58 protein-coding genes, 2 tRNA genes and 1 other RNA gene (1 of these 61 cut by a window edge) are annotated in these 56,623 nt (G+C 59.6%); 40 read left to right on the plus strand and 21 right to left on the minus strand.

Features of this window, described 5'->3' with window-relative positions; all coding sequences use genetic code 11:
• The first annotated feature begins 340 nt into the window (after positions 1-340).
• The 4 genes from KF814_15375 (at position 341) to KF814_15390 (ending at position 1,743) form a co-directional block, all read left to right on the plus strand.
• The gene (locus tag KF814_15375) at positions 341-670 is read left to right on the plus strand and encodes a hypothetical protein (protein ID MBX3237530.1); all 330 of its coding nucleotides are present in this window, start codon (positions 341-343) and stop codon (positions 668-670) included.
• An 83-nt stretch (positions 671-753) separates the two neighbouring features.
• Positions 754-1,122, plus strand: a complete 369-nt coding sequence (locus KF814_15380) for a hypothetical protein (GenBank protein MBX3237531.1) — start codon at positions 754-756, stop codon at positions 1,120-1,122.
• 53 nt (positions 1,123-1,175) lie between these two features.
• Positions 1,176-1,394, plus strand: a complete 219-nt coding sequence (locus tag KF814_15385; GenBank protein MBX3237532.1) for a hypothetical protein — start codon at positions 1,176-1,178, stop codon at positions 1,392-1,394.
• Between the two features lie 133 nt (positions 1,395-1,527).
• A complete protein-coding gene (locus KF814_15390; protein ID MBX3237533.1) occupies positions 1,528-1,743 on the plus strand; it encodes a hypothetical protein in 216 nt (71 codons plus the stop codon).
• A gap of 141 nt (positions 1,744-1,884) precedes the next feature.
• Here KF814_15390 and KF814_15395 read toward each other — a convergent pair whose 3' ends face one another.
• Positions 1,885-2,172: a hypothetical protein gene (locus KF814_15395; GenBank protein ID MBX3237534.1), complete on the minus strand. Its 288-nt coding sequence runs from the start codon at positions 2,170-2,172 to the stop codon at positions 1,885-1,887.
• A 152-nt stretch (positions 2,173-2,324) separates the two neighbouring features.
• On the opposite strand from KF814_15395, the gene KF814_15400 reads away from it, so the two are divergent.
• The 12 genes from KF814_15400 to KF814_15455 all read left to right on the plus strand — a co-directional run bounded on the left by KF814_15400 (position 2,325) and on the right by KF814_15455 (position 11,737).
• Positions 2,325-2,948: a DUF502 domain-containing protein gene (locus KF814_15400; protein MBX3237535.1), complete on the plus strand. Its 624-nt coding sequence runs from the start codon at positions 2,325-2,327 to the stop codon at positions 2,946-2,948.
• The gene (locus KF814_15405; GenBank protein ID MBX3237536.1) at positions 2,948-3,430 is read left to right on the plus strand and encodes a GNAT family N-acetyltransferase; all 483 of its coding nucleotides are present in this window, start codon (positions 2,948-2,950) and stop codon (positions 3,428-3,430) included. Before KF814_15400 ends, KF814_15405 begins: the two co-directional genes overlap by 1 nt.
• Entirely contained in the window at positions 3,420-3,821 is a 402-nt protein-coding gene (bamE, locus tag KF814_15410) for an outer membrane protein assembly factor BamE (GenBank protein ID MBX3237537.1), read from the plus strand. Before KF814_15405 ends, bamE begins: the two co-directional genes overlap by 11 nt.
• 6 nt (positions 3,822-3,827) lie before the next feature.
• Positions 3,828-4,265: a hypothetical protein gene (locus KF814_15415; protein MBX3237538.1), complete on the plus strand. Its 438-nt coding sequence runs from the start codon at positions 3,828-3,830 to the stop codon at positions 4,263-4,265.
• 106 nt (positions 4,266-4,371) lie between these two features.
• Positions 4,372-5,226, plus strand: a complete 855-nt coding sequence (locus KF814_15420) for a TIGR00730 family Rossman fold protein (GenBank protein ID MBX3237539.1) — start codon at positions 4,372-4,374, stop codon at positions 5,224-5,226.
• Entirely contained in the window at positions 5,223-6,620 is a 1,398-nt protein-coding gene (locus tag KF814_15425; protein MBX3237540.1) for an MBL fold metallo-hydrolase, read from the plus strand. The genes KF814_15420 and KF814_15425 overlap by 4 nt, the downstream gene beginning before the upstream one ends.
• A gap of 57 nt (positions 6,621-6,677) precedes the next feature.
• A complete protein-coding gene (locus KF814_15430; protein MBX3237541.1) occupies positions 6,678-7,925 on the plus strand; it encodes a P1 family peptidase in 1,248 nt (415 codons plus the stop codon).
• Positions 7,926-8,032: 107 nt separating this feature from the next.
• Entirely contained in the window at positions 8,033-8,260 is a 228-nt protein-coding gene (locus KF814_15435) for a hypothetical protein (protein ID MBX3237542.1), read from the plus strand.
• Positions 8,261-8,307: 47 nt separating this feature from the next.
• Positions 8,308-9,510, plus strand: a complete 1,203-nt coding sequence (locus KF814_15440; GenBank protein MBX3237543.1) for an FIST C-terminal domain-containing protein — start codon at positions 8,308-8,310, stop codon at positions 9,508-9,510.
• Between the two features lie 137 nt (positions 9,511-9,647).
• Positions 9,648-10,019 carry an FKBP-type peptidyl-prolyl cis-trans isomerase gene (locus KF814_15445; protein ID MBX3237544.1) on the plus strand — a complete coding sequence of 124 codons (372 nt, stop codon included), beginning with the start codon at positions 9,648-9,650 and terminating at the stop codon, positions 10,017-10,019.
• Between the two features lie 12 nt (positions 10,020-10,031).
• Positions 10,032-11,135: a glycine cleavage system aminomethyltransferase GcvT gene (gene gcvT / locus KF814_15450; protein MBX3237545.1), complete on the plus strand. Its 1,104-nt coding sequence runs from the start codon at positions 10,032-10,034 to the stop codon at positions 11,133-11,135.
• 83 nt (positions 11,136-11,218) lie between these two features.
• Entirely contained in the window at positions 11,219-11,737 is a 519-nt protein-coding gene (locus tag KF814_15455; protein ID MBX3237546.1) for an NUDIX hydrolase, read from the plus strand.
• A gap of 73 nt (positions 11,738-11,810) precedes the next feature.
• Here the strand turns inward: KF814_15455 and KF814_15460 are convergent, their stop codons facing one another.
• The gene (locus tag KF814_15460; protein MBX3237547.1) at positions 11,811-11,975 is read right to left on the minus strand and encodes a hypothetical protein; all 165 of its coding nucleotides are present in this window, start codon (positions 11,973-11,975) and stop codon (positions 11,811-11,813) included.
• A gap of 260 nt (positions 11,976-12,235) precedes the next feature.
• Between KF814_15460 and KF814_15465 the strand changes: the two genes are divergently transcribed.
• Positions 12,236-12,808 (plus strand): mismatch-specific DNA-glycosylase, encoded by a 573-nt coding sequence (locus KF814_15465; GenBank protein ID MBX3237548.1) that lies wholly within the window; start codon positions 12,236-12,238, stop codon positions 12,806-12,808.
• A 211-nt stretch (positions 12,809-13,019) separates the two neighbouring features.
• The gene (locus tag KF814_15470; protein ID MBX3237549.1) at positions 13,020-13,664 is read left to right on the plus strand and encodes a hypothetical protein; all 645 of its coding nucleotides are present in this window, start codon (positions 13,020-13,022) and stop codon (positions 13,662-13,664) included.
• A 36-nt stretch (positions 13,665-13,700) separates the two neighbouring features.
• On the opposite strand, the gene KF814_15475 is transcribed toward KF814_15470, so the two are convergent.
• The 5 genes from KF814_15475 to gcvP form a co-directional block, all read right to left on the minus strand.
• Positions 13,701-15,023 carry an aminotransferase class V-fold PLP-dependent enzyme gene (locus KF814_15475; GenBank protein MBX3237550.1) on the minus strand — a complete coding sequence of 441 codons (1,323 nt, stop codon included), beginning with the start codon at positions 15,021-15,023 and terminating at the stop codon, positions 13,701-13,703.
• A 65-nt stretch (positions 15,024-15,088) separates the two neighbouring features.
• Complete coding sequence (gene rbsK / locus KF814_15480) at positions 15,089-16,009, minus strand: ribokinase (protein ID MBX3237551.1); 921 nt, start codon at positions 16,007-16,009, stop codon at positions 15,089-15,091.
• On the minus strand, positions 15,994-16,989 hold the full coding sequence (locus KF814_15485) for a nucleoside hydrolase (GenBank protein ID MBX3237552.1): 996 nt from the start codon (positions 16,987-16,989) through the stop codon (positions 15,994-15,996). Before KF814_15485 ends, rbsK begins: the two co-directional genes overlap by 16 nt.
• A gap of 60 nt (positions 16,990-17,049) precedes the next feature.
• The gene (locus tag KF814_15490) at positions 17,050-17,625 is read right to left on the minus strand and encodes a hypothetical protein (protein ID MBX3237553.1); all 576 of its coding nucleotides are present in this window, start codon (positions 17,623-17,625) and stop codon (positions 17,050-17,052) included.
• Positions 17,626-17,698: 73 nt separating this feature from the next.
• Positions 17,699-20,584: an aminomethyl-transferring glycine dehydrogenase gene (gene gcvP, locus KF814_15495; protein ID MBX3237554.1), complete on the minus strand. Its 2,886-nt coding sequence runs from the start codon at positions 20,582-20,584 to the stop codon at positions 17,699-17,701.
• A 198-nt stretch (positions 20,585-20,782) separates the two neighbouring features.
• Here gcvP and KF814_15500 point away from each other — a divergent pair, with 198 nt between their 5' ends.
• The 7 genes from KF814_15500 to KF814_15530 all read left to right on the plus strand — a co-directional run bounded on the left by KF814_15500 (position 20,783) and on the right by KF814_15530 (position 30,115).
• The gene (locus tag KF814_15500) at positions 20,783-22,438 is read left to right on the plus strand and encodes an FAD-binding protein (protein MBX3237555.1); all 1,656 of its coding nucleotides are present in this window, start codon (positions 20,783-20,785) and stop codon (positions 22,436-22,438) included.
• Between the two features lie 194 nt (positions 22,439-22,632).
• Positions 22,633-23,961, plus strand: a complete 1,329-nt coding sequence (locus tag KF814_15505) for an ankyrin repeat domain-containing protein (protein ID MBX3237556.1) — start codon at positions 22,633-22,635, stop codon at positions 23,959-23,961.
• Positions 23,962-23,969: 8 nt separating this feature from the next.
• Positions 23,970-25,238: a DUF898 family protein gene (locus tag KF814_15510; protein ID MBX3237557.1), complete on the plus strand. Its 1,269-nt coding sequence runs from the start codon at positions 23,970-23,972 to the stop codon at positions 25,236-25,238.
• 6 nt (positions 25,239-25,244) lie between these two features.
• Positions 25,245-26,375 (plus strand): M48 family metallopeptidase, encoded by a 1,131-nt coding sequence (locus tag KF814_15515; protein ID MBX3237558.1) that lies wholly within the window; start codon positions 25,245-25,247, stop codon positions 26,373-26,375.
• A 74-nt stretch (positions 26,376-26,449) separates the two neighbouring features.
• Entirely contained in the window at positions 26,450-27,121 is a 672-nt protein-coding gene (locus tag KF814_15520) for a response regulator transcription factor (protein MBX3237559.1), read from the plus strand.
• A complete protein-coding gene (locus KF814_15525) occupies positions 27,121-28,524 on the plus strand; it encodes a heavy metal sensor histidine kinase (GenBank protein MBX3237560.1) in 1,404 nt (467 codons plus the stop codon). Before KF814_15520 ends, KF814_15525 begins: the two co-directional genes overlap by 1 nt.
• 103 nt (positions 28,525-28,627) lie before the next feature.
• The gene (locus KF814_15530) at positions 28,628-30,115 is read left to right on the plus strand and encodes a DegQ family serine endoprotease (GenBank protein MBX3237561.1); all 1,488 of its coding nucleotides are present in this window, start codon (positions 28,628-28,630) and stop codon (positions 30,113-30,115) included.
• 34 nt (positions 30,116-30,149) lie between these two features.
• Here KF814_15530 and rimO read toward each other — a convergent pair whose 3' ends face one another.
• Positions 30,150-31,589, minus strand: coding sequence for a 30S ribosomal protein S12 methylthiotransferase RimO (rimO, locus tag KF814_15535; protein MBX3237562.1), 1,440 nt, complete (start codon positions 31,587-31,589; stop codon positions 30,150-30,152).
• A gap of 86 nt (positions 31,590-31,675) precedes the next feature.
• Between rimO and KF814_15540 the strand changes: the two genes are divergently transcribed.
• Positions 31,676-32,215 carry a gamma carbonic anhydrase family protein gene (locus KF814_15540; protein ID MBX3237563.1) on the plus strand — a complete coding sequence of 180 codons (540 nt, stop codon included), beginning with the start codon at positions 31,676-31,678 and terminating at the stop codon, positions 32,213-32,215.
• Between the two features lie 24 nt (positions 32,216-32,239).
• Here KF814_15540 and KF814_15545 read toward each other — a convergent pair whose 3' ends face one another.
• From KF814_15545 to trmFO, 7 genes are read right to left on the minus strand one after another with little or no spacing between them, the layout of a single operon-like run.
• Entirely contained in the window at positions 32,240-32,968 is a 729-nt protein-coding gene (locus KF814_15545; protein ID MBX3237564.1) for a hypothetical protein, read from the minus strand.
• Positions 32,958-33,824 carry a M28 family peptidase gene (locus tag KF814_15550; GenBank protein ID MBX3237565.1) on the minus strand — a complete coding sequence of 289 codons (867 nt, stop codon included), beginning with the start codon at positions 33,822-33,824 and terminating at the stop codon, positions 32,958-32,960. The genes KF814_15545 and KF814_15550 overlap by 11 nt, the downstream gene beginning before the upstream one ends.
• A gap of 3 nt (positions 33,825-33,827) precedes the next feature.
• A complete protein-coding gene (gene argB, locus KF814_15555; protein ID MBX3237566.1) occupies positions 33,828-34,718 on the minus strand; it encodes an acetylglutamate kinase in 891 nt (296 codons plus the stop codon).
• A gap of 23 nt (positions 34,719-34,741) precedes the next feature.
• Positions 34,742-36,145: an ATP-dependent protease ATPase subunit HslU gene (hslU, locus tag KF814_15560; protein MBX3237567.1), complete on the minus strand. Its 1,404-nt coding sequence runs from the start codon at positions 36,143-36,145 to the stop codon at positions 34,742-34,744.
• A gap of 11 nt (positions 36,146-36,156) precedes the next feature.
• Entirely contained in the window at positions 36,157-36,693 is a 537-nt protein-coding gene (gene hslV, locus KF814_15565) for an ATP-dependent protease subunit HslV (GenBank protein ID MBX3237568.1), read from the minus strand.
• Between the two features lie 16 nt (positions 36,694-36,709).
• Positions 36,710-37,636, minus strand: coding sequence for a tyrosine recombinase XerC (locus tag KF814_15570; GenBank protein ID MBX3237569.1), 927 nt, complete (start codon positions 37,634-37,636; stop codon positions 36,710-36,712).
• Positions 37,609-38,925 carry a methylenetetrahydrofolate--tRNA-(uracil(54)-C(5))-methyltransferase (FADH(2)-oxidizing) TrmFO gene (gene trmFO / locus KF814_15575; GenBank protein ID MBX3237570.1) on the minus strand — a complete coding sequence of 439 codons (1,317 nt, stop codon included), beginning with the start codon at positions 38,923-38,925 and terminating at the stop codon, positions 37,609-37,611. The genes KF814_15570 and trmFO overlap by 28 nt, the downstream gene beginning before the upstream one ends.
• 224 nt (positions 38,926-39,149) lie before the next feature.
• On the opposite strand from trmFO, the gene KF814_15580 reads away from it, so the two are divergent.
• The 4 genes from KF814_15580 (at position 39,150) to KF814_15595 (ending at position 41,902) form a co-directional block, all read left to right on the plus strand.
• Positions 39,150-39,224, plus strand: a tRNA-Val gene (locus KF814_15580).
• A 186-nt stretch (positions 39,225-39,410) separates the two neighbouring features.
• Entirely contained in the window at positions 39,411-39,740 is a 330-nt protein-coding gene (locus KF814_15585; GenBank protein ID MBX3237571.1) for a hypothetical protein, read from the plus strand.
• A gap of 140 nt (positions 39,741-39,880) precedes the next feature.
• Positions 39,881-41,020 carry a tetratricopeptide repeat protein gene (locus KF814_15590; GenBank protein MBX3237572.1) on the plus strand — a complete coding sequence of 380 codons (1,140 nt, stop codon included), beginning with the start codon at positions 39,881-39,883 and terminating at the stop codon, positions 41,018-41,020.
• Between the two features lie 120 nt (positions 41,021-41,140).
• Positions 41,141-41,902 carry an outer membrane beta-barrel protein gene (locus tag KF814_15595; protein ID MBX3237573.1) on the plus strand — a complete coding sequence of 254 codons (762 nt, stop codon included), beginning with the start codon at positions 41,141-41,143 and terminating at the stop codon, positions 41,900-41,902.
• Between the two features lie 27 nt (positions 41,903-41,929).
• Here KF814_15595 and KF814_15600 read toward each other — a convergent pair whose 3' ends face one another.
• The 6 genes from KF814_15600 to KF814_15625 all read right to left on the minus strand — a co-directional run bounded on the left by KF814_15600 (position 41,930) and on the right by KF814_15625 (position 45,973).
• Positions 41,930-42,337 carry a TraR/DksA C4-type zinc finger protein gene (locus tag KF814_15600; GenBank protein ID MBX3237574.1) on the minus strand — a complete coding sequence of 136 codons (408 nt, stop codon included), beginning with the start codon at positions 42,335-42,337 and terminating at the stop codon, positions 41,930-41,932.
• 136 nt (positions 42,338-42,473) lie between these two features.
• The gene (gene recR / locus KF814_15605; GenBank protein MBX3237575.1) at positions 42,474-43,079 is read right to left on the minus strand and encodes a recombination mediator RecR; all 606 of its coding nucleotides are present in this window, start codon (positions 43,077-43,079) and stop codon (positions 42,474-42,476) included.
• A gap of 66 nt (positions 43,080-43,145) precedes the next feature.
• Positions 43,146-43,469 (minus strand): YbaB/EbfC family nucleoid-associated protein, encoded by a 324-nt coding sequence (locus KF814_15610; protein MBX3237576.1) that lies wholly within the window; start codon positions 43,467-43,469, stop codon positions 43,146-43,148.
• On the minus strand, positions 43,466-45,316 hold the full coding sequence (dnaX, locus tag KF814_15615) for a DNA polymerase III subunit gamma/tau (GenBank protein ID MBX3237577.1): 1,851 nt from the start codon (positions 45,314-45,316) through the stop codon (positions 43,466-43,468). The genes KF814_15610 and dnaX overlap by 4 nt, the downstream gene beginning before the upstream one ends.
• A gap of 89 nt (positions 45,317-45,405) precedes the next feature.
• Positions 45,406-45,505, minus strand: an RNA gene (gene ffs / locus KF814_15620) — signal recognition particle sRNA small type.
• 378 nt (positions 45,506-45,883) lie between these two features.
• A tRNA-Ser gene (locus tag KF814_15625) sits at positions 45,884-45,973 on the minus strand.
• A gap of 206 nt (positions 45,974-46,179) precedes the next feature.
• Here KF814_15625 and KF814_15630 point away from each other — a divergent pair.
• The 10 genes from KF814_15630 to KF814_15675 form a co-directional block, all read left to right on the plus strand.
• Positions 46,180-48,288, plus strand: a complete 2,109-nt coding sequence (locus tag KF814_15630) for an AsmA family protein (protein MBX3237578.1) — start codon at positions 46,180-46,182, stop codon at positions 48,286-48,288.
• Between the two features lie 13 nt (positions 48,289-48,301).
• Complete coding sequence (locus KF814_15635) at positions 48,302-49,102, plus strand: mechanosensitive ion channel (GenBank protein MBX3237579.1); 801 nt, start codon at positions 48,302-48,304, stop codon at positions 49,100-49,102.
• A gap of 127 nt (positions 49,103-49,229) precedes the next feature.
• Positions 49,230-49,835 carry a hypothetical protein gene (locus KF814_15640; GenBank protein ID MBX3237580.1) on the plus strand — a complete coding sequence of 202 codons (606 nt, stop codon included), beginning with the start codon at positions 49,230-49,232 and terminating at the stop codon, positions 49,833-49,835.
• Between the two features lie 86 nt (positions 49,836-49,921).
• The gene (locus KF814_15645) at positions 49,922-51,652 is read left to right on the plus strand and encodes an OmpA family protein (GenBank protein ID MBX3237581.1); all 1,731 of its coding nucleotides are present in this window, start codon (positions 49,922-49,924) and stop codon (positions 51,650-51,652) included.
• Between the two features lie 11 nt (positions 51,653-51,663).
• The gene (locus tag KF814_15650) at positions 51,664-52,194 is read left to right on the plus strand and encodes a GTP-binding protein (protein ID MBX3237582.1); all 531 of its coding nucleotides are present in this window, start codon (positions 51,664-51,666) and stop codon (positions 52,192-52,194) included.
• A complete protein-coding gene (locus tag KF814_15655; GenBank protein ID MBX3237583.1) occupies positions 52,191-53,987 on the plus strand; it encodes a sigma-54-dependent Fis family transcriptional regulator in 1,797 nt (598 codons plus the stop codon). The genes KF814_15650 and KF814_15655 overlap by 4 nt, the downstream gene beginning before the upstream one ends.
• Positions 53,988-54,227: 240 nt before the next feature.
• Positions 54,228-54,512 carry a helix-turn-helix transcriptional regulator gene (locus KF814_15660; GenBank protein MBX3237584.1) on the plus strand — a complete coding sequence of 95 codons (285 nt, stop codon included), beginning with the start codon at positions 54,228-54,230 and terminating at the stop codon, positions 54,510-54,512.
• Between the two features lie 288 nt (positions 54,513-54,800).
• Positions 54,801-55,925: a DUF481 domain-containing protein gene (locus tag KF814_15665; protein ID MBX3237585.1), complete on the plus strand. Its 1,125-nt coding sequence runs from the start codon at positions 54,801-54,803 to the stop codon at positions 55,923-55,925.
• A gap of 50 nt (positions 55,926-55,975) precedes the next feature.
• Entirely contained in the window at positions 55,976-56,401 is a 426-nt protein-coding gene (gene mscL / locus KF814_15670; GenBank protein MBX3237586.1) for a large conductance mechanosensitive channel protein MscL, read from the plus strand.
• Positions 56,402-56,464: 63 nt separating this feature from the next.
• On the plus strand, positions 56,465-56,623 hold the start of the coding sequence (locus tag KF814_15675) for an OmpA family protein (GenBank protein MBX3237587.1). It continues 1,125 nt past the right edge of the window; only the first 159 of its 1,284 coding nucleotides appear in the window; its start codon is at positions 56,465-56,467; its stop codon lies off the right edge, out of view.

A 56,623-nucleotide genomic window follows, 5' to 3' on the forward strand; every position in this document is an offset into this window, starting at 1 on the left:
CGGATTCAGGTCGAAGAGCCGATCTACATTCGGCCGGCCGAACGCGTGACCTGGCTGTAAGTTAAGTCAGGGTCGCTTCACTGGGGGCGGAGTTCCTTCGGGGCTCCGCCCCCTTTCATTTAACGGATCGGAATATTCATCCTGATATGGAGTCTCCGTCCGAAGGCATCCGCCTTGAAGCGCCTGGCCTGTTTGGCCCTACCCCACGCACGCTTCATCAGTCTTTCGGCTCAGCATACCGTGCCATCTGCGCACTTGACGGACATTAGAGCCTCCAGTACAGTGATTGCGTGATTCAGTCTCTCCACAGCGACGACTCCTACACCGAGGTATCCCAAGCGTGACCGGCCGTCCGCAGCACTCTACACCATTTGCTGCACAGGCGATTCCCTTTGACGAGTACCTCGCATCGGGAAAGATCCCTGAGGGGTTAATTACCAGCGAGTACATCGGGGAGCAATTCGTCGAGCGACTCGTGCACTACGTCCTGAGCGTCCCGGCGGGCAGCTACACCATGGCGCAGCTCAGCAGGATTCTTGAGCAGCTCGATCCGCGCACGCAGGTATTTTTCTTCAAGCGACTCAAGGAAAACAGTCCGGAGAGCCTCAAAGACTTTGCCCCGCTGTACTACGGTTTTATGAACGAATTCCATTCCCTCCTGTTCACCTAACACCTGGGCAAACAAAAAAAGACCTTGTCGCCCGACTATTCTCAGGTATAATCAAGACACACTCTTATGAGCCAAGGAGAACTATGAATCCCACGCTGCAACGCGCCGTGACGAGCTTCTACAATCTGGTTTACGAAGCTCAAACGTTTGCCACGACGATGGCCCGAATCGACACCGCTGAACAAGAACACTATGCTGGGCGCATCGAGGGGTTGAACTGGGTCCTGGACCGTTGCCAGGAACTCGAGGATATGGATGCCAACATTACCCCGACGACGCTGCAGCGAGTGCTGACCGAGGTCAAATCGGATCTGGACCACGAGCTGTCGGTTCAACGCCGAGAAAAGGGTCGTCGAGCCGATGGACGGGAGGAAGCGCTGACGTTTGTCGCCGATTACCTCTCCAGCCTGATTACGGCCACCGAGATTGAATCCGCGAAGACCTCCGTTTAGCCGCCTTTTGCTTCCACACAAGGCTTCTGCTTGTATGGCCTCCTCCGAGGGTGATGATGGCCCGTGAATGGATCATCTTCGCTATCTGTCTCGGATTAGGAGGCCATATTGCGCTTGCCGTCGTGCTTCACGCGCCGGATCTCTGGCCTTGGAGCAAGGCATGGCTGTACGGACTCCTCTCCGGTCTAGCCCTCTACGTCGTCGTCCAAGTCGTTCGTTCCCTCTGGTGGTTCCGCCGCGGAGACGCGGATGGGGATCATGAACCGCAGTAAGGCAGCCGTCCCAGTCTAAATCGGCGATAGGCCACCTGTTGCGCGCCCACTCATGCCCCAGTACAATGTCGACATGAATCGACGCTCTACTCAACCAGGATGGCCTCCGCAATCGGCACGCCCCGGAACGGGCGTGGGACAGCGGACCCAGAAGCCGCAAGGCCAGTACGATTCGTTTAATGCCTCACTGCTGTACTGCGCGACTTGCCGGCAGGCCACACCAACCCGCCAGAGATTGCTGCTGGTCTTGCCCAGCGGGAATCTTTACGAGTACCTCTGCGCGCACTGCGGCACCTCCACCGGATCGAAAACGGAATCGTCCTCAGACGGCGGCATTCTGGCGCCATAACTACCCTGCAGATACGCCACCGCGATCGTTCGCACCACGGTTTCAGCCAAATCACACCCCTTCGAAGGAGTGCTCCTAGGCCTGCTATATCGGGCAAATCGCTTTCGAGAGCTGTGGAGGCAAGACGTGGGAAGGAAGGCGCTAAGAGACTTGCTCGAGCGGAATACCTTCGTCAATCAACATGACGGGGATGTCCTCACGAACCGGATAGAGGATTTTTCGATCGGCTCGAATGAGACCACCATCCAGGCGTTCTGTCACCGGCTTCTGTGCCTTGTTCTTCAGGGTCCCATGATCGATGGCGTTATTGAGCTTCTGAATCAATGCATCTTCAGCAAGCACAACCACCTGCTTCGTGTCCGGGCAACACAGAATCGCCAACAATTCCTTATCGAGGTTCACCGATTTGCGGCTGTCTTCGGCCATCATGCATCCTAGGAAAAGGTTACAAACCCGCTTTCCACTAGAATCGAAACATATTCCAAATACAATGGGAGATCAAGAAGATATCAAATGCATGTGACATTTGATATCTTACATCCATCAATACCCTCTCAAATGCGGAAACTCTCTGAGGCTGTATGGCAGCGCCCCACCAGATTCACCGCCTCTTCTTCGCTGGCTTGTTGATCCTCGTCCCCGCCTGGGGAACATTTCTGATCCTATCCGCAATGGTCCGAACCCTCGACGCGCTGCTTTCCGATCTCCTCAGTGCACAATTGCAGGCCTACATACCAGGACTGGGTTTGCTGTTGCTGCTGACTCTCGTCATGAGCATCGGGGCAATCGCTACCCATGTGCTGGGACAACGGCTCTTCGCCTGGACCGAGGCCACCATGGAGCGGATTCCCATTATCCGCAGCATCTACCTCACGCTCAAGGGAATGACCGACCTGCTGAATTACCGTTCCCGTTTTGGCAATAGTGCGGTGGTCGCATTTCCATTCCCACGGGACGGTCTCTGGGCCTTGGGATTCGTGATGGGACCGCCGCCAACCTCTCTGAACGCCGCCACCGGCACCGACCTCATGATGGTGTTCGTTCCGACCGCCATCCACCCGTTCACGGGATATCTCGCGCTGGTCCCGAAACCCCAACTGCATCTCCTCAATCTTCTTCCGGAGGAAGCGTTGAAGATGGAATTCTCGGCCGGACTCTATCGACCGCTCGCCGGATGGCTGACCACACCGCCCCGGTTGCCCTGATGTCCAAATCCGTGCAAATCATGATTCGACCGGCCACGGAACAGGACGTGGACCAGTTGACGGCATTCAGCGCCGCCATGGCGAATGAAACGGAGCACCGTGTACTGGATCGAGCTCGCTTGCGAGCGGGAACGCTTGCCGTGATCCAGCAGCCCGAACGTGGCAAATTTTATGTCGCCGAAGTGACGAACGGGACGCAGCCTCAAATTGTCGGGCAATTGCTGATTACCTTCGAATGGAGTGATTGGAGGAATGCCCAATTTTGGTGGATCCAAAGCGTATACGTTCGACCGGACTGGCGGAGACGAGGTGTATACCGGCAAATGCATGAACGAATTCATGAACTGGCTCGGAGTCAATCCGACGTCTGTGGGCTTAGGCTTTACGTCGAACGCAACAATCAGACAGCCCAAGCGGCATACCGCACTCTGAAAATGGTCCGGACTCCGTACGAAATTTGGGAGGTGGATTTTGCTCTCTAGCAATCGCCGGGCTAAATCTTCGAGGTCATTCTCAGTTGCCGGCATCCTGGTCGTGGCGATCCTGACTTCGAGCTGTGCGTTTGTCCGAGGCAACTACGATGATAATTTCAGCCGGGAAGATGTGGAGAACATCAAGGTTGGGACATCGACCAGGCAGGAGGTGGCCAGCCTCCTGGGAGCGCCGGAGCGGGTCATCGAAGTGCATGGTCAGGAAATCTTTCACTATTACAACTACACTCTCAAATCTGGCACGGTGTTGTTCTTTTCCCGCACCAATATCGTGGGCAACGATCTGTACGTCTTCTTCGGCCAGGACGGTATTGTCCAGCAGGTCTTGTTCGGGCGGCAAAAGCCCCCGCCCAAGCTCCAATTCTGGCCGTTTGGAGACTAGAGAGCGATGCCTTCGACGCGGCAGCTGCTACCAATCATTCTCTGTCTCTTAGCCATTCTCCTAGAAGGCTGTCCCTTAGCCTGGAGACGCGCGACGCTCAATGACATCATTCGTCCAGAAGATGTCGCGTTTATTGTTCCTGGAACGACAACGATTTCCGAAGTCGTCAAGTATTTGGGGGCGCCGGGCAGCATACGGTCGGTGGACAACCGCACCGTCGTTCGCTATCACTTCTTGGACACCAAGTACTTCACTATCAATATCACCAAACCGCTGCCGTTTATCTTCCCGGCTATACAACTCGTGCCCAGCGATCTCTACCAGCTGACATTCACCGGTGGTGGATCAGGCACGGAGGAACTCCAGGTGGAGTTTGATAGAGATTGGGTGGTTGTGTACTACGCCTTTGCTCACCATCAGCAGGCCAGCCGCTACATCCCCTGACCGGCGTCCCGTGCGCCCGTCCTGATATTCCATTCACCGGTTGCGTCATCGCTCGCGAGCGATGCGCCTCATTGCCGGAATATATCCTGGTCGCTATAATGCCGCCATGGATTCAGATTCCGCTGACCGTGTCCCCTCATCTGATCCCCTCGTTCGCTCTACCTCGTATATCCCGGCGGATCGCGACACCGATTTTCTCCAACGGGACGAGTTGCGTCCATTGCGGCTCGGGCTGGAACTGCTCAAACCTGAGCTTCTGCAAAAGGAACACGGCATCCGGTCCACGATCGTGGTATTCGGAAGTTCCCGTGTCGCCGAACCGGCTGTTGCACGGGAAGAACTGGAGCGAACGCAGCGCGAAGCCGCTGCCGAACCGCTAAACGAACATGCTCAACACCAGGCCGCTGTCGCAAGGCAACGAGCGACCCTGTCCCAATACTATGGCATGGCGCGCGAATTCGGACGATTGGTCTCTTCGGCCTGCCAGCTTGACGGCCAGTGCGACTACGTCATCGTCACCGGCGGCGGACCGGGCATTATGGAAGCCGCAAATCGCGGAGCCTCCGATGCCGGCGCCAAGTCGATCGGTCTTAACATCACCCTGCCGCACGAACAGTTCCCGAATCCTTACATCACGCCGGATCTGTGCTTTCAGTTTCGATATTTCGCCCTACGGAAGATGCACTTTCTCCTTCGCGCCAAGGCCCTGGTGGTATTTCCGGGAGGGTTCGGCACGCTTGACGAGTTATTCGAGACCTTGACGCTGCTCCAGACGGGAAAAGTCACGGGAGTCACAGTCGTTTTGATCGGCCGTACATTCTGGGAACGCCTCATCAATTGGCGGATGCTGGCCGAGAACGGCCTGATCGGTCCAAGCGACCTTTCTTTGTTCCATTTCGCAGAATCGGCCCAAGAAGCCTGGGATCTCATCAGCCGCAATCATGGAGGGCCGTCGCGATGAAACTCTCGTTTCACGGTGCCGCTCGGTCGGTAACCGGTAGCCGCCATCTCCTCGAATTCCCCGGCCACCGTTTACTCTTGGATTGCGGCCTGTTTCAGGGACGGCGCCAAGAGGCCGACAAACTAAATCGATACCTAGGATTCGATCCGCGATCGATTCAATCCGTTCTGCTCTCCCATGCCCATATCGACCACTCCGGCGCCCTGCCGGTCTTGGCCAAACACCAATTCACCGGGCGAGTTCACGTCACGAGAGCCAGTGCTGACCTGGCCGCAGTCATGCTGGAGGACTCCGCACGTCTGCAGGAAAACGACTGCGCCTATCTCAATCGCAAAGAGGGCCGTAGGGGCAAAGGGTGCCTCCATCCGTTCTATGATTCACGGGACGCCAAAGCCATCGTGCGCAGGTTTGAGGGCGCCCGCTATGGAGACACCGTCAAGATCGCACCGCGCTTGACCGCCTCCTTTCATGACGCCGGCCATATCCTTGGGTCCGCCGCGATCCGGGTCAAATACTCTACGAAAGGCAACAGCACGACCGTCCTCTTTTCAGGCGACCTTGGCCGCTCGAGAATGCCGATTCTCCGAGACCCCGAACCGCCGCCCAGTTGCGACATCTTGATAATCGAGTCCACCTACGGCGATCGACTGCACGAGGAAGTCGGCGAGACGTTGACGCAGAAGGCTCAACAGCTCGTCGCACATGCCAGGGCGCATAACAGCAAAATCATCGTCCCGGCCTTTGCCGTCGGTCGTACGCAGGATTTGGTCATGCGCATCAAGGACCTCGTCGCGCAGGGCCGAATCGACCCACTCCCTATCTATATTGACTCGCCGCTCGCATCGAAGGCCACCGAGGTGTTTCGGAAACACCCGGAATGCTACGACGAGGAAACCCTGCGGACCTTCACCTCGCAAGGCGATCCCTTCGCGGCACGCTTCATCCGATACGTGTCGTCAGTTGAAGAGAGCAAGCGCCTGAACACCCTCAAGGGTCCTTGTGTAATCATCGCCTCCTCCGGCATGTGCGAAGGCGGCCGCATTCTCCACCACCTCAAGCACACGATTCAGGACGAAGCCAACATCATCGCGATTGTCGGGTTTCAAGCGGAACATACCCTGGGCCGGCGGCTTGTCGAAGGATGGGACGTCGTGCCGATCTTTGGGATTCCCACACCTCGGCGTGCCCGGGTCGTCGTATTCAATGGCCTCTCGGCCCACGCCGATCGTAATGATCTGCTCGCCTATGTGCGCGCCATTTCACCGGCGCCCGCGAAGGTCTTTGTCGTCCACGGTGAAGAGAAGCAAGCGCTTTCGCTTGGCGCCGCCATTCAAACCGAACATCCGCGGATGGAGGTAATCGTGCCATCATCCGGACCGGTTTACGACATCTGACCCCGAGGCGCCGAAGCCATCCGATCGTTCATGGTTGATACCGAGGAGTGAATGCTCATGACACGTTGGTACGCAGCTGTCGCCTCTGTCTGCCTCAGCCTCCTGGGCACGCCCAACACAGGATGGTCCATCGAGGGGATCCCCGCTGAGTCGACGGCAGTGCGCGAGCGACTCCGAGCCCTCGGCATTACAGTCGGGCATCTGCCGACAGGCCCCCTCAACGCTATTACGGATGTGGCCGGTATCCGGGTGGGACACATCACCCTTCAGCGCGGAGAGGGGCCACTTCAACCGGGAATCGGACCCGTGCGCACAGGCGTGACCGTCGTCATCCCCCGTGAGGATGTCTGGCACAAGAAGGTGCCAGCCGGCTCGTTCGTTCTGAATGGGACGGGAGAAATGACAGGACTCGCCTGGGTTGCGGAATCCGGCTTCCTCGAATACCCGATTGCCTTGACCAACACCCTCAACGTCCCGCGAGTGGCTAACGGCGTCATGAGCTGGATGATCCGGCAATATCCTGAAATCGGCATTACCGACGATACGCTCACGCCCATCGTTGCCGAGTGTGACGACAGCCGTCTGAACGACATTCAAGGTCGCCACGTCTCGGAGGCCGACGTGATGCGCGCCCTCGATGAAGCGACGGCCGGCCAGGTACCAGAGGGAAGTGTGGGAGCCGGTACGGGCATGATTTCCTACGGCTTCAAAGGAGGCATCGGCACCTCTTCACGAAAACTGCTCTCTGCCGACGGGGGATACACCGTGGGTGTGCTGGTCAACGCAAACCATGGGCGGCGCCCGGAATTGGTGGTCGACGGGATCCCGGTGGGCCGGCGCTACGAAGAACCGGCAGGCCGGACAGGAGCCGCGCCGGCTCTCCCCCCCGCTCTGCTGTCATCGGATGGCCCACTCCTCTCCGGCAGTGCCGAGGGGTCCATCATTGTGATCATCGCCACTGATGCCCCCCTCGATAGCCGGCAGCTGACACGGCTGGCCAAACGAGCCGCGCTGGGCCTGGCACGGACGGGCGCCACGGCGCGGCATGGGAGCGGCGACTTCATGCTGGCATTCTCCACCGCAAACGTGATCCCGCATTATCCGAAAGATGCCACCTTCAACATGACTCACTTGGCCGATACCCATTTGAATCCTCTCATCACAGCCACGATTGAAGCGACCGAGGAGGCCGTGCTTAACGCGCTGACTTCCGCAACGACAACCGTGGGAAGGGACGGCCATCGCGCCGAAGCCATCTCCCTGTCCCGCCTCCGCTCGCTCCTCGGATCCGAGGCGACTCACTAGCCGCAAAGCCTTGATGCAGTGGCCTGATGGCCCCTCACGGTCGCTTGCTTTTGCCGGGCCTGGTCGCTATTCTCCTACCTCGATTTTGCCGGAGGACATGAGGAACCATGGCTGACTATCATATCGGGGGCGGTCTGAATCTCATGACGGCGCTCGACAAAACAGGAAAGTTTTCCGAGTTTCTCAAGGAGCGTATGGTTCGGGCCTTAGAGACTCAGGACCCCACGGAATTGCATTACCTCCTGGCACAGCTCGACGATTTCCATTCGTATATGTGGCGGTACTATAAGAAATTGGCGACAGACCGGCCGGAACGGATGAACCCCGGAGTCTAGACCTCTCCATCGCACCAGTATTCACAATTTGTCTGCGAGACACCGCCGTGATTGCCGCTTCACCATCCACTTTGCGCATCGCCTCTGCCTTGAGCCGACAGACCGAGCCTCACGCGATCGCTGAAGAGCTGATTCGCACCGTCCGCGGCCAACTTGGTTCAGCACGTATCGACTTGGCCTTCCTGTTCCTCTCCGCGCACCACGCCGGCGAGGCGCAGACCCTCTCCTTAGCCATCCGGCAAGCCTTGAATCCTCAGACCCTGGTCGGTTGTACCGGAGAAGGCGTGATTGCGACGACGCAGGAAGTCGAGCAGGGACCGGCTGCAACCCTCTGGGCGGCGCACCTGCCGGAGGTATCGCTGCATCCCGTCAGACTCGCGTTTTCGAGCGTGCACGATCAGTTTTCCCTGAAGGAATGGCCGGAAGAGCAGTTCGGGGGCGGGCAATCTCCGGTATTCCTCCTTTTTGCAGATCCCTTCTCCACACCCATGCAGGACGTGCTGTCCTTGACGGAAGAACGGTATCCCAGGGCACTGGCCCTCGGAGGGTTGGCTGGGGGAGGCAAGGATCTCGGGGAAAATCGCCTGCTCCTGAACGATGAGGTCTATTCTGACGGTCTGGTCGGCGTCGCGTTGGCCGGACGTGTCTCGATTCGCACGATCATCTCCCAAGGCTGCCGACCCATCGGTGATCGATTCATCGTGACGAAGTCAGACCACAATGTGATCCATGAACTGGGTGGCGAGCCCGCCCTCTCCTGCCTGGAGAAGGTCTTCGCCGAATTGAGTTCGTCCGAACGAACCCTTGCACAGCGGGCACTCCATATCGGGATCGCAATGGATGAACACCGTGCGGAATTCGGACGCGGTGATTTCCTGGTCCGCAATCTCATCGGGGCCGACCAACAGACCGGCGCCGTGGTCATCGGTGACGTGGTACAAGAGGGACAGACGGTACAGTTTCAGGTCCGCGATGCGGATTCAGCCGATGAGGATCTCCGGCAATTATTGGCCGCTTCTCCCACGAGCGATCGCAACGCTCCCGTAGGCGCCTTGCTTTTCAGCTGCTGTGGACGCGGCCGTGGACTATTCGGCCATGCGGACCACGACGCCGCCGCAATTCGCGAACAACTGGGACAGATTCCGGTCTCAGGATTTTTTGCCCAAGGTGAGGTCGGACCGGTCGGCGGCCGCAATTTCCTTCACGGCTATACGGCCAGCATCGCGATTTTTTCGGAACCCGGCCCCTGACGGCTGATCGAACACGGGGCCCCGGCTTAGACGGACAGGGCCCCGCGAGGAACAAGGAGACAGGCATGATCACTCGTTTCCGTTTCATTGCATGGGGTATGGCAGCCGTTCTATTGACGGCAGGAGGAGGCGCATCCATGGCACAGTCTGAATCAGGCGGTAGCAATGCGGAAGTCACCACCGATTCCGGTTTGAAATACGTTGATCTGGTAGTTGGAACAGGACGGGAAGCGGCCGTGGGCAATTTGGCCACAGTCCACTACACCGGATGGTTGACGAACGGAAAGAAGTTCGACAGTTCAGTCGACCGCCGAGAGCCATTCTCGTTCCCCCTGGGCGGCGGCAAGGTCATTCGCGGATGGGATGAGGGTGTGGTCGGCATGAAGGTGGGTGGAAAGCGAAAGCTCACGATCCCGCCTCAATTGGGGTACGGAGCCAGGGGAGCCGGGGGAGTCATTCCGCCGAACGCCACCTTGGTCTTCGATGTGGAGCTCTTGGAAGTCCGATAGGCCGGGACTACGATGAAACACACCGTCTTGATCGACGCCCATCGTGCCGCCCAAGCCAAGCTGGTCGACTTCGCCGGCTGGGAAATGCCGATCCAATACAGCGGAGTCCTCGACGAGTACCACACGGTCCGCGCCAAAGCCGGCTTGTTTGATGTGAGCCACATGGGCCGGATCAGCGTCACCGGCCCCGGATCATTGGCTTTCCTGCAATACGTTACGACGAACGACGTCGCCAAGGTCTCCCTCGGGCAGTCGCAATATTCAATGATCTGCGCGCCGGACGGAGGTATCAAGGACGACATTTTCATCTATCACGTCAAACCGTATGAGTTTCTCGTCTGCGTCAACGCCTCGAACCGCGAGAAAATCGTCGCCTGGCTGCGTGAGAAAGTTGCCCATGCCCAAGGCTGTCGGGTGCAAGACCGCTCGGCGGAATTGGCCCAGATCGCCATCCAAGGCCCTGCCTCTCGGGACATCCTCGCAGCCGCCGGCGTCTCGACCATCGCCGATCTGAAACTGCGGCATTGCATGGAGACCCATGCATTCGAAACTCCGCTCTTGCTGACACGAACCGGGTATACAGGGGAGTTGGGCTACGAACTCTACCTCGGGACTGCTCAGGCAGAGGGAGTGTGGAACCGTCTTCTCCAAGTCGGCAAGCCGCAAGGGATAAAGCCAGCCGGATTGGGGGCTCGCGATCTGCTGCGCCTCGACATGGCCTACTTGCTATACGGCAACGACATGGATGAGCAGACGACACCGTTGGAAGCAAGCGCAGAGTGGGTCGTGAGTTTTAACAAGGGAGATTTCATCGGTCGAGCCAAACTGTTGGACCAGCAAACGCAGGGCCTCTCACGGCGTCTGATCGGTTTCGAACTGGTGGAGAAGGGGGTGCCTCGACACGGATTCCCGATTCACCCTCAACAAGGTGACGGGGCGAAGATCGGTGAGGTGACCAGTGGAAATCTGTCTCCGTTGCTTCAGAAGGGAATCGGCATGGGGTATCTTCCTCCGGCGCTCGCAACGCCAGGCACTGCGATTACAATCGATATCCGAGGCAAGGCCTGTCCCGCAGTTGTCGTGAAAACCCCCTTCTATAGAAAACCCAAGAGCTAATGGCAGATGGCGTACGGCACAAGCGGGAAAACCTGTCGAGTTCTCTCATGCCAAAAGCTATTTGCTATAGGCCATTCGCTCATATGACCAAGAACATTTATAACGGCAAAGTCGTCACGCTCAATGTCGACACGGTTCGCCTGCCGAATGGTGTCACGATTGATCTGGAAGTGATTCGACACCCCGGGGCGGCAGCGGTGGTCCCCCTCAAGGCCGACGGAACCGTCGTGCTAATCCGTCAGTTTCGCCATGCCGCAGGCGGGTTCATCTACGAAATTCCGGCAGGAAAGCTGCACCGGGGCGAAGATCCGCTGGAATGTGCCGGCCGAGAATTGGAAGAAGAGATCGGCTATCGAGCCGGGCGGTTCGACTTGCTCTCGAGCATTTTCACCGCGCCGGGATTTGCGGATGAAGTCATCCACGTATACCTGGCAACCGAGCTCGTGAAAGGCGTACAGAATCTCGATCAGGACGAAGTCCTGGAAATCGTCGAGATGCCGTTACGTGAGGCGATTGGGAAAATCCAAGACGGATCGATCCGAGACGCGAAGACGATTGTGGGATTGCAGGCGGTCTATATCCAACAGACCTGCGGTAGGTGAAGGACCGGAGAGGTCTCCCGCCACGAAGGAGGGAGACCCCCCAAGCCAGCTAGCCTCGCCAAGAGACTTCGAGTTAGTTCTTCTTCTTCTCTTCCTTCTTCTTCTCCTCGCCAAACACCGTCTGGCTCAGATGTCCGCCCTTCTTCTCTTCCTTCTTCTTATCCTCACCCGCGAAGGAAGGAGCGCTGAACGCGACCAGCATCGCGACTGCCATCACCGACAAGATCAGCTTCTGCATGCTACGTCACCCCCTTTCAGATTTGGTTTGTCGTTACCGACGGCTCTGCGTATGAGCAAACTCCTTGCCGAATACCATGCGCACCTAACTCATTGTTTTTCTTCGGAGCAGATAAATGGAGCGCGATCACGCTCTTGCGAGACCTCGTGAATCTTGTGGCAAAATGGTGAGGTTCACACTAAACCGCCTCATCCACGTTCCAGTCCAGGCGAAAGCGGGAATCTATGGATACCGGAAGACGTGATACCTCTTCTTCGGTGATGACACCTGAACCGCTTCACTATCCAGTCATCCCCGCTTTTCCCCTTCTGCCGGACTACCTCGCATCTCATCTACGAGTGGTGTTCATCGGCATCAATCCTGGACTACGCTCTGCGGCAGTGGGCCATCACTACGCCGGACCGTCGAATCGATTTTGGAAGCTCCTGCATGAGGCGCGGCTGGTTTCCAAACCGTTGACCTATCGCGAGGACGCACAGGTACTCCATTGGGGAATCGGGCTCACAAACATGGCAGGGCGCCCAACCGGCGGCAGCAACGAACTGCTACCAACCGACTATGAACGGGGTCGGATTGAACTCGTTGAGAAAATCACACGGTTTCAACCCCAGGCGGTGGCTCTCTTGGGAATTACCCTGTATCCCAAACTCTTTCCAGACCGGGGAAAGCCCCCTCGACCGAGCCTTGGACTCCAACGAGAACTCCTCGGTCACAGCCATGTATTTCTCTTACCGAACCCAAGTGGGCGCAACGCCGGCTATTCCTATGGGTCGATGTTGGAAGGGTTTCAGCAACTAGCCCGATGGTTGGCGGAAAACCCTCCGCAGCAGTGAGTATTGCGAGTGGATCAGATTCAATTGCGAGACACCTGTGGCCCGAGCGTGGCGGACTGGACACGGAGCCGCCTGCGCAGAGACTTTTGGGCTCAAAGCAGCTGCTTGCAATTCCTCTGGTTCGCGGTACTATTCTCGAATGGCATTTGGCATCAGAGTTGCTGTAAATTATTTAGTTTCTGAAGGACCTACTTCCACCGAGGGACGAATCGTGAAGCGCGCCTGTCTTACCTCCGGATGTCTCGCTACCCTGTTGTTCGTGGCGGGACAGGCCTATGCAGCCGGTTCTGTGCAGGAATATACCTCCCAAGCGATGAACGAATGTGATCTTGGAAGACGCGCGGAAGACCGAACGTCCAGAGTCGACCACTTCGAAAAGGGTCAAGCCTACGGCGAACAAGCGGTGGCCGCAGATGATCACTCCCCCGCCGCTCATTTTTCCCTGTTTTGCAACCTCGGGGAACTCATGCGAATCGATGGCGAGACCAGCATCGCCTCAGTGCTTGGCTTTCGAAGAATGATGAAGGAGCTGAACCGGACTCTCGAATTGTCTCCCGATCATTTGGATGCCCTATCCGCTAAGGGCACGTTCCTGGTTCGCTTGCCGGGCTTGCTGGGTGGGGATAGAGACAAGGGCGAGGCCCTGCTTCGCCAAGTCATCGAACGGGAGCCGATGGCGGTCAACGCCCGTCTCAGCTTGGCAAAAAGTTACTGCGCTGGCGGACGACACGAAGAAGCCATCACGTTGGCGGCCAAAGCGCTCGACCTGGCACAGTCCCTCCAACGAGCCGACTTCATCCCGGAAGCCCGTCGGGTCTTGGCTCAACTTCGAGCTCAGGCCGTCAAAGGCAACTAGCTTTCCCACGCACTGCCCCAATCACGTCTGAATCGGCTACCCGCTCCGCAAGTCATACAACGCGTCGATCACCCGCTGCACTTCCTCCGGACTGTTGAGCAACCCAGGCGCCAGTCTGGCGTAATGCGTGGCGTAGGGCGTTACGCTGCCCACGATGGCCCGTTGGCGTAACCGCTCAACGACGACACCTGGGCTCAGGCCCCGAACTTCAAAACAGACGATCCCGGCCGACAGCTCCTGGCTCAGTGGAGTGTGGAGCGTCACATGGGACATGCCTGCCATGGCGGTCTTGAGCTGGACATTCAAGCTGTATATGCGATCACGAACGCGCTTCTTCCCGATGGCCTCATGGAAAGCAAATGCGTGATCCAAGGCCCACCGATGTTCGAAGGAATGAAATCCGCCCGGTGTCATGGCGACGGACCGCGGGAGAGGACGCGCCGGTAGATCCTGCGTCCACATGTCGTAGGCCTCGGTATTGAACGTGGGGATGATGGGGTTCGCGATCGGCCAGGCGCGCGGATGGCCCCAGACTAAACCGGTGCCTCGAGGCCCAAACATCCATTTATGGGTGCCGGCAATAAAGAAGTCACATCCCACTTCAGGCAGCCGAATATCTTCCACCCCCAAAGCGTGAACGCCGTCGACGCAGAAGATGAGGCGGTCTGCTTCCGTCCGTCGCATATTTACCTGTGCGAGCGCCGCCGCCATGTCGCGAATCGGCAACTTCAATCCCGTGCCCGAATGGACCCAGGTCACGGCCACAATCCTGGTCGCTGGACGGACTTCACGGAGCAACGTTTCGACCAGTTCGTCCTTCGAAACAGCGTGGAGGTCACGGTACAACGGCACCTGTCTGACCGTCGCACCGGTACGCTCCGCCCGGTGGCGGAGAGACATGTCGGTCGAGTAGTGATCGTGAGTAGTGGTCAGAATTTCATGGCCTGAGTGAACCGCAAGCCCGCCGTATAACAAGCCCAACCCCATCGTCGTGCTGTCCGTCAGGGCAATCTCTGTCGGATCCACGCCCAAGTATTCCCCAGCGGCTCGCAATACGGAGGCTTCCGCCGATGCCTCGTGCTCCAACCAATATCCGATGGGATCTGCATCGAATCCTCTTCGGTGCCGCTCGATCGCGGCGGACACCGCAGCAGGATGAGACGCAAGAAAGAAACCGGCCATGTGAATGAGGGCGGGGTTCAACGAGAACTGCGCTCGAATCAGCCCCCACGAGCGCGCCCCTTCACGCGAGAGGGAAGACGCACCGGCAGCGAACGCTGAACCGGAACGCGCCAGAAGCATTGCACCGAGCGCCAAACCTGTCCGAGTCAGGGCCTGGCGTCGATTAATCATGTCCATCGCAGGTCCTCTCATGGGCACGATATGAGGAGAGACCGGAATTCCTCACGCTGCTCACCCATCGGTCAGGAGGGAAGACGGCGGGAACCGCATCGGCGAAGTTCTTCTATCTCTCGCCTGCTCGGTATGGCCTCTTGCGCTCCCCGCTTCGTCGTCGCGAGTGCCCCCGCCGCAGCACCGATTTCAATGGCCGTCTCCATGGACTCGCCATCGGCAAGCGCACAGGCCAACGCCCCGTTGAATGCGTCTCCCGCGCCGGTCGAATCGATGGTGTCGACGACGAAGGCGGGACAGCGCCGGGTATCCTGACGGCCAACCAGCAAGGCGCCTTCTGCGCCGCAAGTGACAATGACGCTCCCGGCACCACGCTTCACAAGTATTTTCGCCGCGTCCTCGGGATGAGGCTGACCGGCGAGCACCTGCACCTCTGCGGTATTGGGCGTCAACACATCCACCAAGCTCAAGAGATCGGAAGACAAGGGACGGGCTGGAGCCGGGTTCAAGACCGTCATGAGTCGGTTGCGTCGGGCGAGAGTCAGCGCCTCGTGGATTGTCGCCGACTCGATTTCCATCTGCACAAGCAGCACCCGGGAACCGGCCATGAGCGTAGCGGCCCGCCGCACATCCTCTGCCGTGAGCAACCGATTGCTGCCCGGGACGACGGCAATCTGATTGTTCCCCTTGTTGTCGATCCAGACGAACGCGACGCCGCTGGCCGCCTTGTGATCCCGCAGGATCGCCGTAAGGGGCAATCCCTGAGCCGAGAAGTGACGCTCCAATAGTTTTCCATTGGCGTCGGCTCCAAGCTTCGTCAGGAACACCACATCCGCCCCGGCCCGTTTGGCCGCCACCGCCTGATTGGCTCCCTTACCGCCAAACGACTGGACGACATCCCTGGCCATGACCGTCTCGCCTGGTCTGGGAAGCCGTTCCACCGAGACGGTATAGTCGATGTTGCTGGAACCGACAACTATGACTTTGGACATAGGCGATTGCGAATGACAGCCGCCGCCCGATCGACATCCACATCCACCGCGACTCGAACGTTCGGGCGAGACTTGTATTCCGGCTTCAAGGCCCGCCGGTCGGCGATGGTCATACCGCGCGTGACCCGCCCGGTTGTTTCCACTGCCACGTGCATCGGCTCAAATTTGAACAGCGTCGGATCAATCGCTGCAAGCACCGCCAGCGGGTCATGGAAATAGAGGCCCCCGTGCCCTTCCACCTTTTCGGCAAAATCAAAGGCGCGGCCCGTCACGTCGACAAGAAATCTCGCAAGCGGATCACGGGACTCGGCGGCCCAGGCCGCCACCGCGGCACGATCCGCCCTCACTCTGTGGGTGACATCCAATGGGACCAACGTGGTCGGCAGGGAGGCCTGGAGAATCCGGGACGCGGCATGAGGGTCTACATACATATTGAATTCGGCTCCGGGTGCGACATTCCCAGCCACACCCACCGCCCCTCCCATCACGATGATCGAGTGAAATCGCTGCACGAGGGCTGGACTCACCCTCAGCGCAACCGCAAGGTTGGTCAACGGACCAAGCATGATGAGGGAGAGCCCGGAGGGATATCGACGCAGAGACTCGTTCCAGACTTCTTGCGCGGTGGAAAGGACACTCGGCAAACGCGGTTGAGGGTACCGTGGCGCACCCTGCGCGTCCAGGAATTGATCCAAGTCTCCCAGCCCATCGCTTCCATGGACCTGGGTGGCCGTCACCAACTCTTCTTCAAGAGGTCGCGCCGCCCCCTGCCCAAGGAGCAGGGAGGGTGGCGTCTTCACCAGACTCAGAACACGAAGGAGATTTCTTGTGGCTTGGCCGACCGGAACATTTCCACAAGTCGTCGTGATGCCCACCACCTCGAGTTCTGGCGAGGTGACGGCCAACAGGATGGCTATTGCATCGTCAGCGCCTGGATCTGTGTCGATGACGACCCGAGTGGGAGGAAATCCTGCCATCATGTCCGGTCACAATCCCGCGTGGGCGGCCATTAGCAAACGGTCAGCGGTAGAACCGTTCCGTCATAAGGGAGCCGCCTCTCCCGTGCTCTTCTGCCCTGCACTCTCAAACCGCGTCGTGCGCTGCAAGGCCTGCAACACCGTTTCATTCGTGGACAATTCGTCAACGGGCCCCATGATGAAATACATCACACAGACATCGTCCGGACCGAACACGGCCAGTGCTTGCCCGACCATGCCTTCGCCTGAGTAGGACCGGCCGATCGCTTCATTTGTCTCCTTCAGCGATCCGGCTGGTACAAATGCGAGTCCGTGCAGGAGAGACAGGGGCTCTTCGAGTTGTGCGCGAATCGCATCGCGCGTCATATTTCGAAGAGGGAAAATAAGTCCAAGACTTTGCCCGTCCACAGACATCAGCAGCGGCGAATCGGCTTCAGGTGGACGACTACTTTTCCAAGCATCCGGAACGGCAAACGACCAACCGGTCGGCGAGATCAGCAATCTCGTCCCAGCACCGTAGACCTGGCCCGGCTCGGCTTGAACAGGTAGATCAGTGGAAGGAACCTCGGCTTCCTTCGGATGGAAGGCTGAACCGGATTCCGGCTGTAGCTCTCCAGGCCATGCAACCGTCGCCCCCACAGAGATTCCGGCGACGACGAACAGCAACCCGGAGGTGAGAAAGCGGACTGGGGTGGCCCAACGTCGTTGCGTACTACGACGAGGCCTCCATCGGCGGGCAGGTGCAGAATAGATTTCGGTCACCATAGGCTTCATCGATTCGCCCAACGCTCGGCCAAAACTTGTTGTTCCGCACCCACGGAGCCGGGAACGCCGCCTGGCTCCTGCTATAGGGTCTGTTCCATTCATCGGCCGTCACCGCGGCGGCCGTATGCGGAGCATTCTTCAGCAAGTTGCCCCCGCGCGGTTGCCGCCCATCGATAATATCCTGAATCTCGCCTCGAATGGTAATCAACGCGTCGCACAATCGATCGAGTTCCGCTCGGGATTCGCTTTCTGTCGGCTCGACCATCAAGGTGCCCGCTACTGGAAAGGACACCGTCGGCGCGTGGAATCCGTAGTCCATCAGCCGCTTAGCCACGTCCATCGCCTCAACACCGCTGGACTCCTTGAGGGGACGAAGATCCATGATGAACTCATGCGCGACAAACCCACGTTGCCCCGTATATAGAATCGAGTAGTGCTTCTCCAGGCGCTTCGCCATGTAATTGGCGTTCAGGATCGCCACCTGGGTCGCCTTGGTCAATCCGTCTCGCCCCATCAAGGCAATGTACACCCACGAGATCGTGAGGATGCTTGGGCTGCCGTACGGAGCAGCTGACACCGGACCAATCGATTGCGTTCCCCCCAAACCGGTGACCGGATGTCCGGGCAGATAGGGCATCAGGTGCCGCGCGACGCCAATCGGGCCCATACCGGGCCCGCCACCCCCGTGGGGGATACAGAACGTTTTATGTAAATTGAGATGGCAGACGTCCGCGCCCAAGTCCGCCGGACGACAGAGCCCCACCTGCGCATTCATATTTGCCCCGTCCATGTACACCTGACCGCCGTGGGTATGGACGATCTGACACATCCGGCGCACGTCGGCTTCGAACACACCGTGAGTTGAGGGGTAGGTAATCATCAAGGCTGCGAGCCGGTCGCGATGCAGGGTGGCTTTTGTTTCCAGATCCCCCACGTCCACATTTCCGTGGGTATCGCAGGCCACCGGAACAACCGTCATCCCGCACATCGCGGCACTGGCAGGATTCGTTCCGTGTGCGGAGACCGGAATCAAACAGATATTGCGCTGGGATTCGCCACGATGCCGGTGGTACGCGCGGATGACCATCAATCCTGCGTACTCACCCTGGGATCCTGCGTTGGGTTGGAGAGAAATGCCGGCGAAACCGGTGACTTCGGCCAGCCAGGCCTCAAGCTGTTGGAACAGCACCTGATAGCCTAGCGTCTGATCAGCCGGCGCAAACGGATGCATCCCGCCGAATTCCGGCCACGTCACGGGCAGCATTTCGGCCGTGGCATTGAGCTTCATCGTGCAGGAACCCAACGGAATCATCGAATGCACGAGCGACAGATCCCGAGCCTGCAGCCGGTTGATGTACCGTAACATCTCATGCTCGGCATGGTAACGGTTGAACACGGGGTGCGTCAGATAGCAACTGGTACGGGCCAGGTTCTTGGGATAACTCGTGTCGAGAGAACGCCCCAGGGCTTCCAGTTCGCTCTGCGACATAATGTGACCGGTAAAGAGCGCGATCAGCCGGCTCACCTCGCCAAGGTCGCTTCGCTCGTCGAGAGAAATCCCTACACTGTGGTCTTCATACCGGCGGAGATTGATCTGCTCCTGGCGCGCACGGTTGAGGATCGTGTCGGCTTGCTTCCCCGACAACGGCACACGCAGCGTGTCAAACACCGGTTCGAGCCCGACGGTGCAGCCATGGCGTCGAAGGCCCTCCGCCAGGAGAAGGGTCATTCCCCGCACACGATCGGCGATTCGTCGTAATCCGTCGGGACCGTGGTAGACCGCATACATCCCGGCCATGATAGCCAACAGCACTTGCGCCGTGCAGATATTGCTGGTGGCCTTCTCCCGGCGAATATGTTGCTCTCGGGTCTGCAAGGAAAGTCGATAGGCCGCGTGGCCGGTGGCGTCCTTTGACACACCGACGATCCGACCCGGCAACTGCCGGCGGAATTCATCCTTCGTCGCCATGAACGCTGCGTGCGGTCCGCCGAATCCGAGCGGAACACCGAACCGCTGACTGGAGCCGACCGCGACATCCACGCCGAATTCTCCCGGCGGACGCAAGAGGGCCAGCGCCAACAGATCGGTCGCCATTACCACGAGAACACCTGCCGCATGGGCTTGCTCAACAAACTCGCTATAGTCCCGGATATAGCCATCGCTCGTTGGATACTGGAGCAACGCCCCGAAACAGTCGCCGGCCGAGAGATCCAGCGAGGCTAAAGAATCTACCTGCACGACAATGCCGAGCGGTTCCGCGCGAGTTTGCACGACGGCAATCGTCTGCGGGTGGCAGTCCTCGGACAGAAAAAACTTCTTGCGATCGTGGCCTGCCGACCGCGATGCGGCCAAACACACGGCCATGGCCTCGGCGGCAGCCGTCGCCTCATCGAGCAATGACGCGTTGGACAGCGGGAGGCCGGTCAGGTCCGACACCATTGTTTGGAAATTCACCAACGCTTCCAGCCGACCTTGCGCAATCTCGGCTTGATAGGGCGTGTACTGCGTATACCAACCGGGATTTTCGAGAATATTCCGTTGAATGACCGGCGGAGTCACACAATCGTAATAGCCCATGCCGATGAGGGATCGATACACCTGGTTTCTTCGCGCGATCTCCCGAAGTTCACCCAGCACACTCTGCTCGCTTCGCTGAACCGGAAGATTCAGGTGGCCTTGTAAGCGGATATCGGCAGGAACGGTCGTATCCACGAGGGCCTGCAAGGAGGGAAGCCCGACAGACTCCAACATATCCTGGATCTCGGAATCCGTGGGACCGATATGGCGCGGAACAAACGAGTCGGTCGAGTCTAAAAAATTCGGTTCTGGCATGGCGTGGATTCCCGGTGGAGATCAGTACGGCCTCACGAGGCAGCGAGCGATAACGTACCACGCGAGACACAGTTTTCCAAGCATCCTATGCCATAGCCATGCGGCTTGTATTCCCCATTTTCGTACGGTAATACTGGCCGGAGGTAACCTCGGCGGGTCATCGGACATACAACAACGAATTATCCGACAACGTCATCCATGATCACCCACGATATATTGATTGTCGGCGCCGGACTAGCTGGGATGCGAGCAGCCGTGGCTGTCCCTCCTCATCTGGATGTCGCGTTGCTGTCGAAGGTCCACCCCGTTCGCAGCCACTCCGTCGCCGCGCAAGGCGGAATCAACGCCGCCATCGGCGAGGACGACTCCTGGGAAGCACACGCATACGACACAGCCAAGGGTGGCCTCTACCTTGGCGATCAGGACGCCATCGAAGCCATGTGCCGGGAGGCCCCTCAGGACATCCTCGAACTAGAGCGACTGGGGGTAATCTTCAGCCGAACTCCGGAGGGTCGGATCGCCCAGCGGCCGTTCGGCGGGGCGGGGTTTCCCCGGACCTGTTATGCCGCCGACCGTACCGGCCATGCCTTGCTTCACGCCATGTATGAACAACTGCTCAAACGGCAATGTCGCGTCTACGAGGAGTGGTACGTCACCGCCCTCATCATCGAACAAGGGCAATGCTGCGGCGTCGTGGCCTGGGACCTCGTGCGCGGCGGCCTTGAAATCCTGCGTGCGAAGGCGGTCATTCTGGCTACCGGTGGAAGCGGGCGCGTCTTCTCCACCAGCACGAACGCCGTGATCAATACCGGCGACGGGATGGCCCTGGCCTATCGTGCAGGCCTGCCGTTGCAGGACATGGAGTTTGTGCAATTCCATCCCACCACCTTACGGGATACCGGCATTCTCATCACCGAGGGAGCCCGAGGAGAAGGGGGCTATCTCCTGAATACCCTTGGCGAACGGTTCATGAAACGATACGCGCCCGAACAAATGGAATTGGCCACACGCTCGACTGTCTCACTCGCCATCGGACAGGAGATCCTGGAAGGCCGCGGGGTCGACGGGTGCGTCCTGCTGGACCTGCGCCATCTGGGCCGGGCACGCATCCTTGAACGGCTGCCGCAAATCCGTGAATTGGCCCTGGAGTTCGCCGGCCTCGATCCGATCGAAACACCGATTCCGATCCGTCCGGGAGCCCATTATCAGATGGGCGGCGTACGGACGAATAGCTGGGGCGAAACCACGAGCCCCGGTCTGTACGCAGCGGGAGAGTGCGCGTGCGTCAGTGTCCACGGAGCCAATCGGCTCGGCGGCAATTCTCTCCTGGAAACGATTGTGTTTGGACGCCGCGCAGGTGCCCGGGCAGCGGCCTTCGTCAATGATCGTGCGGTGCCCTCCGTGTCGAGCGACCTGCTCCACCGGGAAGAACAGCGACTGACCTCCTTGCTGGCCAACGACGGACCTGAACGCTCCTGGCAAGTACGCGACGATCTCGGCAAGACCATGAGCCTCAATTTGGGAATCTTCCGCACCAAGGAATCTATGCAGGAGGCGTTGGCCTCCCTTCATCACCTCAGAACACGCGCGACTCAGGTACGGATCGAGGATAAGGGCCGCATCTTCAATACGGATCTCATTCAAGCCCTCGAACTCCAATGTCTGGTGGACATTGCGGATACGATCGTTGTAAGCGCCCTGCAGCGCGAAGAAAGTCGCGGAGCCCATTACCGATCCGACTTCCCCAAACGCAACGACGCTGCCTGGCTCCGGCACACCCTGGCCTACCGACGCCCCGAGGGACCGGCGGTGCAGTACGCTCCCGTCACCATCACGCGGTTTCAGCCGGCCTAGGCTCCGACGCCTCCCACCAGATTTCCGGCTGTTTTCTTTGGTAATTCGTGGCGTTGCCTTGCCTTTTTCCCCATCCCTCGATTGGTTGCGCTCTTACCGATTTCAGCTATGCTTTTCACAGGTCACCCAGTCGGCCTTTTACGGTTCGAAACGTCCATCCATACCGCGGCCTGGGCAAAGAGTAAGAAGGCACCATGGCAACCGTTTCCCCAGGCGGCGCATCTACGGCGCTCTCGTTTCCTCACACATCCGGCCCGATCTACACGGTCGACTGTCCGTTCTGCCAAAGCGCCACACCGTATGAGTCGAATGGAGAGGGAAACTGCATACAGATCCCCTGCGGATCCTGCGGAAATAATTTGATTCTCCTGCCGCAGGCCGTCGACCAGGCGCCAGTCAAGCACCCAGCACCGCCCCCAACCGAGCCGGCCGAACCGGCCATGTCCCCGGATATTCCGTTCGCGCAGCGGCGCCTTGGGGTGCTGGTAGCCATTTTGGCCGGCCTCCTGAACTATCTGATGATCGCCTCTCTGGCAGGAGCGGTACTTACGCAAGCGCAAGAGACCCACGACCCCTACGACGTGGATGAAGCACTCCTCTCCCCCTTCATCCTGCGCTCCAACGGCTGGACTTCGCTGCATCTCGCGGCGGCTCGCGGCGACCTTGAAACCGCCGGCGCGTTGTTGGCCGACGGCGTGGAGATCGATGCCCTCAACCGCAGGGGACGCACCCCACTGTATGAGGCTGCCAAACGAGGCCATGTCGAGGTCGTGACCCTGCTCCTTCAACGTGGCGCCAATCCAAACGTCACGGGGATGCAAGGCTTCACCCCCCTCTTGGCAGCCGCCGACTTTGGGCACGCGGACGTCATTGCGCTTCTCGCCGCAAAGGGCGCCAACATTTCCGCAACCTGTGATTGTGGAGATTCCGCGCTCCATCGGGCCGTCCGCCACGGACACGTGCCGGCGACTGAGACGTTGCTTGATCTCGGAATCGGCGTGAACCGGAAGTCACACGGCCAGACGGCGCTGGAGTTGGCCGAGGAAAACGAGGATCAGGAGATCATCGAATTATTACGCCTTCACGGTGGTCTCGATTTCAAAGCTGCAAAGGCCCACCAGGCCAGAGGAGTCAGTCTTCAAAAGAAGGGGCTCTACGACGCCGCGCTCATGGCCTATGCGGAAGCCCTGGCGTTGGACCCGGATTATGCCGACGCCTATTTCAATCGCGGCATGGCCCTCATGGCAAAGGGCTCACATGATGAGGCAATCATCGCCTTCCGCACCGTGATGGAGATGGATCCGTTTCGCATCGACGCCTACGGGCATACGGCTTGGATTCTCGGCCAACGCAAGCAGTGGGACCAAGGCCTCGCGCTGTGGGAGCGGTATGTGGCACTCAAACCCACGGATGGCCACGGCTGGTACGAACGATCATTTTTCAAGCGGGCCAGCGGAAATACCAAGGGCTTCATGGACGACCTGCAACGAGCCTGCACCCTCGGGTTCCAAAAAGCCTGTTAGGAAGCCAGATGTCCCACCCTGTTGCCCCCCCGCACAATGAGACACCTCGAATCGACTGCCACCAATGCCAGACCCGCTATCGGGTTCGGACTCCCGCAAAGCTGAAACCGTCTGCGCGCAGCACCTGCCCCACGTGCGGGGCACGCTTCGCCGTGATGGGAATCACTGATGCGCCCCTTGCTCCTCGGTTCGGCGACCAGCCTGTCGCGGTCCTATCCGCGGTGCCCTCGGAGACATCGGAGACGGAAGCGCCGGAGCGCCCGACTCGTATGGGCCTTTCATTTCACGGCGTCGGCGGGACGCTCTTCGGAATGCAGATCGTGAACGTCTGCCTGACAATCCTGACCCTTGGGCTCTATCACTTCTGGGCCAAGGCAAAGATTCGCCGATACATGTTCAGTCAGACCGCCTTCGCCGGCGACCGATTCGCCTATCACGGGACAGGCAAGGAACTGTACATTGGCTTCCTCAAAGCCATGCTGGTCTTCGGCATTCCATACTTCGGCTTGACCGCGGCGCATGAGTTCCTTGACCTGGGCCCCTGGGGAACACGCATCATCCGCTGGCTGGCCGGCATGGTGCTGTTCATCTACGTTCCCATCGCGATCGTGAGTGCGAGACGTTATCGCTGCACGAGAACCTCCTGGCGGGGTATCCGCTTCTCCTTCCGAGGCAGGCCGGGGGATTTCCTCAAGCTCTATTGCCAAGGCTGGCTGCTGACCGCGCTCTCCCTCGGGACCTATTACCCCTACTTCCAAACCAGACGACAAGCCTTTCTGAATTCCCACACGTACTTCGGAAATCAGCGGTTTCAGTTTATTGGCCACGGATCGGGCTTGGTGGTTCCGTTTGCCGTCACTCTCTTTATCACCTATCTGGTCCTCGGTTTCTGCGCTGTAACTTTTGCCCTTGGCCTCGCCAATGCCGTCTTGGCCTTGTTGCTCATCCCCCTCATCCTGGGGCCTTTCTGGATCTGGCTGCTGGGCAAGAAGCAAAAGTATTTTTGGGACCACACCACCTTCGGCCGGGCTCGATTCCGCTCCAATATCACCTGGCAACGGCTCTTCACCCTTTATCTGGGAAATGCTGTGCTGCTCTTGGTCACCGTGGGGTTCGCCTGGCCCTGGGTAACGATCCGAAACACACGGTTCTTTGCCTCGACCCTCACCCTCGAGGGACCGGTGAATCTGGAAAACATCCTTCAGGAAACGGCCGGATCATCCGTCACAGGAGAAGGCCTGTCTAACCTCCTCGACACGGGCTTCGAAATGGACTAACCGCTGATGGCAACATCCTGGACCGCACACTACTTGGATGGACGGAGCGCAACCCGCCTCCCGGTCATTCTCCACATCACGCCGCAGGCGCTCCAAATCGTCATTCCGACAGGCGAGATCAAGACTTGGCCTTACGACCACATCCGACAGACTCAAGGGACGTATGTCGGCGAGACGGCGCGGCTCGAATGCGGCGATGATCCTCCGGAGACGGTCGTGGTGTCATCCGCCTCGTTTCTCAAACACATTCACCAGGTGGCCCCGTCGCTGGCTGGCCATTTCCACAACCCGACCCGGCGCGAAGCCCGAGTGCGTTGGACCATCGCCGCGGCCGTGACGGTCATCATCTTGATGGCCGGTCTCTACCGATGGGGCATACCAGGCGTGGCCGCTGCCGTCACACCTCTCGTCCCGGTGGCCTGGGAGGAGAGCCTCGGACAACAGGTGGTCGACCGCATCGCTCCCATAGACCAACAGTGCCTGGATCCAGAACGGCTGGAAAAACTCTCTCAGATCGTGCGGAAGCTTGGCGACACCGTCCCAGGGGCGCCCTATCGAATCCGGCTCTACGTGGTCGACGACCCCTCGATCAATGCCTTTGCAGCCCCGGGCGGCCACGTGCTGCTGTTGCGAGGACTGCTCGAACGGACCGAGAGCCCCGAACAGTTGGCCGGAGTACTGGCGCATGAACTACAACACGTCTATCACCGGCACACCACGCGTGCGATCCTCGAACAGACCGCCGGCACGCTCTTGCTGACCGCGGTATCAGGTGATTTTTCCGGCGGAATGGCCTGGGGTCTGGAAGGGGCACGGGCCGTCGGCACCCTTCACTACAGCCGCTCCCATGAGAGCGAAGCCGATGTCGAAGGGATCAAGATGATGCAGGCTGCTCGGCTTGATTCAAACGCCATGATCGCGTTCTACGGGATCATGCAGCGGGAGTCGAAGGATCATGACGGATCCTTTGCGTTCCTCGAAACCCATCCCGAAATGGCTCAGCGTATCGTCACGCTGCTGACCCTGGCGGACACCACCTCGTCACGGCCATCCACACTGTTCTCAACCGATGAGTGGAAAGACATCCGCGCGCTTTGCCGCATCAAGCAGAAGTCCTCCGTCACAACGCCGTCTTGACACCGGACGCGCTCCGCTGCCCGGGCTTTTCCTCTGCAGTGCCTCTGGTATAATCCCCTCACCTACGAGCTCTTATGCGAATTCTCGTTGTCGAGGACGAAACCAAAGTCGGGTGTTTCATCAAGCGCGCGCTTGAAGAGGAGAGCTACGCCGTCGACCTCTGCGAGAACGGTGCGCAAGGGCTGGACATGGCTCTCAGCGGGAACTATGACCTGATCGTCATCGACTTAATGTTGCCGGGGCTGCCGGGGCTGGAAGTCCTCACACGTCTGCGCAAGGAGAAGATCCATACACCCGTGTTGATTCTGACCGCCCAGTCGAAGGTCGATCAGCGGGTCAAGGGCCTCGACGCCGGCGCCGACGACTACCTCACGAAGCCCTTTGCCATCGACGAACTTCTGGCTCGCGTGCGAGCGCTCTTGCGGCGGGGGACGTCGGATGTCCCCGGCGTCTTGCAGATCGACGATCTGATCCTCAATCCCGCCACGCGCGAGGTGACTCGAGGGGGACAGCGCATCGACCTGACGGTCAAGGAATATGCATTGCTGGAGTACTTCCTCCGCCACGCCGGTCGCGTGTTGACGCGGCCGATGATCTCTGAACATGTATGGAACCAGGACTTCGACACCTTTACCAATGTGATCGACGTCTACGTGAACTATCTGCGCAACAAGATCGACCGTGGCCGGTCGCATAAGCTGATCCATACCATCAGAGGCAGTGGTTACATGCTGAAGGTCGACTGATGCCGCTGCGCCTCAGACTCACCCTCTGGTACGGAACGGCCCTCGCCCTGATCCTGCTCACATTTTCGCTGATCCTCTACACAGTTACGGCCCGTACCCTGCGCGATCAGGTGGATGAGTCCCTGGACGAAACCGCCACCGCGGCGGTGCGCTCCCTCGAGCAACGCGGATTCCTCCCCTTGCTCGACGAGGAAGAATTGCTGAGCCAATTTCCTGAACTCGCCCGGATCGATAAGTTCTTTCAGATTTTCAGCCCGACAGGCACGATTACGATCCGGAGCCCGAACATCCGGCAGCACGACGTGCCCTTAAGCCGCCATGCCCTGGAAGTTGCCTTCACCGGCCGAACCATCTTCGAGTCCGCCAAGTATCCCAACGAACCACCGTTGCGCATGGTGTCCGTCCCGATCATTTATCGAGGCTCGCTGCTCTACATCATTCAAGTCGGCACCACACTGGAAGCCGTCGAAGAAACGTTGCGCCGATTCCTCATCGTGCTGTTGATCATGGCGCCCCTGGCGGTGGCCGTCTCTCTCGTGGGAGGGTGGTTTCTGGCTGGACGCGCGCTACGGCCGATGGACGCGATTACGGTGGCGGCACAGCGAATTGCCGGCGGCGATCTGACTCAGCGCCTCACGCCGCCTCGCTCGGCGGATGAAATCGGCCGGCTTACCGACACGTTCAATAACATGATCGCCCGGCTCGAAACTTCCTTCGCGCAGATTCGGCAATTCAGCAGCGACGCCTCGCACGAGCTGCGGACGCCGCTGACGGTCATGAAGGGTGAAACCGAATTGGTCCTCCGACGCACCAGGCCGGTCGCCGAATACGTGGCGGTGCTCGAAAGTAATCTCGAAGAAATCGACCGTATGTCCCGTATCGTGGACGAACTGCTGTTTTTGTCGCGCGCGGATCTGGGACAAATCAAGATGGAGTTCGCGCCGGTCAATCTCCAATCTCTTGTCGAGGATATCCAACGACAGGCTTGCCTGCTTGGGCAAGAGCGCGGCGTCGAGGTCGTCCTGGGGGAGTCCTCGCCCGCCACCGTGATGGGCGACGAGTTGCGCCTCCGGGAACTGCTGTTGAACGTGGTCGATAATGCCGTGAAGTATTCCTATACCGGAGGAACGGTAAACATCGACATTCGGCAAGAAGGTCGACACGTCCGAATCGCGGTGACCGATCACGGAATCGGCATCCCCCCCGAATATCACAAGCAAATCTTCGACCGCTTCTTCCGCACGGATGGAGCCCGTGCCCACACGAGAAAAGGGACCGGTCTCGGCCTCTCGATCTGCGCCTGGATCGTCGAAACCCATCACGGCCGAATCGATGTCCGAAGCGAAGCGGGCAAAGGTTCCACGTTTACGATCACTCTCCCGCTCGCGCCCCCCAAATCTTAATCACTTTTAATCCCGGCTTAATCCTCGTCTCATTCCCGATTGTTAGCCTTCATGCGTGATGTGTCACAGCCGCACATCAAACGTCTATCTAGAGGAGGGAGCTATGAGACGAATGACCCAGTCAGTCGGCACGTTTCTCGCCGTGGCCGTCGTCGGCACGGCCCTCGTCGCCAGCTATGCCGGACTCACGATGTCGCATGCATCCGGATCGTCGCCGACCGTCGAACCACAACAGCCAACTGTGCAGTCGGCCTTACCGACAAACGGTTTTACCGATGTCGCCAAATCCGTCACCCCGGCCGTCGTCAATATCGTCACGACCGGAGCGGAGCGCATCTCGGACCAGGGGAACCCGCGGGACCGCATGGAGGAATTCTTCGGATCGCCCTGGGGCCCCTCCGGGCCTCGACGGCATGGTCCGCCGTCAGAGCCGCGTGAACCGAGGGGAGGCGGCCAAGGCTCCGGTGTCATCGTCACGCCTGATGGATATGTCCTCACCAACAACCATGTCATTGCGGGCGCCCGCACCTTGACCGTCACGCTGCCCGACAAACGGGAATTCAAAGGGCGCGTCATCGGCACAGACCCCAAGACCGACGTCGCCGTGATCAAGATCGACGGGAGCAATCTGCCCACCGTCCCCTGGGGCGATTCATCGAAACTGCAGGTCGGTGAGTATGTCCTGGCGGTCGGAAACCCATTCGGTCTGAATTCCACCGTCACGCTTGGCATCGTCAGCGCACTCGGACGTGGGCGCATGGGTATTACCCAATATGAGGACTTCATCCAGACGGACGCCGCCATCAATCCCGGCAATTCCGGCGGAGCGTTGGTGAACACGCGGGGCGAGCTGGTCGGCATCAACACGGCCATCTTTTCTCAATCCGGCGGGTACCAGGGAGTGGGCTTCGCCGTTCCCACCGGGATGAGCAAACCGATTTATGAGAGCCTGGTGAAAACCGGAAAAGTCGTGCGCGGCTATCTCGGTGTCGGCATCCAGGATCTGACGCCTGATTTGGCCAAATCCTTCGGCCTCGGCGACAGCAAAGGCGCGGTCGTCACGGACGTGAAGGAGGACGGCCCCGCCGACCGAGCGGGACTCAAGCAGGGGGACGTCATTACGACGTATCAGGGGACCGCCATCGAGGATGCGATCGGGTTGCAACGGGCGGTGACCCGAACCGCCGTAGGGAACAACGCGTCGGTGACGGTGATGCGTGACGGGCGCAAGAAAGACCTGACCGTCACCCTCGGGGAACTTCCTGAGCAGACCCAAGTCGCCAAGGCTGAAACCGGAGGGACCGATCACCCCCTGGCCGGACTCGCCGTCCAGGATCTCGATCGGAACACGGCACAGGAGCTGGGGCTCAAAGGTAAGACACAGGGAGTCGTGGTGATGACTGTGGAGCCGGACAGTGCCGCCGAACGGGCCGGCATCATGCCCGGGGACGTCATTCGTGAGATCAACCGGCAGCCGGTCGCGTCGACCAAAGACTATGACCGTGTTGCGGGCGGCCTCAAGAAGACCGAGCAGGTGCTCGTGCTGGTCAACCGACGGGGGGCCTCGCTCTATCTCAGTGCCAAGATCTGAGCAAGGCGAGTAGGGCTACCGCCGGGGCCTGGCCTCAGCGGTAGCCCTGCCCGAGTTTCTTGGGGGTCAACAGGGTTGGACCAGGGGAGGAGGCGCGCCCCTGAGCAGGATGCCCGATCAAATCGTACCCAGCCACGTCGGTAACGGTCACAGCCGCAAAGTCCCCCGGCGAACCGGCATCCCGATCGCAATACACGACGCCGTCGATCTCAGGTGCCAATCCCTCGTGCCGTGCTTCCAACAGGCGGTCCGAGTCCTCGGACAGACCGTCGATCAAGACCTGCAGGGTCTTGCCCACATACTGTTGATTCTTCCTCGTGCTGATCGATTCCTGCAACGCCAGCAGCTCGTTGCGCCGCTCATCCATGACATCGGAGTCCACCTTGTCGCCAAGATCGATGGCCGACGTTCCTTCCTCATCGGAATAGAGAAACACCGCCGCGCGATCGAACTCCATGTCGGCCAGGAATTCCCGCAACTCATCGAAGGCTGCGTCCGTTTCACCAGGAAACCCCACAATGAACGCCGTTCGAAAAAACACGCCGGGAATCTTCTTCCGGATTCGATCCACCAGCGCCGTGAGGTGCTTCCGGTCGCCCAGCCGATGCATGCGCTTGAGCATAGCATTGTTGATGTGTTGCAGAGGCATGTCGATGTACTTGGTGATCCGCGCCTCATCCGCATACAAGTCCAACAACTCCTCGGTGACCTGCTGCGGGTAGAGATAAAAGGGCCTGATCCAGCGCGCGCCGTCGACCTTGAGCAGAGCACGAAGGAGCGAGACGAGCCCGTGACGGAGTCCGAGGTCCACCCCGTAGTTGATCGTGTCCTGGGAGATGAGATTCAGTTCCTTGACGCCCTCGCCGACCAGCCGTTCGGCTTCGGCCACGATAGACTCAATGGGACGGCTTCGCTGCTTCCCTCGCATGATGGGAATCGCACAGAACGCGCAGTTCCGGTTACAGCCTTCCGCGATCTTCACATAGGCACTGTGCAAGGCTCCCAATCGAATTCGAGGCGTCGAGGCGTCGTAGAGATAGGGTGGTTCACCGATCCACAGCCGCTGTTGTCGCCGTGTAGGCGCGAGCAACTTCCGGCAGATCTCGGCGATTCGTCCGAATTCTCCGGTGCCGACCACCCCGTCCAGTTCGGGCAACTCCTTCAGCAGCTCGCCCTGGTAACGCTGCGCCAGGCAACCCGCAGCGATCAAGACGCGGCAAGAGCCGGTCTTTTTCAGACGCCCATGCTCGATGATGCTATTGATGGATTCTTGTTTGGCTTCTTCAATGAAGCTGCAGGTATTGATGATGACCACCTGCGCTTTTCTGGCGTCGCCGGTCAGCTCGAATCCGCCGGATACAAGAGTCCCCAGCATGACTTCGGAGTCGACCTGGTTCTTCGAACAACCGAGGTTGACGAATCCGATGGTCGGTTTGGCGGTGGGCCGGCCTGGCTTGATGAGAGGGGACGCCATACGACCAGCAGTCTACGAGACGCCGGAAAAGCCTGTCAAACCTCCGCTCTTGCTATTCCCCGTCGGCCTGTCCTAGATTCAATCGCATGATCCGCACGTTTCAAGGCATCAAGCCCACGATCCCTGAGTCCTGCTTCATCGAAGACACCGCCGTGGTCATCGGCGACGTCATCATGGGCGAAGACTGCAGCGCCTGGTTTCATGCCGTGATCCGAGGTGACGTCAATTACATCCGCATCGGGCACCGGACGAACGTCCAGGACCTATGCATGCTTCATGTGACTCACGATACTCATCCCCTCATCATCGGAGACGACGTGACCATCGGGCACCATGTCGTCCTGCACGGCTGTACGGTGAAGGACCGCGTGTTGGTCGGGATGGGCGCCATTATTATGGACGGCGCCGTGATCGGCGAGGATTCGGTCATCGGCGCGGGCGCCCTCGTGACCGAAAATACGATCGTGCCTCCGAAGAGTCTGGTGTTAGGATCTCCTGCGAAGGTCAAGCGCCCGGTCAGCGAAGAGGAGCTGGCCTGGATCAGAGAATCGGCGCAGAACTACGTTCGGTACGCCCGCCAATATATGTCCGGACCTGAAAAAAGCCGCCCGGGTTTCTGGGTGTAGCCTGCCGGTTTCCGAGTCGGACGATCAACGTCGGGACTTCAGCCGTCCGCTCTTGGTTCCAAGACCAACAAAACAGATGGGATCGCCCACCGTTGGCGACGGATACGTTCGTTCCTCAATGTGATAGGGAATCCCATGTCGATGACACCACTCGGCGATCCAGACGGCCTCCTCGACCGTCGTCGTGACCAGCCCGGGAAGTTTCAAGCGGCTGAGACAGCGGTCGACGAGGCGTGCCACCGCCCGTTGCTCGGGGAGGAATCTCCGCGCGTTGAATGTCACCGGGTTGGCTCGGCCATAGGACAGCGCCGACAGCTCAGGAAATCGTTCGGGGTCGTTCGCCACGCTCACCAACCACAGGTGGTCATAGCCCGCCCGAACAGAGCCGCCGTCTCGAGCCTCGAAGCGGCAGGACACATCTCGGCAGGCCCGATTCAGCACCGCCACTTCATTCTTTCGTAGATTGCACGCGGTTACGGTTCGACCCAACTCCAGCTGCTCGAGGACGACCAGCGGAATCTCGGCCACACCAGCTCCCACATAGAGACTTGCCCCGTTCCTTCCGAGTCGAGTGAGCAGAGCTCGACCGAGTCGCATCCCCAGCCGGCGACAGAGTTCCCGTTTGACCGACCAAAACTCGTCGCCTCCTTCGTCACAGTAGATGGGGCCCAAGGCCTTGTAGTCGAGGCGCTCAAAGACTTCGCTGACCGCCCGTCTCGATGCTGGCTGTATCGTCCAGGTGCTAGGTGTCATGTCGCTCCACTGCTGCCCACCGTCTCGCCGTATCGGTCACCAATCGCGTGACCAGGGCAACAAACTCCAGATTCAATGTGTCAATCGTATCGGTCGACTTATGGTAATGAGGATTTCGAAAATTGGCCGTATCCGTCAGCATGATCGCCGGATATCCCTCGTCCCAGAATGCCGCATGGTCGCTACGCCTTGTATCAGGTAACTGCTCGCCCCGACCCGGCACGACCAATGGAATCAGGGGAAGCTCGCTTACCGTTTGCCGACCGGCTTCGGTCAACAGGCCGACGAGCGGAAGGGCAGTCTGGTTACCGATGACGGCCAGAAAGTTTCCGACGGTGGGAACGGCGATGGGAACGTGGGGAGGGGCCATCTGCGTCCCTGCTTCCGATCGCGCATACCCGACGCATTCGAGAATAATGGCGCCGGCCAGCTGTTCATGGGCGCGCTTCAGAGCGGCCGCGTAAGCCCGGCTGCCGATCAGATCCTCTTCCTCAAGGCAGAACGCGATCCACCGAATGGGGCGCCCCATGGGCTCGCGGCTCAGGACGCTCGCGCTTTCCAGCAGCACAGCCAGCGCACTCGCGTTGTCGTCGGCCCCTGGCGAACCCGGCACGGTGTCATAATGGGCTCCGACCAACAGGGGCGGACCCGAAGGGCGAACCGCGGCCGGAAGCTCCGCCACGATATTGCGATAGACGCCTCCCATACCTTCAAAGGCATGGCGCTCGACTTCATATCCCATTCGCTGGAACTGGTCGCTGAGATACTCTTCGGCGGCGAGCAGGGAAGCAGCAGCCGTGTGGGGGTGCCGTTCTCCGACGAGGGCGCGCAGGTGGGCAAGCAGACGGTTCGTCACGACCTACGAGACGATCTCGGTGCCGATGCCCTTGTGGGTAAAAATCTCCAGCAAGATGGCATGCGGCACTCGCCCGTCGATGATATGCGCCTTCCCGACTCCGCCCGCGAGTGCGTCCAAGCAGGCATGGACCTTCGGCAACATCCCCTCGCTGATCGTGCCCCGTTTGACCATCCGCTGCACGTCTTTCCTGGAGACCGTCGAGAGGTGACGGCCGTTGGCATCCCGGATTCCCTTCACGTCGGTCAACATCACCAACTTTTCCGCTTTCAAGGCGGCGGCAATCGCGCCGGCCACGAGGTCGGCATTGATGTTATACGTGTTGCCCTCCCGATCGGTGCCGATCGGGGCGATGATCGGAATGTAATGGTCTTCCTGTAGCTTGAGCAGCAGCGTGGGATCAACGGATTTCACGTCACCCACCAACCCGAAGTCTCCCGCTTCGTCATCCAGGTCTTTTTCCAGACTCTCCGCCCAAGCCTTCACCGTCAACGGCTTCGTGAGCATCAGCCCGCCGTCCTTACCGCTGAGCCCCACCGCTTTGCCGCCGTGGCGGTTCAGCAGATCAACGATTTCCATGTTGATGCGACCGGCCAGCACCATCTCGACGATCTCCATGGTCACGGGATCGGTAATCCGCACGCCATGTTTGAATTTGGCTTCGATCCCGAGCCGATCGAGCATCTTGTCGATCTGAGGACCGCCGCCGTGCACGATCACCGGGTTCAGGCCGACGTACTTCAACAGCACCACGTCCTGCGCGAACCGCTCCTTGAGGGACGAGTCCGTCATGGCGTGGCCGCCGTACTTGATGACGACGGTCTTGCGCTGAAACGTCCGGATGTAGGGCAGCGCCTCGATCAGGACATTGGCTTTCTTGATAAGTTTGTTCATGCGTCGCTCCTTCCGGCCGGCGATCAGAGAATATACCGGCTGAGGTCCTGATCCTTCACGATATCCTGCAACCGTTGCGTCACGTACCGCGCATCGATCATGATCGATTTCTCGGGGCTGTCGGATCCGTCGAAGGAGACCTGCTCCAACAATCGCTCCATGATCGTGAAGAGGCGGCGCGCGCCGATATTTTCCGTCCGTTCGTTCACCTGGACGGCGGTCGCGGCGATCTGATCCAGCCCGTCCTTCGCAAACTCCACCGTGAGCCCTTCGGTCGCCATCAAAGCCCTATACTGCTGCACCAGCGCCCCGCGAGGCTCCGTCAGAATGCGCACGAAATCTTCCTGCGTGAGCGCGGCCAATTCGACGCGGATGGGAAACCGCCCCTGCAACTCTGGAATCAGGTCGGAAGGTTTGGCCACATGAAACGCGCCGGCGGCGATGAACAGGATGTGATCGGTTTGAACCGGGCCATGCTTTGTGTTGACCGTGGAACCTTCCACGATGGGAAGGAGGTCGCGCTGCACCCCTTCTCGCGACACGTCCGGACCGGCGGTTCGTTCGCGGCCGGCGATCTTGTCGATTTCATCCAGAAATACGATGCCGGTTTGCTCCACTTTTCGAATCGCCTCGCGCACGACCTCATCCATGTCGATCAACTTCTGCGCCTCTTCCTGCGTGAGCAGCTTGAGCGCGTCCGGCACTTTCATGGATCGTTTCTTGCGTTTCCCCTGGAACATTCCGCCCAGCATGTCGCGGAGGTTGCTTTCCAAGTCCTCCAGACCGCCGACGTTCGAGACGACGCCCACCGGCAGCGACCGTTCCTTGACCTCGACCTCGACGGATCGCTGGTCGAGTTTACCTTCCCGCAACAGCAGCCGTAATTTGGAACGTGTGGCATCGGTGGACTCCGCCTGGTCGGGCGTGTCCGGCTTCGCTTCGCCCTGATCGACGAATCCCGGCGTCGTCTTCGGGGCGGGGCCCGGCAGTAACAGATCCAACAACCGTTCCTCCCCCATCCGCTCCGCCCGCTGCTGCACGTCGACGAGCCGCTGGGACTTGACCAGATTGATCGACAGCTCCGTCAGGTCACGAATGATGGACTCGACGTCACGCCCCACATAGCCGACCTCGGTAAACTTCGAGGCCTCGATCTTGATGAACGGGGCTTCCGCCATCTTGGCCAATCGCCGCGCGATCTCCGTCTTCCCCACGCCGGTGGGGCCGATCATGATGATATTTTTCGGCATGACCTCGTCGCGCAATTCCGGCGTCAATTGCTGACGGCGCCATCGGTTCCGCAACGCAATCGCCACCATGCGCTTCGCCTCCCGCTGACCGATGACATACCGATCCAGCTCGGCGACGATCTGCCGGGGCGTCAAATTGTTTACGTTCACAGGCAACGAGGGTGTTTCAGCACTCATGGGTCGGCATCCTAACGCGACAACTCCTCAATCACAATCTGTTGATTCGTGTAGATGTCGATCGCTCCGGCAATCAACATTGCCTCCTGCACCACCTGCCGCGCCGGCAATGACGAATGGCCCAGGAGCGCCCGGGCGGCCGCCAAGGCATACGGGCCGCCTGAGCCGATGGCCAGGATCCCATCCTCCGGCTCTACCACGTCGCCGGTGCCGGAAATGATGAAGGAATGCTCCAAATCGGCGACGGCCAGCAACGCCTCCAAGCGGCGCAAGACGCGATCCGTCCGCCAATCCTTGGCCAACTCCACCGCCGCTCTGGTCAAGTTGCCGCGGTACTCGGCCAACTTGGCCTCGAATTTCTCGAAAAGCGTGAAGGCATCGGCGGTCGCGCCGGCAAAACCGGCCAACACGCGATCTCCGTGCATCCGCCGCATCTTCTTGGCATTGTGCTTCATGACCGTCGTTCCGACGGTCACCTGGCCGTCACATCCCATCGCCAACTGATGGTCTCTTCTGACTGCCAGGATGGTGGTCGAACGGATGATCATGCGAGATGGTTCTCCTTCACGGCTTCTTGTTGCCTGCGGATTTCCCGGCCCGTGGGTGCGCCCGATCGTAGACAGCCAACAGCTGGTCGGTAGCCAAATGGGTATATTTCTGAGTCGTACTGAGCGACGCATGCCCCAACATCTCCTGAATGGCACGAAGATCGGCCCCTTCGTCGAGCAGATGGGTCGCAAAGGAATGCCGCAACGTATGCGGGCTGACGGCACCGCCCGCAAGCTGCTGCGAGTATCGCCCGACGATACGTGCGATACTTCTCGCCGTCAGCCGCCCCCCGCGCTGGTTTTGGAAAACCGGACGCTGCCCCTGCATGGGCCCTGAGGCTCGGCCGACCCCGGCCGAAGCCTGCGCATGGTACTCCGTGATCGCCGCTAGGGCAACGGATCCGATCGGCGCAATACGCTCTTTGTTTCCTTTACCGCGAAGACGAACGATGCCCTGGGTCCGGTCCAGATCCGCGACATTCATCCCCGCCAACTCACTCACGCGGGCGCCGGTGGAGTAGAGCGTCTCCAATACGGCTCGGTCACGCAGAAACTGCCCGGTGCCAGGCGAGGGGAATTCCATCAGAGCGGCGGCATCATCCTTCGTCAACACGCGGGGCAAGTGCTTGGGGAGCTTCGGTGCCCTCACGTCTTCCGCCGGATTATCCTTCGCCTCGCCGTTTCGGATCAGATAGCGATAGAAACTTCGGAGACAGGCGAGCTTTCTCGCCAAGGATGCCTTCTTCTCTCCTTGCCGGTCCAACGAAGCCAGAAACCCGCGCACCTGTTCGGGAACAATGGCCGCGGGGGAGACGGGTTTACGCCCCGCCTTCACGAACAGGTGGAACTGGTGGAGATCGGAACCGTAGGCACGGATGGTTTGCAGAGACGCACCCTGTTGCACTTCGAGGTAGCCTAAGAAAGCCCGGATTGCGCGATCCATGCGTCGAAATCCTTGAGAGCCCGTTGCTGAATCAGTCGGCGCTTTTGTTCCTTATCACGCACCCTGTTTGGCAAAGGCGGAAACAATCCGAAGTTCGTATTCATCGGTTGAAAGTGCTTCGGGTCGCTTCCGGCAATGTGTCCGACAAGGCAACCATGCGCGCTGTTCGGCGGTGGGGTCACAAGAGGCAGCTCCTTGAGTCCCCTCGCGGCATTGATCCCGGCCAGCCCCCCCATGGCGGCCGATTCCGTGTACCCCTCGACCCCGACCAACTGCCCGGCAAAGAAAAGGCTGGTTCGCATTTTCGACTGCAGGGTATTGCGCAAGACCTGGGGGGAATTGATGAACGTGTTTCGGTGCAGACTGCCGAACCGCAAGAACTCCGCCTGCTCGAGTCCAGGAATCATCCGAAAGACACGCTTCTGCTCCGGATAGGTCAGTTTGGTTTGGAAGCCGACCAGGTTATAACAAGTGCCGTGCACGTTTTCTGTCCGCAACTGGACGACGGCGTAGGGCTGGGTTCCTGTGCGAGGGTCTTGCAAGCCAACCGGCTTCAGCGGGCCGAATTGCATAGTCTGACGTCCGCGCTCCGCCATCACTTCGATCGGGATGCAGCTCTCGAAATAGGGCACCTTTTCAAAATCTTTCGGCTGCACCTTCTCGGCCGCCATCATCGCATCGTAGAACGCATCGTACGCCGCCTGGTCCATCGGGCAGTTCAAATAGTCATCGCCGCCCTTGCCGTATCGCGACGCCCGAAATGCGACGGTCATATCGATCGAGTCGGCGTCCACGATCGGCGAGATGGCATCGAAGAAATACAGATGCTTTTCGTGGGTCAGGTCGGCAATGGCCTTGGACAACTTGTCAGAGGTCAGAGGTCCGGTCGCGATGATGACCACCGCATCGTGAGGAATGTCCGTGACCTCCTCACGAAGGATCCGCACATTTGGGTGGCCTTCCAACGCCTGAGTGATGGCCCTGGCAAATCGCTCACGATCCACGGCCAACGCAGAACCGGCAGGAACCCGAGCCTCCTCCGCGGAACGGATGATCAGGGAATTCAGCCGGCGCATTTCGTCTTTCAGGATTCCAGGCGCGCTGAACGAATCCGTCGACCCTAAGGAATTGGAACAGACCAACTCGGCCAAATCGCCGGTCTTATGGGCCTTGGTGGCTTCCTTCGGTCGCATCTCATAGAGCGTGACCTTGGCCCCTCGGTTGGCAGCCTGCCAGGCTGCCTCGGACCCGGCCAAGCCGCCCCCAATGATTACAATATCTTCGCGCATGAACTGATGACCTCAGGCAGGTGAAAAGACGCCCATTCTAGGAATCACGTTTTCTTGATGTCAAGGAATGCCGGCCGCACGATTCCTGTTGCCGCATCGCGCTTGCCCGATCCCCCGCTGACTGTCGTTGTAACAAAGATTCGCCGGCGTGGGCGATTGGGAAACGAGAGTCCTGCGCTCTTTGTTGAACAGGCTCAGTAGACCGTGTTAGACTCCGCCGGCGTGGGCGATTAGCTCAGTGGGAGAGCGCTTCCTTCACACGGAAGAGGCCACAGGTTCGATACCTGTATCGCCCACCATCCTTTCATCCCTTGCATTGAATCCCGCACCACCGCTCTAACCTATCGATTTTCCTAGGCGCCTCGAGCAGGCTCGGGGATTACGCTTCGGCTGGACAGAATCAGCCCCCTCGGCTAGACTTTTTTCAACAGGCATAGCTGTTTCCAGCTTCCGATCTCCCGTCACGAGAGAAAGAGAGGGACTGTATGCGCGGCACAATGGCAGCTCTCATGTTCGGTATTCTCCTCACCACTGGCTGCGCCAGCACCCAGCAGCCTGCGATGAATGACCAAAGCTACAATGCTCCGGTCAGCATCTACAGCGCGATGGACAGCACCTCCTTGGTCTATACGGACCCGGCAGCTGCCGCTCCGGTGGGTGACAACCCCTATCGGTGGATGGGATTCATCTTGCATCCTGTCGGGCAATTCTTCGACTACACCGTCAATCGTCCGCTGTATACCCTTTCATCGATCAACCCGCGGCTCTTCGGCTACACGTCCGAAGACGCGATGGTCGATTCACAGCGCCGTTAGAGTCGTCTGTGTCGCCCTGCCTCCGGGCCACCGGCAGGCGGGGCGGCTCCACCCCTCGCTCTCCTTCTGTTCCCAGTCCCCTACGTCTGATATATTCTCAGCAACGCAATTCCTGAACCGCACCAGGCAACCAACCCTGCATGCATGGTCGACGCGCATTCCTCACTTTTGTGGCCGCCGGTTGGCTGATTGTCTCAGGATGCCAGACGCCGCCTGTCAAGCCACCGCTCCCCCCTTCAGAGTCCGACCTGGATCTTCTGAAGTCCACCAAGCTCTGTGACGCCAAGACCGCATTCCGCGCGGCACACTCCGGCATCATAGTAGAGACGCGACCCTGGGGAAGTGGCGAGGAACTCCGTATTCCGGCAGACAACAGTGCCACAAAGGCGGATGAGTCCTATTTCTTCGATGAGGACGGGACCCTCGTCGGACTGTTGTTCGTGTATAAATCGGGGTTGGATCTCGGCCCCTATAAGACGCTTCGTTACACGTTGTCGCGTCTCAAACCGGCACTTGAGTTCTATCTGACCGTGGCGCAGCTGGCGGATCGGCAAAACATGGAGGCCAGCACGCTCTACGAAACCGGGGACGAAAAGACCACCACGCGCTATCTGGTCTTGGGAGACCGGAGCCACCAACGCCTGCTGGAAGCCTCCTTTACGATCGACCCCTATGTGAAATTGTTCTCCCCCTACCGGAAAGAATTCCTGGACCGGCTTCGCAATGTCGAGGGCCAGGCCGGCGGCCAACGGCTGGACAGCCAAGGGGCCGAGGACAAGGAGCCATTCCCTTCCCTGCAGCAGTTCGCACGAGGACAAGCAGCCCAACTGGCCTATTGCGGCGCCAAGAACGACAAGATTGCCCTGGATGCCTATCAGAAGGCCGAAGCCAGCGGATTTACCAACAAAGTCTGGCAGGCGGAACTGCGTCACCGGCTGGGTGTGTCGTGGGAGGCCGCCGGGAACCTGGAGAAGGCCAAATCTGAGATGCTCCAATCCCTGACCCTACGACCGAATACTCCGGAAGTCCTGAATAATCTTGGGACCGTATACGGAAAGCTGGGAGACAAGAAGAACGCCCTCGCATCCTTCGAGAAAGCCGTCACACTCCGTCCCAACTACGCCAGGGCTCGCTTCAATCTGGCGGAAGCCCTTGAGCGGGACAATCCTCGTCGTGCCATCACCGAATACGAGACCTACCTTGCCCTAGTCGAGGGCGACCCCGAGGAGGACGACCGGTCCGCCCTCGCCCAAGCGCGCGTCAAAGAGCTGAAGCGCTGACAGCCGCACCCACACACACTACGTAGCGACTCCTTCGACATGTCGCCCCGCATCACCGCCTAGCGTTTCCTACGGTAGGTGCTACACTTACCAGTATTACAAGCAACCAGGGAGTGCAGAATGTGCCACCACCGCTTGATCGCGTGGGCATGCTGGTTCAGCGTGATACTGTTTGCGTGGAGCGTCCAGGAGGTACGGGCGGAACGCGAATGGGAGTTTTCAATCGCCGGGTACGGCGGGAAAGCCTTCCACTCCAACGAAGACATGAAAATCAACTCCGGGGACAACGGCGATCCATTCCACGGAACGATTCATCGGGTGAATCTGAATGATTCGGGGGCATGGGGAGCCAAGATCTCGGCGTGGCACCTCCCCAAAAAGTACGATTGGCAGCCACAAGTTGGATTCGAATTGGACTATTCTCGATTCACTGCAGATCTGCACCCCCAAAGGGCCCCAGCCTCAGGCACCGTCAGCCAACCGGGCTTTGAGCTGGCGGGTGTCATATTTACGTCCGGGCGTGACGTCAGCATCCAGAACCTGACCGTCAATATGCTCTTTCGATACGCCCTTGCGGCAACCCCGCAACTCCCGCAGGGACGATTGTCGCCTTACATCGGCGGTGGCGTGGGGGTACAGCGGGCACACCTGACAGATCCGTCGTCGGGAGGATTTCAAGAGACCGACTATGCACCGGCCCTGCAGGGGATCGCAGGCGTGAAGTTCTTTCTCACGCGAAACCTTGCGTTGTTCACGGAATACAAACGCATCTGGTCACGGCACACATTTGACTATTCGCCGACGATCACTCCGCCGGGGTACAGCGAACGTTGGACCGTGTCGACGAACTTGATCAGCGCCGGCGCGGCGTTGCATTTCTGAGAAGGGGATGGGAGAGAGGGCCGCGCACTACCGGCGAGATTTTTCTTCTTCTTCCTGGTTGGTCTTACAGTTGATGCAGAGGGTGGTGACCGGACGGGCTTTGAGCCGCTTATAGGGGATATCCCCTTCGCACCGCTCGCAAACCCCGTAGGTGTCGGTAGAGAGCCGGTTCAAGGCCTCGTCGATCTTCTTTAGGAGTTTTCGTTCGCGGTCGCGAATGCGGAAGGAGAAGTTTTGGTCAGCTTCCGCGGAAGCTTGGTCGCTGACGTCGGGAAAGCTTTCCATGCCCGACCGTTTGGTCAGGACACCTTCCACTTCCTGAATAATGGCTTGGCGTTGACGCTCCAAGTCCCGCTGAATATCGGGATACTTGACCCCGTTCGCCTTGCTACGCTTCGCACGAACCGGAGCGGCACGCTTTACTCGAGTCTTCATCGGCTACTCGGTGATAATACGCCGGTATCGCTTCCAGACCCCGTCTAGCAGGTCGACTATACCAGCCTCAAACAGTGAGGGTCAATCTGATCTGACTGGGCAAACGGCACCATCGCCATCCTCGGCCGGCCGCCTATCACGAGAGTGCCCGTCTCCCCTCGATAGACTTCATAAGTGTCACCTCGTCCGCGTACTCGATGTCCATACCGACCGGAATGCCATAGGCGATCCGCGAAACCAGCACATTGTATGGTTTGAGCAGTCGAGTCAGATAAATCGCGGTCGCCTCGCCTTCGATGGTGGGATTCGTTGCCACGATCACCTCGGTCACCTCGCCCGTCTTGACCCGCTCCAGCAATTCTTCTGCACGAATGTCCGACGGTCCGACTCCGTCGAGCGGAGACAGCGTCCCCAGCAGAACATGGTAGAGCCCACGGAAACCTCCGGCACGCTCGATGGCATAGAGCGTACTCGGCTCCTCGACGACCAAGATCTTACTCCGATCGCGTTTCGGATCTCGGCAAAACTCACACAGCTCGCCTTCCGCAATGTTCCGGCACTGACGGCAAAAGGAAAGCCCATCTTTCACGGCATGGATCGCCTCCGCCAGCCTCAGGGCATCCTCACGTTCCGCCTTGAGGATATGAAATGCAATCCGCTGCGCGCTCTTCTGGCCGATCCCAGGAAGCCGAACCAATTCCCGCACAAGCTTCGGCAATAAACCCTGTTGGTCAACAGCCATAACGTTCCATCATTGGGACCTGGAGTCGCTCCTTCGGGTGCTGCCCTCGTATCCAAGAGGGATGCACTAGAACAGGCCCGGAATCTTCATCCCCCCGGTGACCGATTTCATTTCCTCAGCCATCATCTCGCGGGATTTCTTCAGCGCATCGTTTCCCGCAGCGACGACCAGGTCCTGCAGCATGTCGACATCGCCGGCCTTGACGACTTCCGGGTCGATTTTCACACTGACCAGATCCATGGCTCCGTTCACCGTCACCGTGACAATGCCGCCCCCCGCGGTGCCGGACACCGTTTTCGCCGCCGCCTGTTCCTGGATTTTGGCCATCTGTTCCTGCATGGCCTGGGCTTGCTTGAGAATATTGGACATGTTGCCGAACGGATTCTTCATTCCTGTACCTCCTGAGTCGGGAAGGTCGTTCGCACGTCGGCCAATTCCCCCCCGAACATTTCCAATGCTTGCTTCACGAGTGGGTGGGCCTTCGCCCGCTGAAACAGTACAAGGCGCTGCTCTTGCGCCTTCGCCTCGCGGATCTGCCTCATCGTTGGAGGGGCGCTCTTCTCATCCTCGGTCGCCTCGATCACGCGAACACGGATGGCCCGGCCATAAAGTCGTTCACCCAGCGCCGATAACGCATGCAGGTTGTCCGGCTTTTCCAACATCCCTCGCGCGACCATTGCCTGCTTGGGAAATGCCAGCGTCACCAACGTCCCTTCGATTCCGACCAACCGCCCCATTTCGAGGAATGGCGCGATATTCGGATGGTTGGCAGTGACCTCCTCTTGGAATCGCTCCCAATGCAACTCGACCGGATCAGGGGAGGTCGGTGCTGCCTCGGCATCCAACTGGACGGGAATAGGCGGAGCCGTCACGGAACCAACGATGTCATCGGACTTCGCCTGGGTAGGTTTGGGCGCGGCCTGAATGGGCTCGCGAGGCACCACTGGCTTCTGGACCAGGGGCCGATTCGGAGCCTCGGGTCGAGCGGAGCTGGGACTCTGCTTTGAAACGGGTGCACCCGTCGACTTGGGGTTCTGGGGCGTCAGCGGCGCTTTTGCAGTCGTTCCCTTGTCTGCCGCCGGCTGTTGGGCTGTCGTGCTTCTGTCCGCCGTGCTCGGGGCACTGACCGCGTCGCGACTTCCCAACAATCGCGTTGCCCGGACCGAAGCGGATTCCAACACAAAGCGGGGATGGGCGCTGGACCGCAGACTATCCTCCGCAGCGGTAAACACACGAAAGAGTTCCTGAACCTGCTCAACGCTGCAACGCCGGGCATCGGCTGACAGTTGCGCCAAATCCTCATCTGTAGCCTCGATCAATCCACGCAAGTCCTGCTCGGAGGGGACGACCGAGGCGACCAACATATTGCGGATATACTCGACCAAGTCGGCGCAATAGGCGCGGAGATCGTGGCCCTGATCGAGTAATTCGGCAATGACCTGCAGCCCCTGACGGCTATCTTGCGCCATCACGGCCTCGATCATCGCCCTGACACGCTCCTGTGGCACCGCACCCAGCAACGTTTCAAGATCCTGATGCCGGATGGTCGTACCGCCGAATGCGATCACCTGATCCAGCAGGCTGAGGGCGTCCCTCATGCTGCCTTCGCTTGCGCGGGCCAAGGCCATCAGGCTGCGATCTTCAATCGACAGACTGTCCAGCCCGGCGACATGCCGAAGCCGTTGGACGATCTCGGCTTTGGAGATCCGGCGAAAGTTATAGTGTTGGCAGCGGGACAGAATCGTCGCGGGAATCTTATGAATCTCGGTCGTGGCAAAAATGAACACGACATGGGGCGGCGGCTCCTCCAATGTCTTCAGCAGTGCATTGAAGGCCGAATTGGACAACATGTGCACTTCATCGATGATGTAGACACGGTAGTGCCCTCGAAACGGGGTGAACTTGACGTTCTCGCGAATCTCCCGCACATCGTCGACGCTGGTATTGGAAGCCCCGTCGATCTCGACTACATCGACGGAAGTGCCCTGAGTGATCTCAGCGCAGTTTGGACAGGTATTGCAGGGGGTCCCGGTCGGACCCTGTTCGCAGTTCAACGCCTTCGCCAGGATCCGAGCCATCGTCGTCTTGCCCACCCCCCGGGTGCCGGAGAAGAGAAAGGCATGGGCGATACGCTGGCTGGTAATCGCATTCTGGAGGGTCTGCACCACATGCGCCTGCCCGACAACGTCATCGAAGGTGCCGGGCCGGTATTTGCGGGCGGAGACTTGGTAATCCATGCTGCGTCGACCGTCCACCGTGAAGCGTAGCTTGTCGAAGAGTCGGGCGCTTCACGGATGACGCTTCACGAGAGCCATCATCTGAAAAGCGGGGCCAGGTGATCCTGCGGCACACAGAACGATCCGCTTACCGTTGCTTCCTTCCGGACCTGGCGGGGTTCACAGGGTTCTGTTGCACAGGGCCCGGCCCCTATGCTGCAAAAATCTCAAGGGGAAGGATACAAGGGCTCCGTCGCGCCGGACGTGGCTCCTTCTACCGTTCGCCTTACGGGAACTCGTTCACTTGAGGTAACTATGCGGTCTGAGCCGCCGATCATTCAAGGCCATCGTCTAGCGGGTCCGCCTGCCAGGAGCCCGACCGAGCACGGCTGTTTGGCGAGAGGGTGGGCATTCTCGAACTCGCACGAGCCACCAGCTCGCGCCCCCACTGAGGGGGCCAACCCCCTCGTATCTCTCCACACGGGGGAATGTTTCCCCCGCGGCCCCCTTGTTCGAATCCCTCGTGGGAGATTCAGGGCAACTGCCTGTTGGCTCAGGCTGCGCACGCCGGAACCAGTCGCGACATTTTGGCGGAGAGGGTGGGATTCGAACCCACGGTCCCGTTGCCGGGACGCATGCTTTCCAAGCATGTCGATTCGTCCACTCTCGCACCTCTCCGCTCGTGGACGACTGCGAAGCGCAGCATCTTAGCACGCGGGTTTTCGAGCGGCAAGGAGGCGCAACCGCCGGTGAGGAACCAGATCGTGCTCGACGGACGATATATCTTTCAGGCTTCCATACGGCTCCAAGTCCATATTCTCCCTGTTCATTGACCGTTCTTGTCTCTCTACCTATACTTGGCAGAATCTTACGGAGGGTCTTAGATGAAAATTCTGGCGGGGGTCGGTGCCGCACTTCTCCTCCTCCTCGTCCTTATCGTCTCGCTTCCGTTTCTGATCGATCTCAACAAATATCAGGATCGATACCGGCCGCTCATTGAAGAAGCGCTGAATCGGAAGGTGGACCTGAAGGACATCCGGTTGACGATCTGGCCGCGAATCGGTGCCAGGGTCGGCGGCTTTACCGTTCATGACGATCCAGCCTTTCGCAGCGGTCCCTTCGCTTCCCTTTCTTCACTCGACGTGGGCGTCAAGTTGCTGCCGTTGTTGAGCGGAAAGGTGGAGGTGGAGGAGATTACCCTGCGCGATCCCGTCATCACGGTACTCAAGAACAAAAAGGGGCTGTTGAACGTTTCGACCATCGGTGCCACGAGCACAACGCCCGCCCCCACCAAACCCGAAGCCCCCCCGAGCCAGCCGGCTGGCAGCCCCTTACGAGCCCTGGCCTTGCTCGCCGTGGATCGCGTGTCCATCGACGGCGGAAAACTGACCTATCGCGACGAATCCACTCCGAAACCGACGGAGTATGTCGTCAACGATCTGGAGTTTCTGCTGAAATCGGTTCACCTGGGCGACAGTCCGACGATTCACCTGGCGGCGACGATCCTGCCCCTCAATCTACCGATCCGGCTAGACGGCGCGTTTGGCCCTCTGGTGGAGACTCTGGATATAAAGTCCTTCGCCTTCGACTTGGGGGCGGGCAAGCTGTCGGTCGGGCTCAAGGGCAGCGCCGTGGGGGGTAATATTGACGCCACCGTAACATCAGCCTCGATCAACACCACGGATCTACCTATTGCCGTGCCCCTCGCCAAGCCGGTTCAGATCAAGGACCTGCATGTGACCGTGCACACGGTGTATCCGGCGCCGCCTGATGCAGCCCCAGTGGAACTGCTGGACGTCCGAGACCTCGGCATGGCCGTGGTGATGGGAGGCTCCTCCATCAATATCAAGGGCACGGCGGCGAAGGGATTGGCCAACCTGACCATTGCCTCGGCCAGCATCAATTCCTCTGATCTCCCCGTCGCGCTGCCCCTGAGCAAACCGGTCGAGATCAAAGACCTCCATATGAGCGCCAGGGCGAAGTATCCTCCTAAGGAGGGTACTCCGCCGCTCGAACTGGCCGACGTCACGGATTTGGGACTCACTCTGGCCATGGGCGCGTCACGCATCGAAGCCAAGGGTACGGTCATCGGCGGGCTGGCCAAGATCGTCGCGAATTCCAAACTCATCAACAGCGCCGATTTGCCTGCGACTCTTCCGGTGAAAAAACCGGTGGAGATCAAGGACCTTCAGGTCGCCGCGGAAATGAAGGGAAACGACGCGCGGCTCACGAACCTCTCACTGCAGGTCTTCAACGGGCTGCTGCGCGGACAGGGCACTCTCGGCATAGGATCGGCAACGCCACCATTTTCCGGCAAAGTCTCCCTGCAAGGCCTCCAGCTAGGGCCGGCCCTGCTGGCGCTAGGGACCGAGCAGGTTTCGATGAGTGGCACGGCAGCCGGAGAGGTGACGATGAGCGGACGTGGGTTCGCACAGCCGGATCTCGTCAAAGCCTTGGAAGGTTCGGGCCATATCGCAGTGAAGGACGGTCGCCTGGAAGGGATCAATCTCCTGCAGGAGGCCGCGACCCTGCTCAAGGTAGCCGGTGTTACCCTGGACAATGTGAAAGCCACCGCGTTCTCGACGATCGAAAGCGATTTTGCCGTAAAACAGGGGTTGATCAACGTGCAGCGTCTGCTGATGGACAGCCATGACTTTCAGGCGACCGGCGGCGGAACGATCGGACTCGACCAGTCGCTCAACGTCAAACTCAACCTAAACCTGTCGCAGGCCTTGAGTCAGAAAATCGCAGCCGGTTCCCCGATCGCCAAGGTCGCGATGTCCGGCGGCCGGCTCTCGCTGCCGCTGCTGATTACCGGAAGTACGCAGGCCCCGGCCTACGGCCTCGATACCAAGATGTTCGCAGGGAAGGTGCAGGAGCAGGTCAAGGAGAAGGTGAAGGGTGCGGTCGACGACCTCATGAAGGGTAAGGCGAAGCCGGAGGACTTGAAGCAGCAGGGAAAAGACCTGCTGAAAGGTCTGTTGGGACGGTAGGAGGCACGCGCGTATGTCTGTGGCTAACTTGTTGACGCAGTATGTCGTTCAGTATGGATTCCGGCTGCTCGGCGCCGCGGTCATTCTCGCGGTGGCGGCATTTGTAGCCCGCTCGATCGGTGCGATCCTCGAAAAATGGCTGGATCGTCAAGACCTCGAGCCGCCCGTCCGGCTGCTGCTGCTGCGTCTCGTCAAGGTAATCATCATCGCCTTGGGGCTGCTGATCGCACTCGATCAGTTGGGTTTTCAGATCGCACCGCTGATCGCCGGGCTCGGGGTCGCCGGCCTGGGCGTCGGCCTCGCGTTGCAAGGCGTACTGAGCAACGTGGTGGCGGGCCTCTCGATCATTTTCACCAAGCCGTACCGCGTCGGCGAACATATCGCCCTGCTCGGAGTTCACGGCGACGTGGTCAAGATCGACATTTTCACCACTATCCTGATGCATCCGGACCGCTCTCGCATCGTCATTCCAAACCGCAAGATCGTCGGAGAGATTCTCCACAACTTCGGCTCCGTCAGGCAATTGGACCTGTCTGTCGGCGTGGCCTACCGGACCGATCTCACGAAAACACTGGCCGTGGTACGGGACATCCTTCACCGGCACCCTCACGTATTGAAAGAGCCGGTCGCTGCGGTCGGGGTCGGCGGCTTCGCCGATTCCGCCGTCACCATTTCGATACGCCCCTGGGTCCCCGTGGCACATGTCGAATCGACGGAAGCCGAGATCAATCAAGCGATTTTTGAAGCGTTTCGGCAGCACGACATCGAAATTCCCTTCCCGCAGCAGGAAGTACGTCTCCTCAACCAACCCTAACCAAGACCTTCGTCCCCCATCGGCCCCGGCCAATTTCCGAGGCTCCCCTGGCTTGTTGCGACAAAGAGGCTAGTGTTATCATCTACAGCCTTTCCGGTGGACACATTCTCGTTCAGGGAGACTGACCATGAGCACATCCGCTGATTTGAGTCACGTGCCGACATCCGAGAACAACCTGATCGAGGATGCCGACGGCCCCTCCGGTGGAGAGCCGGCCTCCGAGGTCCAGAGTCTCGACAAGATCCGGGACATACTTTTCGGCGCGCAGGTTCGGGACCACGAACGGCGTTTTGCTCGCCTGGAAACCCAACTCCTGGCCGAGGCGGCCCAGCTGCGCACTGATTTGAAACAACGGTTCACGGCGCTGGAACAATACATCCGAAACGAGGTCGACGGCCTGACGGCACGTCTCCAGAGCGAGCAGCAGAGTCGAACGAGCAGCATCCACCAGGTTTCGGCGGATCTGCAAAACCTCGCCGAGGCCCTCCGCGTTAGTGCCGCTTCCCTCCAGGAGCGAGGCGAGCAGGCCGATTCGCAAATCCGGCAGGAATTGCAGGCCGAGGCCAACGCGCTCAAAGAGTCCTTTGTCCAACGGCACACGGAACTGTCGGCGACGATGGAATCGGCCGTCGAGCGGCTGTCCGCCCAGAAAACCGACCGAGCCTCGCTCGCAGCGTTGTTTCAGGAACTCTCAATCAAGCTCTCGGATGATCGCCGCGCCGCGCAACGCTAGACGCAACGAGAGAGCGGCGGCAGCCGGGCGGGCGGCCCGGCGAGGTCGCGTGGCTGGTCCACCCCGACAGAATTTGCGAAGGCACCATGGCACGCCCGACTAGAGAGCGAACAGGCTCCGAGCCGAATGAATACTCCGAACTGCGCAATTTGCTGTTAGCGCCAGAACAGTCCCGCCTCGAAGCTCTGCAGGAACAGGTTCAGCGCCTCGATCTCAACGCGCGCAACCTCAGCCGTATCCTCCCCGACGCCATTGAACTCCGAGGTACGCACGACACGCATTTGTCCCATGCGCTCACGCCGCACGTCTCAGACGCACTGGGCGTGTCGGTCCGCAAACGCCCGCAGATGATCGTAGACGCTATCGCCCCGATCATGATGCCGGCCATCCGGCAGGCCATCGCCAACGCCCTGCGCGGCATGGTCCAATCGCTCAATCAGACGATCGAGCACAGCCTGTCGATCCGAAGCCTGCGTTGGCGGTTGGAAGCCTATCGAACTGGCAAGCCCTTCGCCGAGATCGTCCTCCTGCACACCCTGCTGTACCGAGTGGAACAGATCTTTCTGATCCATAAGGATTCCGGCCTCCTCCTCGCCCATGTTGGCGGCGACAGCGCCGCTCTGCAGGACCACACCCTCGTCTCCGGCATGTTGTCGGCCATCCGAAGTTTCGTGCAGGATTCTTTCGGAACGGACCCGGAGCAATCGCTCAACACATTGCGTGTGGGCGAACTTACGGTCTGGATCGAACAAGGACCTTCGGCGATGCTCGCAGCGGTTATACGCGGAACTCCCCCTGAGACACTGCACAGCACCCTGCAAGATACCCTCGATCGGATTCACGTTGACCGGATGGAGCCGCTCTCGACCTTCGCAGGGGATGTCACCCCCTTCAGCAGCACGAAGCCTCTCCTCGAAGAATGCTTGCACGCGCGCTTTGACCAGCGGGCGCGCCGGACCTCCCCGTTGGTATGGATGCTCCTCGCCGGAATCGTCGTCGCGGGAGCGCTGTGGGGGCTCTCTTCCTATCGCGAACGAGAACAGTGGCATTCCTACCTCGACCGACTCGCAGCGGAGCCTGGGCTGATCGTCACCGCCACAGACTCCGAATCGGGACGTTTCACTTTGAGAGGGCTGCGCGATCCCCTGGCTGCCGACCCCCTGCCGCTCCTTGCCGAATCGGGACTGGCCGCTGATCGCGTTATCCAAACCTGGAGCCCCTTCTATGCGTTGGATCCCGCACTTATTCTGAAACGGACTCGCCATCTTTTACAGCCGCCACCGACAGTTCGTTTCACCTTAGAAGAATCGCGGCTGGTCGCAGCGGGCTCGGCTCCGATCGAGTGGATCCAACGCAGCCGATCGCTTGCGCCAGTGATCCCGGGGTTGATGGCCTACGACGACGGCCCGCTCGTGAGCGGCTCCATCACCGGACTTGCTCAAGACTTACGGGACACGCGCATCCTCTTCGAGGTTGGGGGCGGCAGGATTCTCTCCCCTCAGCAGCTGGACGAAATAGGACGTCTCTCGGAGATCTTGCGCCGTCTCGACTCCCTCGCCCGGATCTCGAACCACACCGTGTCAGTCTCGATCGTCGGGCAATCGGATGCCCTTGGCACCACCGACTACAACCGGCGACTCAGTCAGTTACGGGCTCGCACGGTCCGGGAGGCGCTCCGTCCGGGAGACTATGAGCGGATTACGCTCCAAGCCACGGGCCTCGGCACCGCCGGATCAACAGAGCAAGCTGCCACGACACCGATTGGTGCCCGAGAGCGGCGTGTGTCCTTTCAGGTCTCCATCGAGCCCACCCCTTGAGGCCCATGCCGATAACTGATGCCAAAGTTTGCATGCTGGGCGCCTTTGCGGTGGGGAAAACGAGCCTCGTCCGCCGTTTCGTCACCAGTCAATTTTCGGATCAGTACCACACCACTATCGGGGTCAAGGTCGACAAGAAAACCCAGACGGTCGACGGCCACTCGGTCAATCTAATCCTGTGGGACCTCTACGGCGAAGACGATTACCAGAAGCTCCGGCTCTCATATTTGCGTGGAGCCTCGGCCTACCTCCTGGTGTTGGACGGCACGCGCAGAACCACGCTGAATGTGGCGCGGCAACTTCAGCGCATGGCCGAGGATGCATTGGGATCGGTACCGTTCATCGTGCTGGCCAATAAGGCGGACTTGGTGGACGAATGGGAAGTCACACAGGAAGAGCTCGACGAGCTCGTGCGGCCGGGCTGGCGACTCGTCACCACCAGCGCCAAGACTGGTGAGGGGGTGGAACAGGCTTTCCAGCTGCTGACTGAATCGCTCATTCGGAGCGATAGGGCGAATACCTCCGCCCCGAAAGCACCATGAACTCCACCACCTCGGTGCCGCACACGGCGTTGCTCGCCGGGCTGGTGAAGTCTCTCAACGTCGCCGTAATGGAGCCGACGGCCGAGGGTCGGTTCCGGCTGCTCGGCGAACCGCCGGCTTGGCTCGCGACGGTCTATCCGGCCGCCGCGCGGGACCAGCCGTTCACGATCGGTGAGAATCTGCCAGTTCTCCATAACTTCCTAACCGATGCGGCCGACATCTGGCGCCTGGAAGACGGGGCGGTTCTCGACTCAGGATTGTGGACCGAGGAGGACGCCTCCGGTCGACCATGGCACCTGGAAGCCACGGCGCTGAGATCGGCCGGGCGAAATCTTCTGCTGCTTCGCGAGTGCGGGGCTGAATTCGAGCGCCGGCACAACTTCCTGCAGGCCGCACGCACCCAGATGTTGAGCCAGGAAACGGAACGGCGCGGACAACACCGAAGCCAACGCGCCCTCTCCGCCAGACTGGAGGAGACTGAACAGGTTCGCAACGACGTCTTGACGATCTTGCAGCAATTCAGTCTCGCCATCGCGCTGATCGACCAGGATGGCAAAGTGCGCTTCTTGAGCAGCGCGGCCGCTCGTCTCCTTGAGCTGCCGAACCCGCCACCTCGTAACGCGCCATGGAATTCCCTCCTTCGACTGGCCAAGCCGGATCGCCTCACGCTCCACACATTGCTTGAGGGCATGGCCGTCCCGGATCCAGCTCGTCTCTCTTGTGGGGTCGAAACCCAAAAAGGCACCCGTCTGTGGCTCGACATCGATGTTCATAACGACCCGCGAGATGCGCGCACGAAAATGGTCTGCCTGCATGACCGGAGTGAGGTCCACCACTTGCGTTCGCTCCTCGATGAGAAGGCACGATTTTACGACCTGATCGGCAGAAGCTCCGGGATGCTCCGAATCTACCAGAAGATTCAGGACCTGGCGCGCGTGGAATCCACCGTGCTGATCGAAGGTGAAACCGGCACCGGCAAGGAGCTGGTGGCCCGAGCCCTCCACGCGTCGAGCCCCAGGAACGAAGGTCCCTTCATCGCCGCCAACTGCGCCGGCTTGACCGACTCGCTCCTCGGCAGCCAACTCTTCGGGCATAAGCGGGGTGCGTTTACGGGAGCGATCGACGACCATCAGGGCCTATTCGAAGCCGCCCACGGAGGGACGCTGTTCCTGGATGAGATCGGAGACATTCCCCCTCACGTCCAGACAAGCCTGCTTCGCGTTTTGCAGGAAAAAGAAGTTACTCGGCTGGGGGAATCCCGTCCTCGAAAAGTGAACGTACGGGTGCTGGCCGCCACGCACCATGATCTGGCCCACGATGTCGCCAAAGGCAGTTTCCGTGCGGACTTGCTGTATCGCATCCGCGTCGCCCGGATTCACCTGCCCGCGCTACGCGATCGAAAAGAAGACATCCCGTTGCTGGTGACCAAGTTCCTCGGCGATGCCCGTGCGGCGATGGGCAAGCCGGTGCAACACGCGACGCCGGCGGCCATTGCACGGCTCCTGGAATATGATTGGCCCGGCAATATCCGTGAGTTGAAAAGCGCCATCGACTGCGCAGTGATACACTGCCGCACTTCTGGGATCGATCTGGCGGACCTTCCACCCGAGATTCGTACCGAAGGTATCGGTCTCTCCTCTTCGGCCATCGGCTCGAACGTAAACCTGCGTGGCCGTATTGAGGCCACCCTTCTCCGCACCAACGGCAACCGGACAGAAGCGGCGCGCCAACTTGGAATGAGCCGCGCCACCTTCTATCGTCGTCTCTCGGAACTCGGTTTCCCGCAAGACTAGGCTCTACGCCTCCATCCCTACGGCACCATCGCTGTCTCAGTGAGACAACGATGAGACAGCCTGCTGTCTCATGTACCCGGTCGCTCCGCAAGCCCCACCACCGCATGCTTATAACTGATTGAAAACTCACGCACCTGTCCGCCCGCGCCTTCGGCACGACATTTGATCTACGGTCATCATCGTAGGGACAGTCACGAAAGGCACAGTCCTAGGGCCTCAGCAAAAAGAATAGGAGACAAGATGGAGAGGTTGATCCCGATCGCACAGGAACGCCCCGAACGACCGACGGCACGAGAACGGCAAATTCTCGATCTGATTTGGGCGGGACTTACCAATCAGGAAATCGCCGGCCGCTTGGGCATCGCCGCCAAGACAGTCGAATCGCACCGCGCCAATCTCATGAGAAAATTCCGTGCCGGCAACACCGCGCAGTTGCTCCGCGAGGCGCTGCTGCAAGGCATGTTACGTATGCCTCCATCCGCCGGGCCCGGCACAGAGCTAGAACGGGACGCCGCATCGAGATAGCCCCCTCCCGCACTGTCGCATTGTGAATCATGCCGCCATCGATCTCACGCACTGGCACGCAGGCCACCAGACCGACACTTACCACCGAGCATTTACGTATGCATGGGAAATCCCGCTCCAGGCGGCCGATTGCGAGGATTGCCACGCCTTCCGCAGGCAGAGTAACTGCGCTGTGCCGGAATCGACACAGCGCTTTGGTATTGACCTCCTACGAAGAATATTTTATAGAACGCGCGAGTTTTCAGTTCATATGCGATCGGCAGCCAGGCCTAACATGAGGAGCATCGAATGAGACGACCCTCCCTTCAGATTCTTCAGATCCTTGGCATCGTGCTGGCCATTTTGCTGCAAACCGCAGCCTTCGCCGATGAACCGGCTGCGACCGCCGACGTGCCGCAAGCGGCACCGGCGCTTGATGCAGTCACCCTGAAGGACGGCAGCGTAATCTACGGCCAAGTCCTTGGGATGATCGCCGGTGAACTGCATGTGAAAACGGGCTTTGGACCGACAGCCGGCAACGACGTGGTCAAGATCCTATGGCCGAACGTCGCCAAGATCGTGGTCAATCGACCCATTCCCTTTTCGCTGAAAGAAGGCACGACGGTCGTGGGCACCGTGCAACCAGGTGACCCCGGCACGATGCTGCTTACGGCAGCACCAACCGGCACACCCATGACCGTCCCTCTCGATGCAGTCTTGGGAGTCAATCAGCCGGCGGTCATCTACACCGGTGCGCTGCAAGCTGGGTTTTCTCAGAGCACCGGCAACAGCCACCTGCGCAACGCCAGCCTCTTGGGAGACCTGTCGGCTAGGAGCGAATCACTGCGACTGACCATCCTTGGGCGCTATGTCTACGGCGATGACGCGGGACGACTGATTGTCCGCAACGGCCGCGGCACCATCAAACTGGACTTCTTCTTGACCAAGCGGCTGTACTGGTTTGCTTCCGCCTACTTCGAACAGGATACGTTTCAGGACCTGAAGCTACGTACCTCACTCTCAACCGGCCCCGGTTATCAGCTCTTGGATACCGGCGACATCTCCTCCGGCATCTTCAAGGGCATGACGCTCTGGGTAGAAGCCGGCGCCGCCTATTTCAACGAAGACTTTCGAGTGGCGGACGACCGAAGCAGCACGCGCGGCCGTTGGGCGGCAAAATGGAATTGGCCGCTCTGGGGCGGCGATCAGGTGACGCTGTACCATTTCCAAGAAGGCTTTCAATCGTTCGCCAACACGAAAGACCTTTACGTCACGGCAGACACCGGCGTGCGCTTCAAGATCATCGGTGGACTCGTCAGCGGCTTTCAGTGGACCGTTCGCTACAACAAGAATCCCCCGGTCGGCGTATCCGACACCGACAATCTTTACCTGGTCACCCTGGGCTACAGCTTTGATACGAGCCGCAAGCAATAGGAGCCTAGGCACACAGCAGCTCACAGAAGTCCACAAAAGGAGGGGGCACCATGGGTATGATGCAGGAATTCAAAGAATTTGCCATGAAGGGCAATGTGCTCGACATGGCAGTCGGCGTCATCATTGGCGGCGCGTTTGGAAAGATCGTGTCCTCATTGGTCAGCGACATCCTCATGCCGCCCATCGGGCTGCTCATGGGGAAAGTCGACTTCTCCAGCCTGTTCATTCCGCTGTCGGAAGAAGCCAAGGGCAAATCCCTGGCCGCCGCGAAAGCGGCCGGCGCCGCAACGATCAATTACGGTGTCTTCCTCCAAACGATGCTGGACTTTGCCATCTTGGCCTTCGTGATCTTCATGGTCGTAAAACAGATGAATCGATTTAAGAAGGAAGTTCCCCCGGCGCCGCCGGCGGCGCCCCCAAAACAGGAAGTGCTGTTGACCGAGATTCGCGATATTTTGAAAGGACAGCGTCACTGATCCATCCGGGCGGCGCAGGCGCAACTGGCCCTACCGCTCATTGGTGGATAGGAGGAGGAAGTTATGAAGTACCGGCATCTCGCATATTGGGCTCTGATCGCCGTGACCGTCGCAGGCTGTGCGACGGGTACGGCCCCGAACGATTCCGCGAGTCGCGCGTTAAACGAAATGAAGGCCAGCCCGCGCCCCATCCCACCCAAGCCGGATCCTCGCGACGGGCGC

The sequence above is a fragment of the Nitrospiraceae bacterium genome, from assembly GCA_019637075.1.
Classification (GTDB): Bacteria; Nitrospirota; Nitrospiria; order Nitrospirales; family Nitrospiraceae; genus JAHBWI01.

What these genes read in the sequence shown, in the direction of transcription:
- KF814_15380 (MBX3237531.1), top strand. Translation starts at nt 754, where the DNA reads ATGAATCCCACGCTGCAACGCGCCGTGACGAGCTTCTACAATCTGGTT.
- KF814_15385 (MBX3237532.1), top strand. Translation starts at nt 1,176, where the DNA reads ATGATGGCCCGTGAATGGATCATCTTCGCTATCTGTCTCGGATTAGGA.
- KF814_15395 (MBX3237534.1), bottom strand. Translation starts at nt 2,172, where the DNA reads ATGATGGCCGAAGACAGCCGCAAATCGGTGAACCTCGATAAGGAATTG.
- KF814_15400 (MBX3237535.1), top strand. Translation starts at nt 2,325, where the DNA reads ATGGCAGCGCCCCACCAGATTCACCGCCTCTTCTTCGCTGGCTTGTTG.
- KF814_15405 (MBX3237536.1), top strand. Translation starts at nt 2,948, where the DNA reads ATGTCCAAATCCGTGCAAATCATGATTCGACCGGCCACGGAACAGGAC.
- KF814_15415 (MBX3237538.1), top strand. Translation starts at nt 3,828, where the DNA reads ATGCCTTCGACGCGGCAGCTGCTACCAATCATTCTCTGTCTCTTAGCC.
- KF814_15420 (MBX3237539.1), top strand. Translation starts at nt 4,372, where the DNA reads ATGGATTCAGATTCCGCTGACCGTGTCCCCTCATCTGATCCCCTCGTT.
- KF814_15425 (MBX3237540.1), top strand. Translation starts at nt 5,223, where the DNA reads ATGAAACTCTCGTTTCACGGTGCCGCTCGGTCGGTAACCGGTAGCCGC.
- KF814_15430 (MBX3237541.1), top strand. Translation starts at nt 6,678, where the DNA reads ATGACACGTTGGTACGCAGCTGTCGCCTCTGTCTGCCTCAGCCTCCTG.
- KF814_15435 (MBX3237542.1), top strand. Translation starts at nt 8,033, where the DNA reads ATGGCTGACTATCATATCGGGGGCGGTCTGAATCTCATGACGGCGCTC.
- KF814_15445 (MBX3237544.1), top strand. Translation starts at nt 9,648, where the DNA reads ATGGCACAGTCTGAATCAGGCGGTAGCAATGCGGAAGTCACCACCGAT.
- gcvT (MBX3237545.1), top strand. Translation starts at nt 10,032, where the DNA reads ATGAAACACACCGTCTTGATCGACGCCCATCGTGCCGCCCAAGCCAAG.
- KF814_15455 (MBX3237546.1), top strand. Translation starts at nt 11,219, where the DNA reads ATGACCAAGAACATTTATAACGGCAAAGTCGTCACGCTCAATGTCGAC.
- KF814_15460 (MBX3237547.1), bottom strand. Translation starts at nt 11,975, where the DNA reads ATGCAGAAGCTGATCTTGTCGGTGATGGCAGTCGCGATGCTGGTCGCG.
- KF814_15465 (MBX3237548.1), top strand. Translation starts at nt 12,236, where the DNA reads ATGACACCTGAACCGCTTCACTATCCAGTCATCCCCGCTTTTCCCCTT.
- KF814_15475 (MBX3237550.1), bottom strand. Translation starts at nt 15,023, where the DNA reads ATGGACATGATTAATCGACGCCAGGCCCTGACTCGGACAGGTTTGGCG.
- rbsK (MBX3237551.1), bottom strand. Translation starts at nt 16,009, where the DNA reads ATGTCCAAAGTCATAGTTGTCGGTTCCAGCAACATCGACTATACCGTC.
- KF814_15485 (MBX3237552.1), bottom strand. Translation starts at nt 16,989, where the DNA reads ATGATGGCAGGATTTCCTCCCACTCGGGTCGTCATCGACACAGATCCA.
- gcvP (MBX3237554.1), bottom strand. Translation starts at nt 20,584, where the DNA reads ATGCCAGAACCGAATTTTTTAGACTCGACCGACTCGTTTGTTCCGCGC.
- KF814_15500 (MBX3237555.1), top strand. Translation starts at nt 20,783, where the DNA reads ATGATCACCCACGATATATTGATTGTCGGCGCCGGACTAGCTGGGATG.
- KF814_15505 (MBX3237556.1), top strand. Translation starts at nt 22,633, where the DNA reads ATGGCAACCGTTTCCCCAGGCGGCGCATCTACGGCGCTCTCGTTTCCT.
- KF814_15510 (MBX3237557.1), top strand. Translation starts at nt 23,970, where the DNA reads ATGTCCCACCCTGTTGCCCCCCCGCACAATGAGACACCTCGAATCGAC.
- KF814_15515 (MBX3237558.1), top strand. Translation starts at nt 25,245, where the DNA reads ATGGCAACATCCTGGACCGCACACTACTTGGATGGACGGAGCGCAACC.
- KF814_15520 (MBX3237559.1), top strand. Translation starts at nt 26,450, where the DNA reads ATGCGAATTCTCGTTGTCGAGGACGAAACCAAAGTCGGGTGTTTCATC.
- KF814_15525 (MBX3237560.1), top strand. Translation starts at nt 27,121, where the DNA reads ATGCCGCTGCGCCTCAGACTCACCCTCTGGTACGGAACGGCCCTCGCC.
- KF814_15530 (MBX3237561.1), top strand. Translation starts at nt 28,628, where the DNA reads ATGAGACGAATGACCCAGTCAGTCGGCACGTTTCTCGCCGTGGCCGTC.
- rimO (MBX3237562.1), bottom strand. Translation starts at nt 31,589, where the DNA reads ATGGCGTCCCCTCTCATCAAGCCAGGCCGGCCCACCGCCAAACCGACC.
- KF814_15540 (MBX3237563.1), top strand. Translation starts at nt 31,676, where the DNA reads ATGATCCGCACGTTTCAAGGCATCAAGCCCACGATCCCTGAGTCCTGC.
- KF814_15545 (MBX3237564.1), bottom strand. Translation starts at nt 32,968, where the DNA reads ATGACACCTAGCACCTGGACGATACAGCCAGCATCGAGACGGGCGGTC.
- argB (MBX3237566.1), bottom strand. Translation starts at nt 34,718, where the DNA reads ATGAACAAACTTATCAAGAAAGCCAATGTCCTGATCGAGGCGCTGCCC.
- hslU (MBX3237567.1), bottom strand. Translation starts at nt 36,145, where the DNA reads ATGAGTGCTGAAACACCCTCGTTGCCTGTGAACGTAAACAATTTGACG.
- hslV (MBX3237568.1), bottom strand. Translation starts at nt 36,693, where the DNA reads ATGATCATCCGTTCGACCACCATCCTGGCAGTCAGAAGAGACCATCAG.
- KF814_15570 (MBX3237569.1), bottom strand. Translation starts at nt 37,636, where the DNA reads ATGGATCGCGCAATCCGGGCTTTCTTAGGCTACCTCGAAGTGCAACAG.
- trmFO (MBX3237570.1), bottom strand. Translation starts at nt 38,925, where the DNA reads ATGCGCGAAGATATTGTAATCATTGGGGGCGGCTTGGCCGGGTCCGAG.
- KF814_15585 (MBX3237571.1), top strand. Translation starts at nt 39,411, where the DNA reads ATGCGCGGCACAATGGCAGCTCTCATGTTCGGTATTCTCCTCACCACT.
- KF814_15590 (MBX3237572.1), top strand. Translation starts at nt 39,881, where the DNA reads ATGCATGGTCGACGCGCATTCCTCACTTTTGTGGCCGCCGGTTGGCTG.
- KF814_15595 (MBX3237573.1), top strand. Translation starts at nt 41,141, where the DNA reads ATGTGCCACCACCGCTTGATCGCGTGGGCATGCTGGTTCAGCGTGATA.
- KF814_15600 (MBX3237574.1), bottom strand. Translation starts at nt 42,337, where the DNA reads ATGAAGACTCGAGTAAAGCGTGCCGCTCCGGTTCGTGCGAAGCGTAGC.
- recR (MBX3237575.1), bottom strand. Translation starts at nt 43,079, where the DNA reads ATGGCTGTTGACCAACAGGGTTTATTGCCGAAGCTTGTGCGGGAATTG.
- KF814_15610 (MBX3237576.1), bottom strand. Translation starts at nt 43,469, where the DNA reads ATGAAGAATCCGTTCGGCAACATGTCCAATATTCTCAAGCAAGCCCAG.
- dnaX (MBX3237577.1), bottom strand. Translation starts at nt 45,316, where the DNA reads ATGGATTACCAAGTCTCCGCCCGCAAATACCGGCCCGGCACCTTCGAT.
- KF814_15630 (MBX3237578.1), top strand. Translation starts at nt 46,180, where the DNA reads ATGAAAATTCTGGCGGGGGTCGGTGCCGCACTTCTCCTCCTCCTCGTC.
- KF814_15635 (MBX3237579.1), top strand. Translation starts at nt 48,302, where the DNA reads ATGTCTGTGGCTAACTTGTTGACGCAGTATGTCGTTCAGTATGGATTC.
- KF814_15640 (MBX3237580.1), top strand. Translation starts at nt 49,230, where the DNA reads ATGAGCACATCCGCTGATTTGAGTCACGTGCCGACATCCGAGAACAAC.
- KF814_15645 (MBX3237581.1), top strand. Translation starts at nt 49,922, where the DNA reads ATGGCACGCCCGACTAGAGAGCGAACAGGCTCCGAGCCGAATGAATAC.
- KF814_15655 (MBX3237583.1), top strand. Translation starts at nt 52,191, where the DNA reads ATGAACTCCACCACCTCGGTGCCGCACACGGCGTTGCTCGCCGGGCTG.
- KF814_15660 (MBX3237584.1), top strand. Translation starts at nt 54,228, where the DNA reads ATGGAGAGGTTGATCCCGATCGCACAGGAACGCCCCGAACGACCGACG.
- KF814_15665 (MBX3237585.1), top strand. Translation starts at nt 54,801, where the DNA reads ATGAGACGACCCTCCCTTCAGATTCTTCAGATCCTTGGCATCGTGCTG.
- mscL (MBX3237586.1), top strand. Translation starts at nt 55,976, where the DNA reads ATGGGTATGATGCAGGAATTCAAAGAATTTGCCATGAAGGGCAATGTG.